60 protein-coding genes, 2 pseudogenes and 1 riboswitch (2 of these 63 cut by a window edge) are annotated in these 57671 nt (G+C 31.1%); of the genes and pseudogenes, 50 read left to right on the top strand and 12 right to left on the bottom strand.

The window, feature by feature from the left end; translation table 11 throughout:
• Positions 1-240, top strand: partial view of a helix-turn-helix domain-containing protein gene (locus tag HNR33_RS02330; RefSeq protein WP_429079535.1) — the 3' end only. 633 nt of this gene lie to the left of the window's left edge; the window shows 240 of its 873 coding nt (coding positions 634-873); the start codon falls outside the window, past its left edge; its stop codon occupies positions 238-240.
• 83 nt (positions 241-323) lie between these two features.
• On the opposite strand, the gene HNR33_RS02325 is transcribed toward HNR33_RS02330, so the two are convergent.
• From HNR33_RS02325 to HNR33_RS02310, 4 genes are all read right to left on the bottom strand, one after another.
• Positions 324-1103 carry an ABC transporter permease gene (locus tag HNR33_RS02325; RefSeq protein WP_429079534.1) on the bottom strand — a complete coding sequence of 260 codons (780 nt, stop codon included), beginning with the start codon at positions 1101-1103 and terminating at the stop codon, positions 324-326.
• On the bottom strand, positions 1103-1888 hold the full coding sequence (locus HNR33_RS02320; protein WP_429079532.1) for an ABC transporter permease: 786 nt from the start codon (positions 1886-1888) through the stop codon (positions 1103-1105). The genes HNR33_RS02325 and HNR33_RS02320 overlap by 1 nt, the downstream gene beginning before the upstream one ends.
• A complete protein-coding gene (locus HNR33_RS02315) occupies positions 1881-2855 on the bottom strand; it encodes an ABC transporter ATP-binding protein (protein ID WP_429079530.1) in 975 nt (324 codons plus the stop codon). The genes HNR33_RS02320 and HNR33_RS02315 overlap by 8 nt, the downstream gene beginning before the upstream one ends.
• Before the next feature lie 125 nt (positions 2856-2980).
• Positions 2981-3955, bottom strand: a complete 975-nt coding sequence (locus HNR33_RS02310) for an ArsR/SmtB family transcription factor (protein ID WP_429079528.1) — start codon at positions 3953-3955, stop codon at positions 2981-2983.
• Positions 3956-4124: 169 nt separating this feature from the next.
• Between HNR33_RS02310 and ybaK the strand changes: the two genes are divergently transcribed.
• The 7 genes and pseudogenes from ybaK to HNR33_RS02275 all read left to right on the top strand — a co-directional run bounded on the left by ybaK (position 4125) and on the right by HNR33_RS02275 (position 11545).
• Positions 4125-4607, top strand: coding sequence for a Cys-tRNA(Pro) deacylase (gene ybaK / locus HNR33_RS02305; RefSeq protein ID WP_429079525.1), 483 nt, complete (start codon positions 4125-4127; stop codon positions 4605-4607).
• 237 nt (positions 4608-4844) lie between these two features.
• The gene (locus HNR33_RS02300) at positions 4845-5372 is read left to right on the top strand and encodes an RNA polymerase sigma factor (protein WP_429079522.1); all 528 of its coding nucleotides are present in this window, start codon (positions 4845-4847) and stop codon (positions 5370-5372) included.
• Positions 5359-6663, top strand: a complete 1305-nt coding sequence (locus tag HNR33_RS02295; RefSeq protein ID WP_429079520.1) for a DUF4179 domain-containing protein — start codon at positions 5359-5361, stop codon at positions 6661-6663. Before HNR33_RS02300 ends, HNR33_RS02295 begins: the two co-directional genes overlap by 14 nt.
• Positions 6664-7038: 375 nt before the next feature.
• Positions 7039-8517, top strand: coding sequence for a protein adenylyltransferase SelO (locus HNR33_RS02290; protein WP_429079517.1), 1479 nt, complete (start codon positions 7039-7041; stop codon positions 8515-8517).
• A 216-nt stretch (positions 8518-8733) separates the two neighbouring features.
• Positions 8734-8978: pseudogene (locus HNR33_RS02285) on the top strand (hypothetical protein); the annotation flags it as partial.
• Positions 8979-9084: 106 nt separating this feature from the next.
• Positions 9085-10128 (top strand): BtrH N-terminal domain-containing protein, encoded by a 1044-nt coding sequence (locus tag HNR33_RS02280; RefSeq protein WP_429079514.1) that lies wholly within the window; start codon positions 9085-9087, stop codon positions 10126-10128.
• A gap of 484 nt (positions 10129-10612) precedes the next feature.
• The gene (locus HNR33_RS02275) at positions 10613-11545 is read left to right on the top strand and encodes a phosphotriesterase family protein (protein ID WP_429079512.1); all 933 of its coding nucleotides are present in this window, start codon (positions 10613-10615) and stop codon (positions 11543-11545) included.
• Positions 11546-11812: 267 nt separating this feature from the next.
• Here HNR33_RS02275 and HNR33_RS02270 read toward each other — a convergent pair whose 3' ends face one another.
• A complete protein-coding gene (locus HNR33_RS02270) occupies positions 11813-12076 on the bottom strand; it encodes a L,D-transpeptidase (RefSeq protein WP_429079562.1) in 264 nt (87 codons plus the stop codon).
• Between the two features lie 256 nt (positions 12077-12332).
• Here HNR33_RS02270 and HNR33_RS02265 point away from each other — a divergent pair, with 256 nt between their 5' ends.
• From HNR33_RS02265 to HNR33_RS02245, 5 genes are all read left to right on the top strand, one after another.
• Complete coding sequence (locus tag HNR33_RS02265) at positions 12333-13271, top strand: hypothetical protein (protein ID WP_429079510.1); 939 nt, start codon at positions 12333-12335, stop codon at positions 13269-13271.
• Between the two features lie 289 nt (positions 13272-13560).
• A complete protein-coding gene (locus tag HNR33_RS02260) occupies positions 13561-14253 on the top strand; it encodes a response regulator transcription factor (protein WP_429079507.1) in 693 nt (230 codons plus the stop codon).
• The gene (locus tag HNR33_RS02255; protein ID WP_429079505.1) at positions 14246-15313 is read left to right on the top strand and encodes a sensor histidine kinase; all 1068 of its coding nucleotides are present in this window, start codon (positions 14246-14248) and stop codon (positions 15311-15313) included. The genes HNR33_RS02260 and HNR33_RS02255 overlap by 8 nt, the downstream gene beginning before the upstream one ends.
• A 124-nt stretch (positions 15314-15437) precedes the next feature.
• Positions 15438-16112 carry an ABC transporter ATP-binding protein gene (locus HNR33_RS02250; RefSeq protein ID WP_429079503.1) on the top strand — a complete coding sequence of 225 codons (675 nt, stop codon included), beginning with the start codon at positions 15438-15440 and terminating at the stop codon, positions 16110-16112.
• A 5-nt stretch (positions 16113-16117) separates the two neighbouring features.
• Positions 16118-18622, top strand: a complete 2505-nt coding sequence (locus tag HNR33_RS02245) for an ABC transporter permease (protein WP_429079501.1) — start codon at positions 16118-16120, stop codon at positions 18620-18622.
• Positions 18623-18757: 135 nt separating this feature from the next.
• Here HNR33_RS02245 and HNR33_RS02240 read toward each other — a convergent pair whose 3' ends face one another.
• Entirely contained in the window at positions 18758-19228 is a 471-nt protein-coding gene (locus HNR33_RS02240; RefSeq protein ID WP_429079500.1) for a hypothetical protein, read from the bottom strand.
• A gap of 306 nt (positions 19229-19534) precedes the next feature.
• Between HNR33_RS02240 and HNR33_RS02235 the strand changes: the two genes are divergently transcribed.
• From HNR33_RS02235 to HNR33_RS02215, 5 genes are all read left to right on the top strand, one after another.
• Entirely contained in the window at positions 19535-19753 is a 219-nt protein-coding gene (locus HNR33_RS02235) for a hypothetical protein (RefSeq protein WP_429079499.1), read from the top strand.
• Between the two features lie 53 nt (positions 19754-19806).
• Positions 19807-20430: a zinc dependent phospholipase C family protein gene (locus tag HNR33_RS02230; RefSeq protein WP_429079497.1), complete on the top strand. Its 624-nt coding sequence runs from the start codon at positions 19807-19809 to the stop codon at positions 20428-20430.
• 262 nt (positions 20431-20692) lie between these two features.
• A complete protein-coding gene (locus tag HNR33_RS02225; protein ID WP_429079495.1) occupies positions 20693-21895 on the top strand; it encodes an oligosaccharide flippase family protein in 1203 nt (400 codons plus the stop codon).
• A gap of 181 nt (positions 21896-22076) precedes the next feature.
• Positions 22077-22928 carry a DMT family transporter gene (locus HNR33_RS02220; RefSeq protein ID WP_429079493.1) on the top strand — a complete coding sequence of 284 codons (852 nt, stop codon included), beginning with the start codon at positions 22077-22079 and terminating at the stop codon, positions 22926-22928.
• A gap of 181 nt (positions 22929-23109) precedes the next feature.
• A complete protein-coding gene (locus tag HNR33_RS02215; RefSeq protein ID WP_429079491.1) occupies positions 23110-23628 on the top strand; it encodes a dUTP diphosphatase in 519 nt (172 codons plus the stop codon).
• A gap of 86 nt (positions 23629-23714) precedes the next feature.
• Here HNR33_RS02215 and HNR33_RS02210 read toward each other — a convergent pair whose 3' ends face one another.
• The gene (locus tag HNR33_RS02210) at positions 23715-25238 is read right to left on the bottom strand and encodes a phosphoenolpyruvate carboxykinase (ATP) (protein WP_429079489.1); all 1524 of its coding nucleotides are present in this window, start codon (positions 25236-25238) and stop codon (positions 23715-23717) included.
• 286 nt (positions 25239-25524) lie between these two features.
• Here HNR33_RS02210 and sdaAB point away from each other — a divergent pair, with 286 nt between their 5' ends.
• Together sdaAB and sdaAA are read left to right on the top strand one after the other, a co-directional pair.
• Positions 25525-26205 (top strand): L-serine ammonia-lyase, iron-sulfur-dependent subunit beta, encoded by a 681-nt coding sequence (sdaAB, locus tag HNR33_RS02205; protein ID WP_429079487.1) that lies wholly within the window; start codon positions 25525-25527, stop codon positions 26203-26205.
• A gap of 1 nt (position 26206) precedes the next feature.
• Positions 26207-27079 (top strand): L-serine ammonia-lyase, iron-sulfur-dependent, subunit alpha, encoded by an 873-nt coding sequence (gene sdaAA, locus HNR33_RS02200; RefSeq protein ID WP_429079485.1) that lies wholly within the window; start codon positions 26207-26209, stop codon positions 27077-27079.
• Between the two features lie 40 nt (positions 27080-27119).
• Here the strand turns inward: sdaAA and dsdA are convergent, their stop codons facing one another.
• Positions 27120-28466 carry a D-serine ammonia-lyase gene (dsdA, locus tag HNR33_RS02195; RefSeq protein ID WP_429079483.1) on the bottom strand — a complete coding sequence of 449 codons (1347 nt, stop codon included), beginning with the start codon at positions 28464-28466 and terminating at the stop codon, positions 27120-27122.
• Between the two features lie 190 nt (positions 28467-28656).
• Between dsdA and HNR33_RS02190 the strand changes: the two genes are divergently transcribed.
• The 10 genes from HNR33_RS02190 to HNR33_RS02145 all read left to right on the top strand — a co-directional run bounded on the left by HNR33_RS02190 (position 28657) and on the right by HNR33_RS02145 (position 38623).
• Positions 28657-29844 carry an N-acetylmuramoyl-L-alanine amidase gene (locus tag HNR33_RS02190; RefSeq protein WP_429079481.1) on the top strand — a complete coding sequence of 396 codons (1188 nt, stop codon included), beginning with the start codon at positions 28657-28659 and terminating at the stop codon, positions 29842-29844.
• Between the two features lie 3 nt (positions 29845-29847).
• Entirely contained in the window at positions 29848-30210 is a 363-nt protein-coding gene (locus HNR33_RS02185) for a hypothetical protein (protein WP_429079480.1), read from the top strand.
• Between the two features lie 225 nt (positions 30211-30435).
• Positions 30436-30534: riboswitch (glycine riboswitch) on the top strand.
• Between the two features lie 82 nt (positions 30535-30616).
• Positions 30617-31648, top strand: coding sequence for a PTS sugar transporter subunit IIC (locus HNR33_RS02180; protein WP_429079478.1), 1032 nt, complete (start codon positions 30617-30619; stop codon positions 31646-31648).
• Between the two features lie 127 nt (positions 31649-31775).
• Positions 31776-32084, top strand: coding sequence for a PadR family transcriptional regulator (locus tag HNR33_RS02175; protein ID WP_429079477.1), 309 nt, complete (start codon positions 31776-31778; stop codon positions 32082-32084).
• 11 nt (positions 32085-32095) lie between these two features.
• A complete protein-coding gene (locus tag HNR33_RS02170) occupies positions 32096-33379 on the top strand; it encodes an MFS transporter (protein WP_429079476.1) in 1284 nt (427 codons plus the stop codon).
• A 66-nt stretch (positions 33380-33445) separates the two neighbouring features.
• Positions 33446-34564: a tRNA 2-thiouridine(34) synthase MnmA gene (gene mnmA / locus HNR33_RS02165; RefSeq protein WP_429079475.1), complete on the top strand. Its 1119-nt coding sequence runs from the start codon at positions 33446-33448 to the stop codon at positions 34562-34564.
• A 97-nt stretch (positions 34565-34661) separates the two neighbouring features.
• A complete protein-coding gene (locus HNR33_RS02160) occupies positions 34662-36119 on the top strand; it encodes an aminoacyl-histidine dipeptidase (RefSeq protein WP_429079473.1) in 1458 nt (485 codons plus the stop codon).
• A 106-nt stretch (positions 36120-36225) separates the two neighbouring features.
• Positions 36226-36597, top strand: a complete 372-nt coding sequence (locus HNR33_RS02155) for a DUF1292 domain-containing protein (RefSeq protein WP_429079472.1) — start codon at positions 36226-36228, stop codon at positions 36595-36597.
• 67 nt (positions 36598-36664) lie between these two features.
• Complete coding sequence (locus tag HNR33_RS02150) at positions 36665-37966, top strand: M18 family aminopeptidase (protein ID WP_429079471.1); 1302 nt, start codon at positions 36665-36667, stop codon at positions 37964-37966.
• Between the two features lie 24 nt (positions 37967-37990).
• Positions 37991-38623 (top strand): regulatory protein RecX, encoded by a 633-nt coding sequence (locus tag HNR33_RS02145; RefSeq protein ID WP_429079469.1) that lies wholly within the window; start codon positions 37991-37993, stop codon positions 38621-38623.
• 18 nt (positions 38624-38641) lie between these two features.
• On the opposite strand, the gene HNR33_RS22795 is transcribed toward HNR33_RS02145, so the two are convergent.
• The gene (locus HNR33_RS22795; protein WP_488167833.1) at positions 38642-38782 is read right to left on the bottom strand and encodes a hypothetical protein; all 141 of its coding nucleotides are present in this window, start codon (positions 38780-38782) and stop codon (positions 38642-38644) included.
• Positions 38783-38836: 54 nt separating this feature from the next.
• Positions 38837-39253: pseudogene (locus HNR33_RS02140) on the bottom strand (redoxin domain-containing protein); the annotation flags it as partial.
• 229 nt (positions 39254-39482) lie between these two features.
• Between HNR33_RS02140 and HNR33_RS02135 the strand changes: the two are divergent.
• The 3 genes from HNR33_RS02135 (at position 39483) to HNR33_RS02125 (ending at position 41469) form a co-directional block, all read left to right on the top strand.
• Complete coding sequence (locus tag HNR33_RS02135) at positions 39483-40319, top strand: Cof-type HAD-IIB family hydrolase (protein ID WP_429079468.1); 837 nt, start codon at positions 39483-39485, stop codon at positions 40317-40319.
• A 95-nt stretch (positions 40320-40414) separates the two neighbouring features.
• On the top strand, positions 40415-40603 hold the full coding sequence (locus HNR33_RS02130) for a DUF378 domain-containing protein (protein ID WP_429079466.1): 189 nt from the start codon (positions 40415-40417) through the stop codon (positions 40601-40603).
• A 116-nt stretch (positions 40604-40719) separates the two neighbouring features.
• Complete coding sequence (locus tag HNR33_RS02125; protein WP_429079465.1) at positions 40720-41469, top strand: peptidylprolyl isomerase; 750 nt, start codon at positions 40720-40722, stop codon at positions 41467-41469.
• Positions 41470-41509: 40 nt separating this feature from the next.
• Here the strand turns inward: HNR33_RS02125 and HNR33_RS02120 are convergent, their stop codons facing one another.
• Positions 41510-41701, bottom strand: coding sequence for an asparagine synthase (locus HNR33_RS02120; protein WP_429079464.1), 192 nt, complete (start codon positions 41699-41701; stop codon positions 41510-41512).
• A 136-nt stretch (positions 41702-41837) separates the two neighbouring features.
• Here HNR33_RS02120 and HNR33_RS02115 point away from each other — a divergent pair, with 136 nt between their 5' ends.
• The 16 genes from HNR33_RS02115 to trmB all read left to right on the top strand — a co-directional run bounded on the left by HNR33_RS02115 (position 41838) and on the right by trmB (position 56612).
• Positions 41838-43631, top strand: a complete 1794-nt coding sequence (locus tag HNR33_RS02115; protein ID WP_429079463.1) for a LytS/YhcK type 5TM receptor domain-containing protein — start codon at positions 41838-41840, stop codon at positions 43629-43631.
• Positions 43624-44391: a LytR/AlgR family response regulator transcription factor gene (locus HNR33_RS02110; RefSeq protein ID WP_429079461.1), complete on the top strand. Its 768-nt coding sequence runs from the start codon at positions 43624-43626 to the stop codon at positions 44389-44391. The genes HNR33_RS02115 and HNR33_RS02110 overlap by 8 nt, the downstream gene beginning before the upstream one ends.
• A gap of 123 nt (positions 44392-44514) precedes the next feature.
• Positions 44515-45936: a carbon starvation CstA family protein gene (locus HNR33_RS02105; RefSeq protein ID WP_429079460.1), complete on the top strand. Its 1422-nt coding sequence runs from the start codon at positions 44515-44517 to the stop codon at positions 45934-45936.
• 222 nt (positions 45937-46158) lie between these two features.
• Positions 46159-47451 carry an ATP phosphoribosyltransferase regulatory subunit gene (gene hisZ / locus HNR33_RS02100; RefSeq protein ID WP_429079458.1) on the top strand — a complete coding sequence of 431 codons (1293 nt, stop codon included), beginning with the start codon at positions 46159-46161 and terminating at the stop codon, positions 47449-47451.
• A gap of 12 nt (positions 47452-47463) precedes the next feature.
• Entirely contained in the window at positions 47464-48099 is a 636-nt protein-coding gene (gene hisG / locus HNR33_RS02095; RefSeq protein WP_429079456.1) for an ATP phosphoribosyltransferase, read from the top strand.
• Positions 48100-48103: 4 nt separating this feature from the next.
• Complete coding sequence (gene hisD, locus HNR33_RS02090) at positions 48104-49390, top strand: histidinol dehydrogenase (RefSeq protein ID WP_429079455.1); 1287 nt, start codon at positions 48104-48106, stop codon at positions 49388-49390.
• Positions 49390-50442, top strand: a complete 1053-nt coding sequence (gene hisC / locus HNR33_RS02085) for a histidinol-phosphate transaminase (protein WP_429079453.1) — start codon at positions 49390-49392, stop codon at positions 50440-50442. The genes hisD and hisC overlap by 1 nt, the downstream gene beginning before the upstream one ends.
• A complete protein-coding gene (gene hisB / locus HNR33_RS02080; RefSeq protein WP_429079557.1) occupies positions 50443-51027 on the top strand; it encodes an imidazoleglycerol-phosphate dehydratase HisB in 585 nt (194 codons plus the stop codon).
• 3 nt (positions 51028-51030) lie between these two features.
• Complete coding sequence (gene hisH / locus HNR33_RS02075; protein ID WP_429079451.1) at positions 51031-51633, top strand: imidazole glycerol phosphate synthase subunit HisH; 603 nt, start codon at positions 51031-51033, stop codon at positions 51631-51633.
• On the top strand, positions 51633-52340 hold the full coding sequence (hisA, locus tag HNR33_RS02070; RefSeq protein WP_429079449.1) for a 1-(5-phosphoribosyl)-5-[(5-phosphoribosylamino)methylideneamino]imidazole-4-carboxamide isomerase: 708 nt from the start codon (positions 51633-51635) through the stop codon (positions 52338-52340). The genes hisH and hisA overlap by 1 nt, the downstream gene beginning before the upstream one ends.
• Position 52341: 1 nt before the next feature.
• A complete protein-coding gene (gene hisF, locus HNR33_RS02065) occupies positions 52342-53106 on the top strand; it encodes an imidazole glycerol phosphate synthase subunit HisF (RefSeq protein ID WP_429079447.1) in 765 nt (254 codons plus the stop codon).
• 4 nt (positions 53107-53110) lie between these two features.
• Positions 53111-53740, top strand: a complete 630-nt coding sequence (hisIE, locus tag HNR33_RS02060) for a bifunctional phosphoribosyl-AMP cyclohydrolase/phosphoribosyl-ATP diphosphatase HisIE (RefSeq protein WP_429079446.1) — start codon at positions 53111-53113, stop codon at positions 53738-53740.
• 108 nt (positions 53741-53848) lie between these two features.
• Positions 53849-54319: a LiaI-LiaF-like domain-containing protein gene (locus HNR33_RS02055; RefSeq protein ID WP_429079445.1), complete on the top strand. Its 471-nt coding sequence runs from the start codon at positions 53849-53851 to the stop codon at positions 54317-54319.
• 48 nt (positions 54320-54367) lie between these two features.
• The gene (mnmL, locus tag HNR33_RS02050) at positions 54368-55321 is read left to right on the top strand and encodes a tRNA modification radical SAM protein MnmL/YtqA (RefSeq protein ID WP_429079443.1); all 954 of its coding nucleotides are present in this window, start codon (positions 54368-54370) and stop codon (positions 55319-55321) included.
• A gap of 82 nt (positions 55322-55403) precedes the next feature.
• Positions 55404-55817, top strand: coding sequence for a hypothetical protein (locus tag HNR33_RS02045; protein ID WP_429079441.1), 414 nt, complete (start codon positions 55404-55406; stop codon positions 55815-55817).
• A 153-nt stretch (positions 55818-55970) separates the two neighbouring features.
• On the top strand, positions 55971-56612 hold the full coding sequence (trmB, locus tag HNR33_RS02040; RefSeq protein ID WP_429079440.1) for a tRNA (guanosine(46)-N7)-methyltransferase TrmB: 642 nt from the start codon (positions 55971-55973) through the stop codon (positions 56610-56612).
• A gap of 28 nt (positions 56613-56640) precedes the next feature.
• Here the strand turns inward: trmB and HNR33_RS02035 are convergent, their stop codons facing one another.
• Entirely contained in the window at positions 56641-56814 is a 174-nt protein-coding gene (locus HNR33_RS02035) for a DUF1540 domain-containing protein (protein ID WP_429079438.1), read from the bottom strand.
• A 189-nt stretch (positions 56815-57003) separates the two neighbouring features.
• Here HNR33_RS02035 and HNR33_RS02030 point away from each other — a divergent pair, with 189 nt between their 5' ends.
• Positions 57004-57671: the 5' end (the start) of an RsmF rRNA methyltransferase first C-terminal domain-containing protein gene (locus tag HNR33_RS02030; protein ID WP_429079436.1), read on the top strand. The gene runs 691 nt beyond the window's last position; only the first 668 of its 1359 coding nucleotides appear in the window; it begins with the start codon at positions 57004-57006; its stop codon lies beyond the right edge, outside the window.

Genomic DNA, 57671 nt, shown 5'->3' with positions numbered 1-57671 from the left:
ATTCCGGCTAGCATGACTTTACATAGGCTGGAGCCGTCTCTTTACGCAGTATTTAAAACTATTGGTCCCATAACAGAAAGTGTACAGAAAGCATGGGACTATATTTATACTATATGGCTGCCTGAATCTAATTATAAACATGTTGGAACTCATGACATAGAGTATTATTATTGTTATCAAGGAGAGCTCATAGCTGACCTTTATGTTCCCATTATTTCAAAAAGTTTTTCCAAGTCATGATATTTCATTTTATTATATATCATTATATATAACTTAAGAAGTGGGACAATTAATAAAATACTATTAATTGTCCCACAAAAATATTAATAAGCATCCAGAGCAGCATCTACTCTTGATTTTTTCTCAAAATATTTAAAGAGAAAGTAGGCAACAAAGATATAAAACATGCTTAGAAGAAGCTCTTTGCTTAAAAGTGTATATATTAATGTACTTGAGCCCTTTGCAGCTATCATTCTAGAAGCTTCTATGCTTCGGGTTATTGGAATAAGTTTTGAGATAATGACTGCAAAATTTGGAAGTCTTTCTATAGGATAGCTAGCACCTGTTAAAATAAATAGGAGCATTGCAGCAACATTTAGGAACATATGTATTTCTCTAATTACTAAAGCAATGCTGCCTAATACTAGACCTATAGACATACCACCAACCATTGCTATAAGAATTGACAGGGAAAATTGAAAATAATTTATTCCTGATAAATCAATCTTAAATACAAAAACGCCTATTAACAGTCCTATTGTAACTGTTAAAGCTGCATCAAATATATTAAAAAATGATCTTGCAATAAAGGCTAAAAATTTATTTGCTGGGGACGCTACTATCAATTTTAAAGTGCCTTGATATCTTTCGTTTCTTAGTAGTGAGCCTACAACAAATACTGAATTTCTAGTGCATAGTAAAAAGGCATTTCCTATAATCCACGGAGTAATGTCTGATGATTTATAAACATATTTAACTAATAGGGAATAGAATATCATATTAAGAGATGGATCTATAATCTTCATTATGAGATAAATTTTGGGGTCTAGCCATCCGAAGAGGGCTTTAAAATATAAAAGAGATTGTCTAAAAAATTTTCTCATTAAAACACCTCCAAAGTAGCTTGTTTTCTACATTTAACATCAATTTCTTTGTAAAACCACTTGAAGAGAATAAAGTATATTAATGTCACTACTATTAATCCTAATAAGTATATATAAAACTCTCTAAAATTTGTTATTCCTGTAATAGACATTCTACAGAGCTTCAACACATAGGTTGGACTGAGTATGTAAGAAATTGGGCGAGTCCATAGTGGAAGAATCTCAATTGGAAAAACTGTCCCGCAAAATATAAACATTGGATAATCCAAACAATTCATTAATACTCTTGTGTTTCTTGAAATAGCCAGAAGACCAGATAGCATCATTGCTATAAATGTAAAGGATATAATCCCTAAAAATATACTTAATGAAAAATAGATTGGATTTACAATTGAAAACTTTACTTTGAAAAATAATATTACAAATGCAAAGCTTAAAAGCATTGAAAAGATACCTAAAATTGTATTACCTATTACTTTTCCAAACATTATAGTTGAAAATTTAGTTGGAGATGAGAAAATAACTTGAAGAGCTCCCATAAATCTTTCTCTGTCGATATCTCCTGCAGATGAAAAGCTTATTGAAGTCCACATACTTGTAACAGCTGTTCCAAGTATTACATAGGATACGAACATGCTATTATCCTGACCTTTATAAATAAGATATAGAGTCCATGAGAAAAGTATTGGATATGCTAATATACAAAACCTGAACATAGATCTTGAAAATGATTGTTTCATTTGCAATAAACAGGATGAAAATATAACCTTTAATGTATTATTCATTTTGCACACCTTCTATCATTTTTAAATATACATCTTCTAACGTTGTCTCTCTCATTCCCATTGAAAGTACTTTGTGGTTTGACAGTTTTTCATTTATTGATGTAATAGTCCTTCTTGCATCCTTGCAAGAGATATTTAAAATATAGGTTTGGTTATTTTCCTTTACAGAGATATTTGACACCTTGTCAATTTCTCTTAATGAAGATAACAACTCATTATTTAAAGTTAACATTTTAACTTCTATTACACTTCCATCTATATCTTTTTTTAGATTTTCTGGTTTATCCAATGCTATTATTTTACCTTTGTTAATTACAGCTATTCTATTGCATAGTTCATCAGCTTCATGCATGTAGTGAGTTGTTAAAATAATGGTTTTGCCATCATTTGATAAGCGTCTAATTATATCTCTTAAGATTTTTGCTCCTGAAGGGTCTAGTCCTATGGTTGGCTCATCTAGAAAGAGAATTTCAGGGTCGTTAACCAAGCCTCTTGCAATTTGAAGTCTTTGTTTCATACCTTTCGAAAAGGACTCAACCTTAAAATGAGCTTTTTCTGATAATCCTACAAGTTCTAAAAGTTTTGATATTCTTTCTTTTTTTATTTTTTCGTCAATGTTGTATAGGTCACAAAAGTAAGATAGATTATCCCATGCAGATAATCTCCAATAAAGACTTCTTTCTCCACCAAAGATAAAATTGATTCTTCTTCTAAGCTGCTTTTCTTCTCCAAAACAATTATATCCAAGAACCTTTGCTTCTCCAGAGGTTGGAGTTAAAAGTGTTGTTAATATTTTGATAGTACTTGTTTTTCCAGCACCATTAGGTCCTAAAAGACCAAATATTTCCCCCTTTTTAACATTAAAGGAAATCCCCTTTAGAGCATTAATTACTTTTTTATCTCTTTTTATTACCCCAAGATTTGTGTAATAGTCACGCTTTAAATCTCTTACTTCAATCACATTCATAATCTTAACCTCCTTTAATATAAAACTAATTAGATGAATATCTAATTTTAAACACATATTATCATATAACGAAAGGTAACTCAATACTAAAAATAAAAAAATCTTGCATTTACAGCAAGATTTTTTTAAAGATAATTATTTAATGTATCTATTATGTCTCTATAAGCATTCTTATTTAAGGTAAAATATTTTGTGTTCTTTTCTCTTTCCTCATATATGAGTCCAATAGATTTAAGCTGGTCTAAATGATGGGATATTGTAGGAGTGCTTACTCCTATTCTCTTTGCAAGTTCTTTACCAGAACATGATTCAGTAGATATGATTTTAATAATATCTAGTCTGCTTTTATCTCCAATTATTTTTAATATTTTAGCTAGTTCATTGGAATTCATATCTGTATTTAATGGGTTTACAGGATAAACTAATAATTGAGAGCTATGGTTAAAGGTTCTCATAGGTTTATGATTGAAATAGAAGCTTGGGGCAAATAGATAATAGTTGAAATCATATACTCTCTTAAACTTCTTTCCCATTATCTCCTGAGCTATATTCAAAGGCGCCTTTTCCTTTAGTTCTAAAGCAATTTCCTTGATTTTTTCATTATATATATCATAATCAATAATTTTTTCATTCTTTATATATTTATCTATTTTTCTTAATGTGGAGAAGAAATCATTTTTAAAATTCCTCGTATCCTTAAACAAAATGTCTATGTCATAAGGATTTAACCCCTTAGTTTCAATATTGTCGCCAAGATTTTCATTTAATCTATCAAAATTCTTAAAAATTGCTTCAACATCTCTTTTTGAAATTGAATCACCAAAAAATGTATAAATAAAATCAGTGTGTGGCATCGCATCTATTTCAGATATAATTTGGTCTAAATCATCCAATTCATTTATACATAAAGCAAACTCAAAAAACTCCATGCCCTTAATTCTAAAATTTCTTATTCTATTTATAAAAATTAAATCATTATCATCAAAAAAATCTTTTAGAGTAATACTATCTGTATTTTCAGCAAGGGAGTTCAAGCAACTAATTAACTCAACATAATATAAAGGTTTATTTACCACCTTTAATCCGTAGTAATTATCCATAAAATCACCTTTCAACCTAAATAGTTTTATTCTATAATATCATATTGAAACTATTAATCAAAAAGTTAATAGATTCTTTATTTTTATTATATGGTATTATATAGTATATATCTATATATATGATTATGATTTAGCTATAGGTATAATAAGAAAAGTTGGAGTGATAAAAGTGAAACATCCTAAAACAAACGCTATGCGTATATTAGATCAATATAACATTAAATATAACGTAATTACATATGACTGTATTGATGGCAATATAGATGGTATTTCGGTTTCAAAAAAGATAGGTAAGGACCCTAAACATGTATATAAGACGCTTGTAACTAAAAGTAACAGTAATAATATCTATGTATTTATAATACCTGTTGACCAAGAAATTGACTTTAAAAAGGCGGGGAAAATAACAGGGGAAAAGAAAATAGAAATGATTCCAGTAAAGGATATTACAAAGTATACTGGCTATGTTAGAGGAGGCTGCTCGCCTTTTGGAATGAAGAAGAGATATAAAACATATATTGATAGCAGTGCTTCAAAACTTGAAAAAATTATTGTAAGTGGTGGAAAAATAGGAATCCAAATAGAAATTGATGTATCTGATTTAGTTAAAGTTGTTGAAGGGGAAATGGATGAAATAATTAAGGACGCTTAGAACTATTTGTGGTAAAATGTAATGAAAATGACAGCGGTTTTGGAACCTAGCAGATTTAAATATGAGTGACATGTTGAAACACTAACCATAAATAGAATAAAAAGATAAAACAAAACCCTATATTAGGGTTTTTTGTATGTTGCATTTTAATAGTTTTTAACATGAAATAATAAATAATAATTTAAAATGAACTTTTTCCATAGTATGCTACTCTTATATATGAAAGAAGGTGTTAAGGTGGACATAGAGGTATTGGTGAGGCAAGCAAAGCAAGGTGACAAAGATGCATTAGTCCAGCTAATTATGGCAAAAAAAGAGGACTATTATAGATTAGCCTTTGTATACATGAAAAATAAAGAAGATTCATTAGATGCTATATCGGATATGACTGTAATTTTATATGAAAAAATATATCAGTTAAAAAAGAAAAGTGCATTCTATAGCTGGAGCAAAACTATTTTAGTAAATTGCTGTAAAAAGCTTTTAAAAGATAAGAATAAGGTGATTTCTCTAGACAGTATTGAAGAAGAGAGTTGTGAAGCAGAGTTAAAAGAAAAAGAAGAACAAATTTTAGTAGAAGAACATCTAGCTAAGCTGAATGATATACACCAAGAGGTTATTAAGCTTAGGTATTTTTTAGACTTGGACTATAAAACTATATCAGATATTTTAGAAATACCTCTTGGGACGGTAAAATCTCGTATTTCTATTGGCCTTGAAAAATTAAAAGAAAGTTTTGGAGGTGACAACTGTGAAAGAAGTTGAGAAAATTTTAGGTGATAAGAAAGAAGATATCGATAAGTTAGAGGTTCCGGAAGAACTAGAGACAAGACTGTATAATGCTTTAGAGGATAGTTCTTTAATCAAACCAAAGAAAAGAAAATGGAAAGTGAGAGTTGTAGCAGCCTGTATTGCAGCTCTATTGATCGGATACAACTTTAATGCTCTTGCGTATTACGGAAAAGAGCTCCTAGGGTATGAACAGGTTATGAACGGTACATTAAAGAAGCTTAATGAACTAGGCAAAGGGCAACATATTGGGAAAAGCTATACCTTTAAGAATGGTTTAACGGTCATATTAGATGGCATAATGGTAGATGAAAACCAGCTCCTAGCTTTTTATACAGTAAGAGATCCAAATGGAGAGATTGACAAAGCAAACGATCCCCATATGTCGATTAAAGGTCTTATTAAGGAATACAATCCACAGAGTGGACAAGGAAAAATGAACGATGAAAAAACAGAAATAAAATGGGTTCATAGCTTCCAAAAGCCATCTATGTTTGAAAAAACATTGCATCTAGAGCTACAATTAATAGAAAATAATACAAGTGAAATAGGAGATATAAGCTTTAGTATAGATCCAAATAAAGCAATGGGTGATACTTTGAAACAGAAGATTAACAAAACAATAAAATCTGGAGATACAAAACTTCATATAGAGTCAATAACAGCATCACCTACAAAAACTGTCATATATGGAACGATACAAAATATTGTGGAGTTAGCAAGGGATCAAATATTAGGAGAAAGGCTTCGTCCTAATGATATAAACATAAAACTAATAGCAAATGGTGAGGAAGTAGTACATCAAGGTGGCGGCATGAGTACAGATGCTAAGGGTATGAGATTTCATAGCGAATATGATGCTTTACCAGAAAAACTTGATTCAGTTCAATTATATATAGAAAGCTTTTCTGTAGACAGAGATGTTAATCAAAAAGTAAGTGTTAATAAGGATTTAGAAAACATAGAATTTGAAGTTTTAGGACAGAATATCAAAATAAACGAGGTATATGAATCAGATGGGAACACATATATTAGTATTACTACAACAGAAGATATTATCCTTACGAAAGTTGGACTTATAGTAGATGGAGAGAGAGTAAGTCTTAAAGAAACTATTAATAGTGATATTGAGAAGCTAAAGGATGGAAGAATGCTTCATAATAGAACATTATGCTTCCCTAAGATTGGAGATAATTATCAACTAAGCATTGAAAAGATGACTTACACAGAGATGTATGACAAAACCATTGAGATTCCAATAGATTAACACTATAATCTGATTAAGAAAATATTTTTCAGCTTGTTATAGTATAAGGATTAAAAGAATCATTGAAGCAATTAGAGTTATATGCAATCCATATAGCTTATGGAGCATTGATTGGGATTATTTTAGCAATTGGACTTTACTTTTATATGAAATGGAGAGGATAAAAATTTATTTGCTAAAGCACTGAAATTAATTTACCAGACATGCTTAAATTTATTAAGTAGCTCCATTTATGTGTGTAAAAGGTATAATAAATTGGCTGAAACAGATACTAAAAAGGGTTGTATTGATAGCTCAAGGTATCATGGATAACTATGATTTTCGTTTTATGCATAAGAATCTAGGGTACAAAAAGATAGAATAAGGAAAGGAGATATGATGACAGAGAGAAAATTAGCAATAGAAATTGGATGGAATTTAGATAACAGTTATGCTCGTTTGCCAGAAACATTTTTTACCATAATTAATCCAACTCCTGTAAGTTCGCCGAAGTTAATCATTCTCAATTATCCGCTGGCAGCATCTCTGGGGTTGGATGCCAAGGTGCTGCAAAGCAATAACGGAATAGCGATTCTTGCTGGCAACGAGATTCCTAGAGGTGCTTTACCTCTTGCTCAAGCTTATGCAGGGCATCAATTCGGATATTTTACCATGTTAGGAGATGGACGGGCTTTACTGCTTGGCGAACAGATCACTCCTCCAGGTGAGCGGGTTGATATTCAGCTCAAGGGTTCTGGAAGAACTCCGTATTCCCGTGGAGGCGATGGTCGAGCAGTACTTGGACCGATGCTACGTGAATACATCATTAGCGAAGCAATGCATGGACTTGGCATTGCTACTACCCGCAGCTTAGCAGTAGTAACAACAGGTGAATCAGTATTCCGTGAAACCGAGCAACCTGGTGCGATTCTAACTCGTGTAGCTTCTAGCCATCTGCGTGTCGGGACCTTTGAATATATTTCAAAATGGGGCACCGTTGAGGACCTTCAGGTTCTAGCAGATTACACATTGCAAAGACATTTCTCAGAGGTCGACGCTGATGAGAGTCGCTATCTTTTCTTACTTAAGGAAGTAATCAAACGCCAGGCTGAGTTGATTGCCAAATGGCAATTAGTTGGTTTTATTCACGGTGTGATGAATACCGACAACATGGCCATTAGTGGAGAAACTATTGATTATGGTCCTTGTGCTTTCATGGATACCTATGACCCTGCAACGGTATTCAGCTCCATTGACACTCGTGGCCGTTATGCATATGGCAATCAGCCCAAGATTGCTGCATGGAATCTCGCAAGATTTGCTGAAACTCTACTGCCGCTTCTGCATAACAACGAGGAACAGGCTGTTAAACTGGCTCAGGATGCGGTTTCGGATTTTACTAAGTTATATCACTGTAATTGGTTAGCGGGAATGAGAGGGAAACTGGGAATATTTAACGAAGAACCACAGGATGAATCCCTTATTGAAGTGCTACTTAGTATGATGCGGAAGTATCGTGCTGATTACACAAATACCTTTCTCGCATTAACTTTTGGTGAACCGAAAGATATAGGCTTATTTGGCACCACAGAATTTGCTCAGTGGAATGATTTATGGCAGACGAGATTAGGCAGACAAAAGGAATCAAAAGCTTCTTCACATCAGTTGATGAGGAACTCTAATCCAGCCATAATACCTCGTAATCACAGGGTAGAAGCCGCATTGGAAGCTGCAGTCAAACAAGAAGATTACAGCGTGATGGAGCGACTTCTTGATGTTCTTTCGAACCCTTATGAGCACTCCACTAAACAAGCTGATTACTCTACACTTCCTCCGCCGTCAACTAGTCCTTATAGAACCTTTTGTGGCACTTAATATAAAACATTAGGGAAATACTAGATTAGCTAACTGATGTTAAGTAAAAAATAGAATAACTATTATATGAAAAAGGGCATAATTTTTAGCCCTTTTTTAGTTCAGTATATTTTCAAATTAAATAATGCGATTGGTAAAATATAAATGGCAGATACCATGAAAAATCGATACTTATTTTACAAAAAAAGGTAGACAAATAAACATGGCCTATCGGATATTGGTGAAATGCTTATTATTGGCTCTTTAAAAAAATTTCTTAATAAGGATTTTAAAAAGACTTTCGATGATTTAACTAAATTTGTTCTATCTTTAACTAAATTGCCTTTGAAAAAATGGATTGAGCATGCTAACAATATCCTTGATTGTATGAAAACATTTATGGGAGTTGAAGATTAGATGATGTAGTTGAAATGCAAGAAATATTTGTTACTTTATCATACAAAGGAAATCACAAGAAAACTATATAAAAATAGAGTTACTACTTTTTTTAGTAAAATATTAATTTTAATAAGACATGCTGTTGTCATGTTTATGCTGTTAAAATAGTGTAGTAAAGGAGGATTTGAGATGAAGAAAATAGTTAGTGGTTTTAAGCCAAGTGGGGGTAAACATTGCATAACAACTGCGTTGAAACAAGTGTTTGAATATTACAACTATTCACTTACGGAAGAGATGATTTTTGGAATTGGTTCAGGATTATCATTTGTATACGTTAATCTTGAAAAATCACCAATGATATCAGGAAGAATCAAGCCTTTTGTATTCGAAAAAAAACTTGGTGAGAGGCTTGATATTGAAATAAAGTGTAGATCAAGCAGTAAATATAGAACTGTTTTTGAAAAAACACTAAAACTAATAGATGATAATAATCCAGTTTTAGTATATGTAGATATGCCTTATCTTGATTATTTGAATTTGAGTGAAGGCAATCATTTCGGTGGACATGCAGTAGTTATTTTTGGTTATGATAATGAGGCAGAAAAGTTTTATATAAGTGATAGAGATAACTCTGACAATGCTATTAGAACACCCAATGGTTATATATGTAAAGATTATCACCTAGTTGATTATAAGAAAGTAGAAAAGGCTCGAAACAGTAATTATAGACCATTTCCTGCAAATAACAAGTATCTTTTGATAAAATTTAATAAATATAATCAAATAACATCACCTATTATTACTTCAGCCATAAGAGAAACTTGTGATAATATGTTAAATGCTCCAGCAAAATTATTAGGCTTAAATGGTATTGAAAAATTCTCTAAGGAGATTTTAATGTGGAAGAAATTTGATGAAGAAAAGTTGAAAATAGCAGGAATTACAAATTATTTTCAAATTAATGCTGATGGTGGCACAGGTGGTGGTATTTTCAGAAAAATTTATGGTGATTTTCTAATACAAGCAAGTGAAATAGTTGGTAGTGAAAGAATGAAGCAATTAGGTTTTTCATATATTGAAATTTCAAAACAATGGGATCAGGTTGGAGATTTGATGTGGAAATTATCAGAAACAGGGTCCAATCAATTACTACAAGAAATGTCTAATATAATAAAAGAAATACATACTAAGGAAACTACTGTGTTAATTGAATTACAAAAAATAGTGAATTAAAAAAATATTAATTGGGCAGATAATAAATTATATTGGACACACAAATAGGTAGTTAAATTAAAATGACTACCTATTTGTGTGTGCAAATCAACAATTTAATCTAACATATCCATCTCATCATAAAAAAGAGTACTACAAACGGAAATCCTGTTATCAGATACTTTTTTATCTGTATTTAATAACAGGATTTCTGTTTATATATTACGTTTCAGACAATCCTTACAACAGAAAATGTAAACAAATATTCAGAAAAATTCATGAAAAGAACAGGAATTGATCATATTGCGAATTTTGCGTTGCAACCGATATATATTTTTATAAACTTTGCCTATAAAAAAGAGGAAAACCCTGACATAATGCTGTCAGAGTTTTGATGTTATTATAGTTTTATAAGGTAAAATAACAGTAATTTCTGCAAGTAAAACCCTTAAAAGACTGCAGCTATTTGAGTTATAAAAAAATTGAGTAGAGAAAGGGGTTCAAAATGATTTATACGGTAAGAGGACCAATTGACAAAACACAAATGGGTAAAACACTAGCTCATGAACATTTTAATTGGGTGTCTGATGAAGATTTTGCAAGCAAAATGTATTTTGGCAAACAATATGATGAATCTTATAATCAGAAACTATTTGATAAAGTTTTGCCCATACTAAGTGAATTAAGTGTATCAGGATGCCAAACCATTGTCGAAGCTTCACCTCCTCTTGGGGGACAAAATTTAAAATTGTTGTACGATTTATCCTGCAAAACCAATGTAAACATTATTCCATGTACAGGGATGAACATCACTAAGTATGCACATCGTATTTTTCAAGAAAATTTTGAAGTACAATTGGCAAAAAAGTGGATTCAGGACTTTAAGGAAGGTCTAGATGTGATTGATAATGTATGTATAAAACCAGGCTATATTAAATTGCTTTTCGACCGAGGAGGTGTCAATGCTGTAGACGAGGCTATGCTTAAAGCTGCTGCGATAGCCTGTAATGCCACGGGAATGCCAATTCACTGTCATGTATTGGAAGCAGAACATATGTCCAAAGTCATGACAATTCTAGAAAAAATGGAAGTACCACCTCATAAATTTGTCTGGGCACATGCAGATCATGAAAGTCATCTTGAAACGATTCTGAAAGTTGTCAAGAAGGGTTATTGGGTTGGTTTTGATGCCATAAGAGAGGGCACTTATGAAGCACGAAAACAACTTATTAAGCATGCCGTGGCACATAATTATAGTCATCAAGTGATTCTTTCGGAGGATTATGATTTTTGTGAAGAGAGTGAGAAGGAAAATGGAATAGAAAAATATTGCGCTTTTTTTAATGTATTTATACCGTACTGTATAGAAAATGGTATCCCTCAAGAGGTGATTAAAAGCATCATTATAGACAATTCTGCACGACTTTACGATATTTAGATTGGAAATAATGGAAGACTGTATGTCCTCGACTACCAATAAGAATTAAATCCACGCATGGCCTTCACCATTAAAAACCACGACACTGATGTCGTGGTTTTCACATACCATAGTATCTGTCTTAAAATAAGAATTTGGTTTAATAGTATCAATATATTCTTTATACGCTTGCTTTGAATACTAAGACAACTTATATAGTATTTTTACATTTCTATTTTTTATACTCTTCAATTTTAAATATTCTTTTATTTAGATATAGTTTTTAGCTTAAGGGTAATTTATTGCTATGATGTGCTTTAATGGGTATCTTAAATTCTCGCAGTAGTACCAATAGATACCATGAATACCATAGTGTGGCTTGCTTAACCCCATACATCTAGCACCAAAAGGACCACCAGGATTTACAGCTTTATTTACTATTGTGAATGTACCAGTTGGAGTAGGGGTAGAAGGTTTACCAACAGCTATAGGGTAAGATTTATACCATTGTCCATTCTTATATAAAGTTAAAGTACGAGCCGACCTATTAATAGAGATACTATATGTTTACACGACATAAGGTGATAAAATACATATCGATAAGCATACATTTTATTCATGTAATTAAAAGTTATAGTGAATAATTCAGGACTGTACTATTAGAAATAATACAAAGATAATATTTCAGTAAAAGCTCAGATTAATGACATCAATATTATATAAAAGAAATATATTAGTAATACAAGTTGATTATCCTAAATTCCATGGATATTTCTCTTGAATTTTTAGAATAAGAAGGAGGTTTTTTATGAAAATAAGAAAACTTGTAATTACTGTTATTTTATCGATCTTGCTTATGTCCAATGTTGTTTATGGACAAGATGACCAAAATCAAATGAGTATTGAACCTAAAACAGAGCAGTATTATAATTATCGAATAGAGGAATCTATTCCATCCGAATTTAATACTAAAGCTGAAATGGAGAAATACTTTAAAACCTCAATAGAAATGAAGAAAGACGAAAAAGGTGATATCTATTTATATCCACCTTATGATGCATCTTCACGTGATGGGTATGAACCTTTGCATCCAACACGTAGATCATCTCTGATGCGTGTAAGGAGTGCAAAACGAAATCCTAATATGAGTGGGCCTATTACTAATATAACTCATGTTATTACTATTCCTATAGGTAAAACTGTTACCCTTGATCAAACTATACATATCAGTAGAACGGACACTTTTTCAGCTACAGCTAGTACGGGAATGTCTATAAAGTTATCAGAAAAAATTCTTGCTACGATTAATAATGAGTGTGGGTATGAACAAAGTCGTACTTTTTCATATACAATAAATAAAGGAGAAACATATGTTTTTCCTCCAAAGTATGAATCATCATATGATTTTGTTAAGTATTATATTGGTTTTGATCATGACTGGTATGATGTCATTATAGATTATGTGCCACTTAAAGAAGTCATTAATTTAATTGAATACAAGAGTATATCATATTCCCAAGACCCTAATACTCCTCAATATTTTACTATACATTTTAAAGATGGTAGAAGACGAAATGTATATTCAAATAGTCTTGATGATTTATATAGAAACAATACGGAGGTTAAGGATGGAGTAAGGTATTATAAGCAGCCAGGATATAGCTTGGATTATGATAATATTATAACCGAATATGGTGTTTATAAGATTCCAGTACCTGTTGAATTTCCTATCCCAGGTAAAATTTAAAAATAAGTAAGCATATTTTTATTACATCGAATATTGAAGTATGAATATATAAAAAATGAAGACCAGAAAAAAGGTCTTCATTTTTATGACCATTTATTTTCTCCTAAATGTGTATATTACATAATATTATTTTAAGTGATTTATTGATTATGAAATATATAAAGCTTCATAAAAAGAGGAGATTCTGGTAACACGTAGAAATAATATTCATGATATTTACACTGATTTCAGAAGAATTATATTAAAATTCATTATTTGGTATTATCATATAAAAAAAGGAGTAGAGAATATGAAAAGCATTCTTGTTGTAGAAGATGATATGACGCTAAACAATGGAATAAGCTTTAATCTAAATGCAGATGGGTTTAAAACTTATTCTGCATTTACTTTAGAGGAAGGGTATTTTGAATTTGTTAATAATAAGATTGATATGATAATTCTTGATGTCAATTTACCAGATGGTAGTGGATTTGATTTATGCAAAAAAATAAGGGAAATTTCAAATGTGCCTATATTATTTCTTACAGCATGTGATATGGAGCTTGATGTTATTACAGGATTCAAATTAGGAGGAGACGATTATATTACTAAACCTTTTAATTTAAGTATTATGAGAGAAAGAATTTTAGCCATACTTAGACGATGTGATAGAGATAAAATAATAGCTAGTGATATTGTCATAGATGATATGGTGTTTAATCTTGATAAGATGACAGTATCAAAAGGTGGCAATAATGTTATTCTGACACCTACGGAATTTAAAGTCTTGAGGCTATTGATAAGTAATAGAGGACAAGTTTTAACAAGGCAAATTCTTATGGATGAATTATGGGATAAGGATTCAAATTTTGTTGATGAACATGCTCTTACTGTTAATATGAATAGGCTAAGAACTAAAATTGAAGATAATCCTTCATCACCTAAATATATTAAAACTGTATATGGAGTAGGCTATATGTGGGTAGGTGAAGAATGTGAATAGTCATAGCACCTTTTCAGCAAAAAAAATCTATAGTATCTTTATTTTAATTTTTACATCAATAAGTGGTTTATTTTTTCTATATTTAATCAAGCTTAATAATACAATATTAGAAATCCAGCCGAACTTATCAGAAGTTTTAAAAAAATATAACCTTGTTGCAGTAGCATGTGTATTTTCGTTTCTGTTTGCATCTATTTTTTTTATGTGGATTACAAGAGTAAAAGTTGTGATATTATTTAATAACCTTTGTGATGTTATCGATAACATAATAGCTAAAAAAGAAAATATAAATTTTGATATAGATAAAGAAACCTTATTATCCAAGCTTGAAAATAAACTTAAGCAGCTCATAGATATTGTGGAAAGTGAGAGAGAGCAGTTCAATAGTGAAAGAAATAAGCTTAAGAGTATAATATCAGATATATCTCATCAAGTTAAAACTCCTTTAGCTAATGTTACTATGATAAATGATACTTTATTACAAAGAAAGTTAACAAAGGAACAGGAGAGGGACTTCTTAAAAAACATGAAATCCCAGTTAGAAAAATTAAAATGGCTTATGGATGCACTTATAAAAATGTCTAGACTTGAAACAGGTATAATAGCTTTACAGAAAGAAAATCTACCTCTATATGATACTATAGCACAGGTTATTGGAAGTACATATATTAAGGCGCAGCAAAAAAATATAAATATTGAATTGAATTGTGATAAATCTATAGCCTTATCTCATGATAAAAAGTGGACAAACGAAGCCTTGTTTAATATTGTTGAAAATGCTGTCAAATACTGTAATCATGGAGGGAATATAGATATTGAAGTTGATACTTTAGAGATTTTCACTAGAATTAATATTAACGATAATGGAATGGGCATAGAGAAAGATGAAATTACTAATATTTTTAAACGTTTTTATAGAGGTAAAGATGTTAGTCAAATAGAAGGTGTTGGGATTGGACTATATCTAACAAGAGAAATCATAAGTAAGCAAGGAGGATATTTAAAAGTTAAATCTAAAAAAGGTATTGGAACTATGTTTTCAGTATTTCTCCCTAATTAAATGTAACAATACTGTGATATTTAGTATGTATTTTGAGAGAAGTTTGTTACATTGTTTTGTTAAGATATATTTAAAATCAAAGTTATGTTTAGTTGACAAAATATATATTAGCGGAGGGATAAAGATGTGTCTTTTAAAGGCTGAAAACTTAAAAAAGTATTATGGTGAAGATACTAATCTAGTAAGAGCATTAGATGGGATTAACATAGAAGTAAAAAAAGGTGAATTTGTTGCTATTGTAGGTACTTCTGGAAGTGGCAAGAGTACACTTTTGCACATGCTTGGAGGATTAGACAGACCTACAGATGGTAAGGTTATTATTGACGGCAAAAACATATTCAATATGAATGGAGAGCGATTAACTATATACAGACGTAGAAATATAGGCTTTGTTTTTCAGAACTATAATCTTGTACCTATACTCAATGTATATGAAAATATGGTTTTGCCATTAGAATTAGATGGAAATAAAATTGACAAAGATTATGTTGAGGATATTATCAATACTTTAGGATTAGCTAGCAAACTTAATAATCTACCTAACAATCTTTCAGGAGGTCAGCAGCAGCGTGTTGCTATTGGAAGAGCATTAGCTGCAAAGCCTTCAATAATACTTGCAGATGAGCCAACAGGAAATTTAGATAGTAAAACAAGTCAGGAGGTTTTAGGACTTCTTAAAGTGACAAGTAAAAAATTTAACCAGACTATTGTTATGATAACCCATAATGAAGAAATAGCACAGCTTGCAGATAGAATTATAAGAATTGAAGATGGCAAGATTGTGTCATTTAGGGGGTAAGCTATATGATTAAAAATAACAATAGCAAAGTAACATCGAAGCTTGCAAAAAGAAGTTTTAATGCCAATAAAACAAGAAATATCTTTGCACTTTTAGCTATAGTACTTACTACTATATTATTTACTTCAGTATTTACTATTGGTGCAAGTATAATTGATTCTACACAAGCAGCTACTATGAGAATGGTAGGCTCAAAGGCTCATGGTGGATTTAAATATCTTACTAAAGAAGAAACAGATAAATTAAAGCAGCATCCTCTCATTAAGGAGTGGGGTACTACAATTATAATTACTGATTTAGAAAATAAAGAGCTAAGAAGTAGGCCTGTAGAAATTCGATATGTAGACGAAAATTGGGCAAAATGGGGATTTTGCATGCCTACTACAGGGAAAATTCCAGAAAAAGAAAATGAAATAGCTACTGCTACATGGGTTCTTGATATGCTTAATGTACCTCATAAAGTTGGAGAAAAGGTCACATTAGAATACTCCATTATGGATGAAAAATACACTAAAAGCTTTGTTTTAAGTGGTTTCTGGGAGGGTGATAAAGAGGTCGCAGTAGCAGAAATGGCACTAGTTTCTATGGATTTTGTAGATAAGTATTTAAAGGATATAGATTTAGTTGAAAGTAAGGACTATGGCAAATATACAGGGTTAAGAGATCTTGTAGTTATGTTTGATAATGTTAAAGACACTAAGAATAATTTAGCACAGATAGTTGAAGATACAGGTATAGATTTTTCAGAGGAAAGATATGCTGTAAACTGGGCATACTTGGCTACTTATGAGGTAGATTTATCTAATGTAATTCCATTTGTAATTATAGCGTTACTCATAATGTGTAGTGGGTATCTTCTCATTTATAACATATTTTATATTTCAGTGGTAAGGGATACTAAGTACTACGGATTATTAAAAACTATAGGAACTACTAAAAAGCAATTGAAGGGCATAATAAGAAGACAAGCATTGATGTTATCCTTAATAGGTATTCCTATAGGATTGTTTAGTGGTTATTTTATAGGCTCTTATCTTGTACCTATGGTAATGAGTACATCAAATATAAAGCAGGATACTACTATATCAATAAGTCCTATTATATTCATAGGCTCAGCATTTTTTTCTTTAATAACTGTGTATTTAAGCTCAAGCAAGCCAGGTAAAATCGCATCCAAAGTATCTCCTATTGAGGCAGTAAGGTATACAGGGATAGAAATTAAGAATAAAAGGGGAGTGAAAAAATCCAAAAGTGGTGCCAAGCTTCATAAAATGGCCTTTTCAAATATATTCAGAAACAAGAAAAAAGCGTTTATACTTCTTGCTTCTCTTTCTCTAAGCGTTATATTGTTTTCTTTTATTACTAACTTGCTTGGAAGCTTTAATATAGACTTATACCTCCAAGATCGTATAAGGGGAGACATTGTTATTGCAGACTATTCCTATTTTGGCAAGGGCAGTTACACTGGGGCAGACACAGTAGATGAGAAAATGTATAATGAACTAAAAAGTATAGAGGGAGTAGAAAGAATTGATAGAATTTATTGTAAATTCGCAAATGATATGATAGATGCCCGTAAGCTTGATGTGATGAAGAAAGCTTCTATAAATGAAAAAAGTGTAGAGGATAATATGAAAAATATAGATAAAGTATCAGTTAAGCTTTATGGTTTAGATACAGGGTGTATGGACATGTATAATAAAAATACTACTATTAGAGGCGAATTTGACTTACAAAAATTTCTAACAGGAAATTATGTATTAATAAGTCAATCCTATGGATGTGACTATTATGATGTTGGTGATAAGATAACTCTTAATTTAGAAAATGGAGAAGAAAAAACTTTTGAGGTTATGGCGCTGGTAAAAGTAGTGTATACCTTTGATGTAGGATGGTATTACCCAACTGAATATAGAGCATATATACCATCGAGTGTATTCACATCTTTTGTAGAAAAACCAGAGATAATGACAGCGCAAATATTTATTGATAAAGAAAAGGCTAGTTATATAGAGAATAGTATAAAAGAAATTAAAAAGACAAATGGTAATTTAGAATATCGCTCTAAAGAGGATTTTATAAAGGAGTATGAGAATTTCACAACTACATTTTCTATAATAGGATACAGTCTTAGTGCTGTAATATTTATTATAGGGTTGATGAACTTTATTAATACCATGCTTACAAGTATTATTACAAGGAAGCAAGAATTTGCTATGCTTGAGGGTGTAGGCATGACTAGGGGACAGCTTTTAAAAATGCTTACTTTTGAAGGAGTGTATTATGCCTTAATTACTATAGCTATTGTGCTGACTCTAGGAATAATCATAATTAGTTTTGGAATAAATTCTCTTAGTAGTAGTATAGCATTTTTCCAATATAGCTTTAATATTATGCCTATTGCTCTAAGTGGTTTAGTGATAATGATTTCTGCTTGTTTAATACCAAGACTTTGTTATAACAGTATTTCTAGATATAGTATAATTGAAAGATTAAGAGAAAGTGAATAAAATAACAACAATATCTTAGATTTAAAACCTAATCGATATGTTTTTTAATAGTATCTGTTATGAGGGTTTTGATGAAACTCTCATAACAGATATAATTAGGCAAATATGCATTACCTTCAGATCACCTGGTATCTTTTAATCTAAATTAATCTTTAAAACATTGTTATCAGTATCACCTAAAGAACGCTCTTGAATTATGTATTCATAAGACTTTCCAGTTCTGCTTTTCCATTTAATCTTTTCAGATGGTATACCTTCAGGTTGATACGTTTTAATAACTAAAGTTTGATCCTTAAGCTTTTCAATCTTTTTTACCGTCTCTTTTTCTTCTAAATCATTTTTATTTTCATCCCAGACTACTGAAACATGTTCAAAATCCAATATCTCTCCATTAACAGTTACCTCAATATATTCATCTCCTTCCATTAATCCATTAAGAATGATAGTGTTTTCATCCTTTAATGATAATGGCTTTTCGTAAGAACTTTTTATTATTATTTCGTCTTGTAATGTATTGTCCTCATGAATATTTTTATCTAGTGCGCAACCGACTAATGATATCAAAACAATTAACAATACAATTAATTTTATGGCTAGATTTTTCATATATATACCTCCATTGTGATGAAATACTGACATAGATGACTAAATTTATGTCACATCATAAAAATACTTAATAAGTCAAAATCATAAGTACTCGTTTATTATATTATAAATAGAATGATATGGATAATAAAGATTTTTTTGCTTTTTCATTTAATAGAAAATCAAAGATTAATATTTTATTTTAAAAGAGGAATATTTTAACAATGTACAGAAATAGTAAAGAAGTAATTTTTAAGTGACATATGGTGTATATGTATTAATAGCAAGAAATTTGATATATAATCGGAGGAATACAATCTGAAAAGCATGAAAGGGTTAGGACTAGTTGATTTTGAATTCATGCCACATTGGGATCGTGGAATATATAAAATAGAAGAATTTCTCGCTTATTCAATCGAGTCTAGACGGTCGTTATATTTATGTAACGATGGAGATGGTATAATAGTTAATGATAATGATATTGACCTGGTAGGAGATATTATAAAAATTGAAAATGGAATGACTTACAGAATTAAAGGCCAGTAAACTTTTTAATGTTTTAGAGTTATAAAATCTTTATGATACAAGGGGGAGAAATCATGCCAGATAAAAGTTCACATCTAAACTTTGCAAGATTATACTTATCAATGGCAAAAGAGAAATATAACTCAAGTGCTTTTATTTTGGGTGCTTTAGCACCAGATTTAGTTTATGAATTAGAAATTGAGTTAGACTATAATGATGATGAAATTAAAAAATATCATTTTTTAGATGATGATAAAAATATAGATTTGATTAAGTTTATAAAGAAAACAGATATAAGTAAGACAACTGATAAATTAAAAAAATCATTTCTTATAGGATACTATTGTCATCTTTGGTACGATAACTATTTTAGTTATAATTCAGACAAGCTTATTGATTCCAGTATAGATTCCACTGAAAAGAAAAATGTTGCTGTGAAAAATATCAAGTTTTATAATGTTAAAGCTTCTAAAGAGTATTTTGATACACTAGTTATAAAAAATGATCATAAGGATTTAGATACATTCGAATTTATAACTTTTGAGAGAGTATATGACTCATATAAGAAGTTTAGAGAAGAAACAAAGCAAATGCTAGAAAATGACGCTATAATCCTAGATAAAGAAAAATATGAATACTTTTTAAATGAAGCAGTGTTAAAATTTGCTGAAGAAGTGGACCATTTTGAAAAGCAATAAATAAGGTGTAATGAAATAAATATATCCTATGAAGTAGATAAGTTTTAAATAAATGGAGATTATGCAAATGAATGTGCAAATGAGTATAGAGAAATGGACTTACAATATTTGAAAGGTTTTAGTGATATATTAAAAATTATCATTAGGACCTTCTTTATTTTAATATTTATTACAGTTTATTGTGATTCAAGAATAAAGCTGATAAACTATTTATGCTGACAGTATTAAAGATTACTAAAATAACACAAGGTGGTAATAACTTATGGGTACTGAAAACTTTACAAGAAAGCTCTTTGATTCATTTATAGGAAATATGGCTACATTTTTATTAAATATGTTATTTCCATTTGTGGCTACAAAGCTTTATGGAGCTGACATCTTGGGGCAGTATACATATGGATACTCAATAGTTACGATGACTATTTTTATTGCATCATTAGGGTTGGATATGGGATTGCTTTATTTTATACCAAGGGAAGGGAATAAATATGTAACATCATCATTTTTATTGAATTTTTTATCTAGCTCATTGATTATATCAGTCTTATTTGTTTTTAATAAGGATAATACTGTTAGAGCTATGCTGCCATTGATATGGATGTTATCTGTTGAGCAGATGTTTTTCTCGCTATATAGGACTAAGCAGAATATAAAAGAGTTCTTTTTAGTTAATATTCTATTTGGACTTGTACTTAAGATAGTTCTTACTTGGGTATTCTTTAGATTATATGGAGTTAGTACTTTTAATATAATTATTGCTACATATATATCAGTCGGAGCATCTTGTGTTTTTTATTTTATTAAACAAAGAAACATGTTCGGACAAATTACAATGACTAAGGAAGTAATCAAATATTCACTGCCCTTAGTAGTTGGGTCAATGATGACAGTTCTAATTAGTAATATAGATATGATAATGATAGGAAATATGTTAGATAAACAACAGGTTGCAGTATATAGTGTTGCAGCAAAAATTGCGACATTTCCTTCAATTTTATTAACCGTTTTAAATACAGTTTTTCCGCCAATAGTTGCTAAGCTATATCATGATGATGAAATGGAGAAACTTCGGAATATGTATAAGCTATCTGCTAGAACACTCTGTGCTATATCAAGTGTAATAATATTAATTATAATTATTTTTAGAAAAAGTATATTAGGAAATTTTGGAGCAGAATTTATTGAAGGACACTATGTTATTGTATATAGAGGAATAGGACAATTAATAAATGCATCTGTAGGAAGTGTATGGTATATAGTATGTATGACTGGCAGACCAAAAACAAATATGATAGGTAAGATATTAGCAGCATCGATTAACACAGTGCTTAACTTGTTGCTCATACCTATTCTTGGGATTACAGGAGCGGCACTGGCAAGCATGGTAGCAGTGGGTTTTGTTAACATTTTAGGTTACTCTATAGTAAAGAGAATTTTAAATGTAAAGGTCTTTGGCATTATATAGGTTATGCAAAGTCAAGTGGATGTCATAAATGAAGTAGAGGAAAAGAAAATGTTATAAATGTTTGCTCGTAGTTTTTTTGAATAAAGAAGTGCCTAATTAAAAAGATTTGAGAAAGATAAAATAAGTCAAGCACAACCGTCCCGAATGACTCTTTGACTTGATATCAAAAAAGGAGGATTATATGAGTACTAAAAATAGAAGTTTAATAGAAATACATATAGCAGTTTTTTTATTTGGTATATCAGGGTTATTTGGCAAACTAATAGCACTACCGTCAATAATCATTGTACTTGGAAGAGTTTTATTGTCAAGTCTTTTTTTATTACTTATACTACTTTACCTTAAGCAAGATATTAAGTTGAAAGAAGGAAAAGATTATTTATATTTGACAGTAATGGGAGTTATTTTAGCAATACATTGGAGCAGTTTCTTTAAGTCTATTCAGGTATCAACAGTAGCAATAGGATTACTTACATTTTCTACATTTCCTGTTTTCGTTACTTTTCTTGAACCATATTTTTTAAAAGAGAAAATTAAGTTTAAGGATATTATAATTGCAGGTATCACGTTTCTAGGGGTACTGCTTGTAATTCCAAGATTTAAACTAGATAATAATTTAACGCAAGGTGCTTTATGGGGTATATTATCTGGGTTTACCTATGGGGTCTTGTCTATACTCAATAGAAAATATGTAAGAGAGTATTCAAGTCTAGTGATTGCATTTTACGAGCAATGTATAGCTACAATTGCATTGATTCCATTTTTATTTGTATATAAACCAGAGGTTCAAACTAAAGAGGTTCTACTACTTATAATATTAGGTATTGTTTTTACAGGAATTTCACATTCTTTATTTATTAATGGGCTAAAGGAAGTTAAAGCGCAAACTGCAAGTATTATATCTTGTCTTGAACCTGTTTATGGCATTGTTTTCGCTACTTTTCTATTAAGAGAAATACCAGTATCAAGAGAGCTTATAGGTGGAATGATTATTTTAAGCACTGTATTTTATTCAACTATCAAATCAAAGTAATCTCATATAGACACATATTACATAAGTAGAATAATATTAGAGAATAATATAAAGGCAGATAATTTTCTGCCTTTCATTTATTTACAATAAAAATAAAAAAATATATTTACATTTAGAGTAAAAAAATATATACTAGATATTAAGACCAGGTATTAATTAATTGTGTGAAAGGGGCAAGGCGATGAATCTAGATCAACTTTTTAAAATTCAAGAGGTTATGGAGAATAACATAAAGAAGCTTTCCCAAATTGATGAAAATGTACTTGGAGAAGAGAATGTTTTTGACCTAAGATTTTTAGCTCTACAAGTAAAGGTTGGAGAAATTGCAAATTTAACTAAGTGCTATAAATACTCTAGAATAAAACCAAATGTACCAAGAGAAAAACTTATGATAAGATATATTGATGCAATGAAATTTTTGTTATCAATAGGCAACGCTCATCATTTTAATATAATTAATATTGATGTTATAAACTCCATGATTAAAGAAGAGAGCGTTATTAAAGTGTTTGGTATTATATATGATGATATTACAGACTTAAAGCATAAAGTACTTCAAAATAACTACATGGATTCTCTTTCGTTATACATAAAGCTTTTTAGTGAATTTATCAATTTAGGAAAGCTATTAGAGCTTACTTTTGAAGAGGTATATGATTATTATGTAGAGGTAGCTTCTTCATATTTGCTTACTGAATAATATTTTTGTGCAAATATCTGCTCATTGCATTTTGATAAGAAAAGAACCAACGAAAACTATATGTCCTTCGTTGGTTTTTTTCTATTTTATGCTGTGAAATCAACAATATCGATATCCAGATTTTCAAATCTTGCTAACCATTCTTTTCTTTCTTGCTTTAATTTATTAACCAAAGATCTATATTCTATATCAGTATAGAAGTTTTTAGAATTATATTGTTGGATATCAATACCTTCAATATTTTTAGGAACGAAGTATCCCCAATCTTTATCAAACTCCCACTCTATATTGTCTTTTGCTAATTCTTTCATTATTGTTGTAGATACTTTAATAGTTATTTTCTCGCCCTTGGAGCTTTCTTTTTGACCCACACTTCCTGTATTTAATATAAAGCATTCCATATCTGGATTGTTTTCCAGTATTTCTTTAAGTCTAAGGCCTTCTTCAGCTTCTGGTCCAATAATAAAAGGATTTGTTCCAACGCATCTTTTTGATTGTCCTGCTTTTGTTGGATCTCCTGCTGATGTTTCAATAGATTCGCCTAACATGAAGAAAGTTGCAGCTTGAGAGTTAGTAAGCTTTGCTACAGGAGGAACAATGTCATTTCTTCTAGTAATAAATATCAACTTATTAGCTTTTGTTAAATCTATACTATTGTCAGTATTCTCTATTTCTTCTCTTAAAACAACACCTCTTCCATTAGACGTAAGTTCAGTATTGTCAAAATCTACTTTTCCATCTTCATATACCTTAACGTTTTCAAATATAGAATTCTTGCTTGTAGCAGCCTTATATAAAACTTTTTGTCCTTCATCTAGCCCTTCTGTTTTAATGAAGAATCCATTTTCAGTTCCAGAACAGTATCCATTCTCGTCCATAAATATTACATCATCTTGTCTTACTATAGCTTTTTCTTCACCTTCTAATCCGTGGTCATGTATAGTAAGCGTAGTTTTTCCTGTTCCACTTAATCCAAACATTATGAATCCTACATCATGTATATGTCCGTCCTCTTTCTTTACTTTTAAGATCTTACTGCCTGCATGCAAACCTAATCCGCCCATTTGCTTTACTTTATACATTGCCATTCTTAAAAAAGATTTTTTTGACTCTCCAAAATAGTCAGTACCGAGTATATAGGTAATACCCTCTTCAGGGTATACTAATATTATTCTTTCAGGCCATTCAGGCACATACACACTTACTAAGTCAGGGTTTTCTGAGTCACCAGGATCGAAAAGAGTATTATTCCACATGTAAGCTATTCTACTATACTCTTTTGTTATATAAAGTCTACAATTAAATGAGTATTTATTGTGCATACCCATTTTTTTATCGATTTGTATTACCTCTTTATCTCTTAAATAACTGTTGACTTCACTAACAATGTTATCAGCCTCAAGCCTGCTTATACCTTGTTGGTCTACACCTAATGAGATATCATCGACTATAAAAGAGTTTTTAGCACTTCTATTTCTCACCTTAGTTACATAGCAAGGACTTTGAAATTCTGTGGTTATTTCATTTTTTTTACTCATGGCCCTAAGTTGTTGTACACTCGGGTTAGCAGTAATATTTTCAAAATTTAGACCTTTGAATAAGTATGACATATTCAATCCCCCTTTTGTAATATATGCAGTAAAACTTAAAAGTTTCATGAAAAAAGTATATCATATATAATCATGTTGTGTGTATTTTTTTAAGAAAATTTAACTTTTGTTTGTTAAAATATTACAAAAGGTTATCAATGTATATTTATAACTCTGTTTATGTTTTTGTTCTGAGGGTACAATAATTAGTAGGAATTATTGTTTTAGTTACATATTGAATCCAGCATTGTATTATGATAGAATTTCGTGATAGATAAATTAACATACAAAGGGAGATCGTATCGTTATGAATGAATATAGCGTATTTGATATACTAGGTCCTATTATGATTGGGCCATCAAGTTCACACACTGCCGGTGCAGCTAGACTTGGTAAAGTTGCTAGGGATATTGCAGGTAGTAACTTTAATTTTGTTACATTTGTTTTACACGGCTCTTTTGCAATGACATACAAGGGTCATGGTACAGACAAAGCTTTAGTTGCAGGTATTCTTGGCATGGAGCCTTATGATGAAAGACTTAGAGATTCGTTGAAGATAGCTGAGGAAATGGGTATAAAAGTAGCTTTTGTAGAGACTGACCTTGGGGACTATCATGAAAACACTGTTAAAATCATTTTCAATAAAAATGATGGAAGTCAGGTTGAAATAATAGGTTCGTCAATAGGTGGAGGAAGCATAATAATAACTAATATAGATGGGTATAATGTAAAGATAACTGGAGACTATCCGACATTAATAATTGGACATAATGATAAAAAAGGCGTAATAAGCAAAGTGACAACAGTACTAGCTCAAAATGAAATTAATATTGCTATTATGAAGGTTAAGAGAAAGAAAAAAGGAAAGGAAGCATCTATGATAATCGAAACAGACAGTGAAATACCATCAGAGCTAGTAGAGCAGTTAACAAATATTGAAGATATATTATCAGTAAAAGCAATAAATCCAGTTAAGAAGAGGTGCTGAGATGTATAACTATGGATATGAATTATTACAGTTGACTGAACAATATAGCTTGAAGATCTCACAAATTGTGATCAAAAAAGAAGGTGAGCTTTCAGAACTACCTGAAGAGGAACTGAGACAACGAATGAAAGGTAGATTGGAAGTAATGCTTAATTCAGCGAAGATTAGCCTTGAAAATGACATCAAATCTGTAGGTGGAATAATAGGAGGAGATGCTAAAAAGGTTGAAAGTTATAGAAGAATTGGAAAGACTATAGGCGGAGATACAATTAACAAAGCTATGGCTAGAGCTCTATCATGCTCTGAAGTAAACGCAGCTATGGGAAGAATATGTGCAGCTCCTACAGCTGGGTCCTGTGGTATTATTCCAGCAACTATAATTACAGCTGGGGAGGCTTTAGGTGCTAGTGAAGATGAAATGATCGATGCATTATTTACTTCCGCAGGCATTGGAGAAATAATAGCTAAGAATGCAACTCTATCTGGAGCTGAGGGAGGATGTCAGGCAGAGTGTGGTTCAGCAGCAGCAATGGCAGCAGCAGCAATGGTTGAAATGGCTGGAGGAACTCCTCAAATGTCTTTACATGCAGCGGCTATTGCATTAAAGAATATTATGGGGCTTATATGTGACCCTATTGCAGGACTTGTAGAAGCGCCGTGTGCAAAGAGGAATGCATCAGGTGCAGCTAATGCGATTTTATCTGCTGATCTAGCTTTAGCAGGCGTAGAAAGTATAATCCCTTTTGATGAAGTTGTTGAAGCAATGTATAAAGTAGGAAAAGCACTTCCTTCAGAACTTAGAGAAACCGCTTTAGGTGGTATTGCCACTACTAAAACAGGAATAGAAATCAAAAAAAGAATTTTTGGCGAATAAAGAAATGCATATGTGAGGATATCTCACATATGCATTTCTTTTATGACAGCAACATCTCACCTTTTTTTAAATATGAGTCCATTATGTTTTGAGGTACTAGATTCCCGCCTGTTGACCATACAATATGAGTCGAGTATTTCATTTTATCTAATAAATTATTGGTGCTGATATATAATTTGCCGGCTTCGCTGTTCAGCAGCCTAAAGGGACCTGGCATACCAGCTAGTGCAGATGGTTCTAAACTAATATTCTCAGTGTCTTTTATAAGCTTTAAAAGCTTATATAACTCATTATCATCAACTGTGAAAATCCCACTTAATAAGTTTTCTAATATTTTCCCAACAAAGCTTGAAGGTCTGCCAACTGCAAGGCCATCAGCTTCAGTAATATTATCTAGTCCAAAGTCTTGAACGCAAACCTTGTCATGCATCCCAGTCATTAATCCTAGCAACATACATGGAGAGTGAGTAGGCTCGCTAAAGAAAGTATGAACATTTTCTCCGAATATAGTTTTCAGCCCAAAAGCAACACCACCAGGCCCCCCGCCAACACCACATGGTAGATAAACAAAAAGTGGATGGTTATTATCTACTACTATATTATTTTCTTTTAATTGTTTCTCAAGTCTTCTTGCAGCTACTGAATATCCTAAAAATAAATCTACTGAATTTTCATCATCTATGAAATGACACCTTGGATTAGACATAGCAAGCTTTCTGCCTTCTTCCACAGCCTCACTATAATCTGAGGAATATTCTATGACTGTAACTCCTTTTTCGCGTAATAAGCTTTTTTTCCATTCCTTTGCATCCGAAGACATATGGACAGTAACTTTAAAGCCTAGCTTAGCACTGGTAATTCCTATACTAAGCCCTAGATTGCCTGTTGAGCCAACAGCAATTGAATAATTCGAGAAGAAATCTTTTAGTCTAGCGCTATACAATATAGAATAATCATCTGTTTCAGAAAGTAAATTATGCTTTAAAGCTAAAGTTTCTGCATGCTTTAGCACTTCATAAATACCGCCCCTGGCTTTAATAGAACCTGCTATTGGTAACAAGTTATCTCCCTTTAGCCACAAAGATCCGAATAGCTCAGTATTATATAGCTTTTCTGAAGCAGCTTTCATAGTTGGAATGTGAAATAAAGGAGATTCTATTATTCCATCAGTTGATTTAGCTTCTGGGAAAGCTTCCTTTATGTACGATGCGAATCTCAGAAGTCTTTTTTCAGCATCATCTATATCCTTATTACTCAAAGCTGAATGTGTGAAACTATTGCAATAGCTCTGATTTGTCCAAAAAACTTCAATATATTTTTTGATATCTTCAAATAAAAGATATTTTTTAACCCAGTTATCTAAATCTTTTTGCTTAGTAGTGTTCATATGACATTCCTCCTAGTAAAAAAAGCTCATTATTATGTATTATATAAAACAAAGTTTAGCAGATAAAGGAAAATGTGTCAATTTACAATATTGGTATCTTTGATGCTAAGCTAAAGCTCACATTTTATTCTATAGTGAATATATTAAATTAGAAAATAGTATTGAAATTAATAAATAAATGGGTGATTTTATGAGTATTATTTTGGATCCTGGCCATGGTGGGAAAGATTCAGGAGGAGGTAATAATGAAAATTGGCTTGAGAAGGATATGGTTCTTAAAATATCCTTATATCAGTATAAACGCTTTAAAGAACTTGGAGTTCATGTGAAAATAACTAGAGACTCAGACAAATATCTGAGTCAGCAAGAAAGAACAAAATTAGTTAGAGATTCGGGTGCAGAAATATGTATTTCTAATCATATTAATAACTTCAACGATACATCTGTTGAAGGAACAGAGATTATTCATTCTATTTATAGTGATGGTAAATTAGCAAAGCATATTATGGAAAAACTTGTAGAGGCTGGTGCAAAAAATAGGAGAATTTTTTCAAGAAAACATCCTAATAACTCTAAATTGGACTATTATTATATGAATAGAGAAACTGGTAAGGTACAAACTGTTATAGTTGAATATGGCTTTGCGAGTAACCAAAGAGATACTTTAAGAATACTAGAAAACTGGGAAGAATATGCAGAAGCAGTAGTTGCTGCTGTATGTGTGTATTTAAAAATCCCGTATTCAGAAGAAAAACAGAAAATTGAAATAATAGGAAAATCTATTGCAAGTATAGATCAAATGCAGTCTTGGGCTAAGACTAAAGGAGCATCAGCTAAGTTCATTGATGCAGCAAGGATATATTACAAGTATGGTATGATTACAGGGATAAGGACAGACGTGTTATATTGTCAAAGTGCAAAAGAAACAAATTTTGGAAGATACACAGGTGTTGTTTCTGAAGATATGAATAACTTCGCCGGTATAAAGATAAAAAAACCAATAGGTAATAGAAAACAAGATCATGAGCGTTTTCCTTCGATAGATGATGGTATAAGAGCTCATTTTAACCACATGAGTGCATATGTAGGCAAGGAACCTATTGGAAAACCACATGATAGGTATTATGTAGTCAAAAAACTTGATTGGGCTGGGTCAGCAAAATATGTTGAAGAATTAGGTGGTAAATGGGCACCAGATTCCAATTATGGGAGAGATATTATAAATAATTACTTGAGTGTTTTACTAGACACTGAGGAAAAAATAATAGATTATAAGGAGTTATATGAAAGATGTGTAACGGAATGTAATAGTTTAAGAGAAACAAATAAATCACTTAAAAATAAATTAGACCAAATTAAGAATATTTTGGAGGGATAATATATGCTGGACTTTATACAATCAAACCTAGTTTTCATTCTTTCAGCTATAATTGTTATTGCAGTATTACTAGTTGTTTATAAAGCAGGAAACAAAAAAACATTAAAAAAAATAATTTTATCATTAGTTGTTCAAGCTGAAAAAGAATTAGGTTCTAAGACAGGAGAAATAAAATATGCTATGGTGGTTGAGCGGGTATATCAATTGATTCCAAGTATTTTAAGAGTTTTGATAACAAAAAAAGAATTAGACAATATGATTGAAGATGCTGTATTGTATTTGAAAGTATATTTAACAGAAGACAGAAACCTACTTGGATATGAAGAAGAGTATAAAAAGGTTATTTACGATAACTCAATATTATAAGATATAAACATTATTTGTTTTTTCAATAAATATTCATGATAATATAGGGAAACTTTATTTGAAATTATATTGATTTTTTTATAATAAGTATTTAAAATGATAGTAGAAATGAATATAGGTGTATGATAACCATTGGAGATATTCACTTGTTGAATGACCGTAGGAGCAAGAAATAGTCTTCATTACTCAAGTTATTTCGAAACTTTCAGGTTTGATACAATGGTTGGACACGACCCTGGAGAGACCTATTAAGGGCATCGAAGGAGTAACTTATTTATGTGAATAGATAAGGAAACTTTCAGATAAAAGGACAGGGGGTAGAGTAGTATAGATTTTCTATGCTATTGTACCCTCTGTCCTTTGTTTTTGCATTAAATTCTAGAAAATGTCAGAAGGAGGTTGTTTAATGATATCAATTGTAAAAGGTATGGGATTATTGTTATTAGCACTTATTTTATTTTCTGGTTTTAGTTTAAAAGCGCCAAAAGGTGACAAGGCTATGTCAGGACTTGCCGGAGCAGCTGTTGCAACATTTTTAGTTGAGGCAATACACAAATATATAAGCGGAGATTTTTTTCATTTTAAATTTTTAGGAGAAGTTGGAACTGCTTCAGGAACAATGGGTGGACCCATAGCTGCTATTCTAGTAATAATTAATATGGGTGTGAACCCTGTATATGCAGTTGTAGCTGGGGCGGCTTTAGTGAATATGGGAATACTTCCTGGGTTTGTAGCAGGATATTTTATTGGACTTGTTGGACCTATCTTAGAAAAAAAACTACCTAAAGGCTTAGACATTGTAGCAGGAGCTTTGCTTATTGCTCCGTTATCTAGATTAGTAGCTATACTAGTAACACCGGTTATAGATACCACATTATTAAGCATAGGTAACATGATATCTGTAGCAGCAGATCAATCTCCTTATATTATGGGATTTTTACTAGGAGGAATAATGAAAATACTATGTACATCTCCACTAAGCTCAATGGCTGTGACAGCAATGCTTGGTTTGCAAGGACTTGCTATGGGGATATCATCTATTGCTAGCTTTGGAGGAGCTTTTACAAATGGTGTAGTTTTTAAAAGATTAAAGCTAGGTGACTCAGGTAATGTTATAGCAGTTATGCTTGAACCATTAACGCAAGCTGATATAGTAACTGCAAATCCGCTTATAATATATTTTTCAGATTTTATTGGTGGTGGATTAGCTGGTATGGTGGCAGCATATTTTGGGATAATAAACAATGCTCCAGGAACTGCATCGCCTATACCAGGTATGCTAGCACCATTTGGATTCAATGCACCTGGAAAAGTAATTATGGCTTTACTTTTTGCTGCTTTAGCAGGACTAATAGGCGGCTTAGTTGGTACTACTATTACTAAAATTGTGAAAGAAAGAAAAGCACTTAAGTTAGATAAAGAACTTATAGTAGAATAGTCAAAAAGCCACTATCAACAAAAAGATAGTGGCTTTATATCAATATAAATAATAATTGACGCAAAAAAGAGTTTGATGATATGATTTTATTAACGAAGTTCGATATCGGAGGGCGAGTCTAAATATTATGAAAGAAAAAGTAATTAGAAAATTGTTTTTAGGGTTTATAAATTTACACATACTTCATCATGCAAAAAATGGTCCTATTTTTGGTCAATGGATGATTGAAGAGCTTAAGGAGCATGGATATGATATAAGTCCCGGAACATTGTATCCCATATTTCATAAACTTGAAAATGAAGGATTAATATTTTCAAAAGAGTCTGTAGTTGAAGGAAAAATAAGAAAATATTATAGGATAACAGAAGATGGTGAGGAAGTTCTGAATATTGGGAAAAATAGGGCAAAAGAACTTATCATTGAGCTAGAAGAATAGGAGGTGAAATTTTGGAGAATGTATATAATGTATATAAGGTTATAAATAAAGATAAGCAAATATGGAAATTTTGTTTTTATGGATTACTAAAAAATCTAGAGTTTTTCGAGCCATATTTGCTAATATATTTGATGTCAATGAAACTAAGCTTATTTCAAATTGGTCTTTTGTTTTCCGTTAGAGAGATAGTAATTTATATTTTTGAAATTCCTTCTGGCATATTTGCAGATAATTATGGCAAAAAGACTGAGCTGCTAATTTGTTTCATATTTTATATAATGTCTTTTATATTTTTCTTTATAGGCACAAACTTTATCCTTCTTGTTATAGCCATAGCTTTTTATGGTTTAGGTGAAGCGTTTAGATCTGGGGCACATAAGGCTATGATATATTTATACTTAGAGCAAAAAGGCTGGTTTAAGCACAAAGCATATGTATATGGGAGAACCCGTTCTTTTTCGCTTATAGGATCATCAATATCTGCATTTTTATCGATTATATTTATTTTAAATCTTCCAGGCATGAGATGGATATTTCTGGTATGCACATTACCTTTTTTCTTAGATTTCCTATTGATATTGTCATATCCTGAAAGCCTGAATGAAAAAATAGAAACAGATTTAAGTATAAAGAAATTTTTTGTTAATAGTGTAAATGGACTTAAGAGTATATTTAAAAAGAAAACTTTAATTAAGCTTCTATTAAGTGCATCATTGTTTGATGGAATATTTAAGACTATAAAGGACTATATACAGCCTATATTAAAGGCAACATTACTGTTAACTGGAGTATCAGCACTAGCTTCTCTAGATGGAGATAGCAAGTTAAAGATAATACTGGGGATAACCTACGGCGTTTTTTATATATTTAGTTCAATTGCTTCTAAAAATGTGTATAGATTAAATAAGAAATGGAGTTCTGATAAGCTCATGGGTATCTCCTTCGACATAATGGGTATTTTATCAATAGGACTATTTTTAGCTGTAAGAAACAAGATAACATCAGCTGTAATCATTATCTTCTTCTTTCTTTATATTCTCAAGGATTCAAGAAAGCCTATTTTTGTAGACGTATGTGGAGATTATATGGATAAGAATGAAAGAGCCACAGTTTTATCTATTGAAAGTCAGCTTATATCTTTGTTTACAGTTATATTGGCACCTCTATTTGGATTTATTGCTGATAGATTTTCTATAAACGGCTTGTTTTTATGTGTAGGCATATTAATAATAGTTGTAAACAGATTTATTAGTGTAGATCAGAAGCAAGATGTATGTCAATTTTCTGGTTTATAAAAATGGGATAAAAACTTATAGCAAAGTATAAACTAAAGAAGTACAAATGATAGAGGATGATTATAAATGGACAAAAAAATTAGTGATACAAAGGTAGTAATTGGTATGTCTGGCGGAGTAGACTCATCGGTTGCAGCACTGTTATTGAAGAGACAAGGATATGATGTGGTAGGGATATTCATGAAAAATTGGGACGAAAAAGATGATAATGGTGTATGCTCATCTGCTGATGATTATGAAGATGTGAGAAAAGTATGCAATCAGATAGGCATTCCCTATTATACTGTTAATTTTGAAAAGGAGTATTGGAATAGAGTATTCACTTATTTTTTAAATGAATATAAACGAGGTAGAACACCAAATCCTGATGTGATGTGTAATAAAGAGATTAAATTTAAAGCTTTCTTAGAATATGCGTTGAAACTAGGAGCCGACTATATAGCTACTGGACACTATGCAAGAACAGACTTCTATGATGGAGAATACAGGCTTTTAAGAGGTCTGGATACAAATAAAGACCAGACTTATTTCCTATGTACATTAGGACAATATCAGCTTTCTAAAAGCATGTTTCCTATTGGTCACATGAATAAATTTGAAGTTAGGGAAATTGCTTTGTCTGAAGGGTTAAGTACAGCGTCAAAAAAAGACAGCACAGGTATTTGTTTTATTGGTGAAAGAAATTTCAATGAGTTTCTTAATACTTACCTTCCTGCGAAATCCGGAGATATTAAGACCCTAGATGGAGAGGTAGTTGGGAAGCATGAAGGACTAATGTATTATACACTAGGACAGCGTAAAGGATTAGGTATAGGAGGTATAGGAACAGGAGAGCCATGGTTTGTTGTAGAAAAGGATATTGAAAATAATATTCTTTATGTAGCTCAAGGAGCAAACAATCCAGCTTTACTATCATATGGATTGAGCGCAAGCGAACTGTATTGGGTTAGTGACAGGAATAAAGAAATAGTATTCAAATGTACTGCTAAGTTTAGATATAGACAGGCTGATAATGGTGTTACGGTATATTTGATGAACAATGACAAATGTACAGTTGTTTTCGATAATCCACAAAAAGCTATCACACCTGGTCAGGCTGTAGTTTTCTATGATAAAGAAGTATGTCTAGGTGGAGGAATTATTGACAATGCTTTTAAATCAGAAGACGAGTTAAATATTGTATAAAAAATGTTTGGTTATTAAATAATATAGCAGGAAACATATACCCTAAAATAGAAACATACATTAATAAAGGTTAATTATAATTATAGGAGGTTGACAAATGAGTGGAGTACTAAGTAAATTAGAACCAAAATCAGTTTTTAGTATTTTCGAAGATATGACTCAAATACCACGATGTTCTGGTAATGAAAAAAAAATTAGTGACTATTTAGTTAATTTTGCTAAAGAACGTAACTTAGAAGTCATACAAGATAAAGCTCTAAATGTAATTATTAAGAAACCTGGTACAGCTGGATTTGAAAATGCGCCAACAGTAATTCTTCAGGGTCATATGGATATGGTATGCGAAAAAAACAAAGCAACAGAGCATGACTTTTCAAAAGATCCACTAAAATTAAGAATAGAAGATGATATGATAATGGCAACAGGCACTACTTTAGGGGCAGACAATGGAATAGCAGTAGCCTTTGCTCTAGCTATATTGGATTCAACTGATATTCCACATCCTCCATTAGAAGTACTTGTTACTACCGAAGAAGAAACTGGTATGGGTGGAGCTAATAACCTTGATCCTAGCAGCTTAAGTGGTAAAATTCTTATAAACATAGATTCAGAGGAAGAAGGTACATTTTTAGTAAGCTGCGCAGGCGGAATAAGAAATATTGTTAAAATACCTATAGAGTGGGAAACTGCCAATGAAAATTTATTACCATATGTTATAAAAATTAGAGGGTTAAAGGGTGGACACTCTGGTATGGAGATAAATAAAGGCAGAGGAAATGCAAATAAATTAATGGGACGTATATTAAATGGATTAGCTTCAAGCGTTACATATCATATATCTGAGATAAACGGTGGAGCAAAAATGAATGCAATACCTAGAGAAGCTGATGCCGTAGTATTAGTTAATAGTAATGATAAAGAAAATCTCGAAATAGAAATTAGAGAATGGAATAGAATCATAAAAAACGAATTGAAAACTGCTGATCCTGATGTAAATATTGAGCTAGAATATATTGATCAAAAACCTGAAAAAGTATTCTCCTCAGAAACAATGAATAAAGTTATTTCTGCATTAATGCTGATACCAAATGGTATACAAACTATGAGCATGGAGATACAAGGATTAGTTCAAAGCTCTTTAAATGTTGGAGTAGTTACTACAGATGATAAAGAAGTTTCTCTGGAAAGCGCAGTAAGAAGCTCGATAAAGACATTAAAACAAGATATAGTAAATATTATTGAAATAGTTGCTAAACAATTAGATGTCAAAGTAACTAATGAATCAGACTATCCAGCATGGGAATATAAATCAGATTCCTATATAAGAGATGTATTTGTTGAAAGCTATAAAAGAAAGTATGGCAAAGAACCAATCATTACAGCAATACATGCTGGATTAGAGTGTGGTCTATTTGATGAAAAATTAAACAATGTAGACATGATTTCATTGGGACCAAATATGTATGATGTTCATACGCCTGATGAAAAATTGAGTATATCTTCTACTCAAAGAACTTGGGAGTTTTTATTAGAAGTGCTAAAATCAATTAAATAAAATTTAAATATTTACATTACGCTATATACTAAACATAATAAATGAGATATTATTAACTTAAGCATACTTAGGAGTATGTACTTTATTGTAAAGGAGAATGAAAAGTATGACAGATAATAAACACAATGGCGGTTGTGGCTGCGGACACGATCATGAGCATGATCATGAAGGATGCGGATGTGGATGCGAGCATGATGAGATGGAGATAATGAACCTAGTTCTTGAAGATGGGTCAGAGTTAGAATGTCTAGTACTAGGAGTTTTTAGCGTAGAAGACAATGAATACATTGCATTATTACCTAAAGATGAAGAAGATGTTCTTTTATATGGATATAGCGAAAATGAAGAAGGTGTTGAGCTTATAAGTATAGAAGAAGATGCAGAATATGAATTAGTTGCAGAAGCATTCTATGAGTTGTTTAGTGACGTGGAAGATGAAGACTACGAATACGATTATGAAGATGAGGATGAAGAATAATATATAACAAAAAAACAAGTACTTCGAGCATTTTGCCGAAGTATTTGTTTTTAAAGGAGGTTTTTGTATGACAAAAGAGTTAGAGTTTGCGAAAGATCTTATAGATTTTATATATGATAGTCCTAGTCCATTTCATGCGGTTTCAAATGTAAAAAGTATCCTTGAAAAAAATGGATATGCTCAGCTATGTAATAGGGAAAGATGGAACATACAAAAAGGTGGGAAATACTTTGTAACAAAAAATGATTCTGCATTAATAGCATTTATTGTTGGAAATGGAGAAATAGAAAAAGATGGATTTAAATTAATTGGTGCACATACAGATGCGCCTACATTTCGTATTAAACCTAATCCAGAGATGATTTCAGAAAATAGCTATTTTAAGCTAAACCTAGAAGTATATGGGGGTCCTATTCTAAATACTTGGCTTGATAGGCCATTATCTATAGCTGGTAGAGTTAGTTTGAAATCTGATAATGTTTTTTATCCAGAATCAAGGCTAGTCAATATAAACAAACCAATGATGATAATACCAAACTTGGCTATACATATGAACAGAAAAATTAATGAAGGCATAGAGTTAAATAAACAAAAAGATATGCTGCCTTTATTATCTTTAATTACTGAGGATTTTGAAAAAGACAATTATTTAGTTAAGCTTATAGCACAGGAATTAAATGTTGAAGTTGATAATATAGTTGATTTTGATTTGTTTTTATATGAGTTTGAAAAAGGCAGTATAGTTGGATTAAATAATGAGTTTATTTCTTGTGGTAAACTTGACGATTTAGCTATGGTACATGCAGGAATAAACGCTTTGATAAACTCGCCAGTATCTAAAGCTACTAATGTGATGATCTGTTTTGATAATGAAGAGATAGGAAGTAGTACAAAGCAAGGTGCTGATTCACCAATGCTAAGAACAGTACTTGAAAGAATAGTATATGCCCTTGGTAAGGACAAAGAAGACTTCTTCAGAGCAATATATAGTTCATTTATTATTTCAGCAGATATGGCTCATGCACTGCATCCTAATTCTGCAGAGAAGCATGATCCTACGAATAAGCCAATTATTAATAAAGGACCTGCTGTAAAAGTAAATGCAAACCAGTCTTATACAACTGACAGCGATTCAAATACAGTTTACGAGATGATTTGTAGAAAAGCTGGTGTACCAGTACAAAAATTTGTTAATCGTTCTGACGAAAGAGGAGGATCTACTATTGGACCTATTTCCTCAACTCATTTAGATATGCGTTCTGTAGATATAGGAAATCCAATGCTTGCTATGCATTCTATTAGAGAGCTAGGAGGAGTACTAGACCATTATTATATAGTAAAAACTTTTGAAGAATTTTATAAGTTATAAAACAAAGAAATTTGGGTGATAATTGTGCCAAAAATTACAAAGATTGAACAGCAAAAAAAGAATTCCAATAGATACTCAATATATATAGGTGATGAGTTTTCTTTCGGTATTCATGAAAATATATTAGTCAAGTTTAGATTGGCTAAGGGTATGGATCTAGAAGAGAGCTTTATAGAAGAAGTGCTTAAAGAAGAAGAACAAAACAAAGCAAATAGCTATGCTCTAAAGCTTTTAAGCTCTAAAGCAAGAAGTGAGAATGAAATAATAGATAAAATGCGTAATAAGGGCTATGAAAAGGATAACATAGATAAAGCAATTAATTATTTAAAGCAATATGGATATATTGACGACAAAGAATATGCACTTAACTACACTAGAGATAGAATGAGACTAAAAAAGCTAGGTCATCAGAGAATAAAGTCAGAGCTATACCAAAAAGGGGTAAAAAAAGAAATATTAGAAGAGGCATTAGATGAGTTAATAGATAAAGATGATGAGTATGAACGTGCGTTAGAATTAGCTCAAAAGAAGGTTAGTTCAACTTATAGGAATGATGATAAAAATACTCAATATAGGAAACTGGGAGCATTTTTACAAAGAAAAGGGTATTCGTTTGATACAATAAAGAAAGTATTAAATAAGGTTTTAAAATATTAAGCGGCATTTATATGCCGCTTAATATTTACCTACATATTGCCAGCCTAGCTTAATCCCCGGGTCACCTGGTTCCCACCCAGCGGGTGCACCAAGCCCAGTTTTTCTATTAAACTGAAGTCCTTCTATTATTCTTAGTATTTCATCAATATTTCTTCCCACAGGCTGAGGATTTACTGACCAAGCTTGAATTGTTCCTTCGGGGTCAACAATAAAAGTTGCCCTGTAAGCGAAGCCTTCTTTTTCATTCAGAATACCATATGTCTTGGAAACAGCCTGAGTCCTATCTGATAATAATGGATAGTTTATTTTTCTGCCAGATGGTGAAGTTTGGGTGAATATTTTATGTGAATATATACTGTCAGTACTTATTGCTAGAACTACTGTATCAAGAGCTTTGAACTTATCATATTTTTCAGCAACTGCTGCAAGTTCTGTTGGTCAAACAAATGTGAAGTCTGATCCATAGAAGAATATTACTCTCCACTTACCTTTAAAATCGTTTAAAGAAGTCTTAATTTTTTCTCCATTTAGCACTCCTTCAAGAGTGAAGTTTGGTGCCGGATCACCTAAGTCAAAATAATCACAGTATGCTTCTTCAATAATACAAGGTCTTAATAATTTGTTTCTCATTTTATTTTCATTGTTTTCATCTATATATTCTGAATATGGTTCCATTGCTTTATACTTAGATTGATAATACCAATAAGGATTCATGTTTATTACCCTCCCTTGCTTTCTTAATTTATAATATTCTTGGTACAACTTTTTGTTCGTTTTTTAAATTCAGATTATATGTTTAAACAATCTAGTATAATATTGATAATATAATGAATTGGAAAATATATATTGAGGTGATGTTATGAAATATAGAATGGTAGCTATAGATTTAGATGGTACACTACTTAATGATGAAAAAGTAATTCCAAATGAAAACAAGAAAATAATAAATCAGTTAATTGATAATGAGGTAGAAATTGCTATAGCAACAGGAAGAGGATATTGGTCTGCAAAAAACTTTACAAAAAATCTTGGAAGAGATCTTACAATTATAGGGAACAATGGTACCATAGTAAGAACAATGAATGATGATAATGTATTAATAAAAAAGTACTTAGACAAAAATGACTTTTTTACACTCTTAGCAGAAGGAAGAAAAAGAGGTTTTTATCCAGTATTACATGTTGATCATTATGAAGAAGGATATGATTTAATTTTTGAGCTTGATAAAGATGATATAAAATATTCTTCGTATCTTTCCAGAATATCAGATAGATACGTTCAGATAGATGATTTATTTAACTACACAGAGCCTAAAGTATTATCAATAGTATATATTGGAGAAATAGAAATGCTTAAGGAGTTCCAAGCTACTTTATCAACTTTGTATTCAGAAAAATATAACACGCATATATTAGATAAATTGATTAAAGTAGGTCCAATACTTGAGATAATGAACCCGTTAGGCTCAAAGTGGCTTACACTATCTGAATATGCAAAAGAAAAAGGTATTAAAAATGATGAGATTGTAACAATAGGTGATGATAACAATGATATAGAAATGCTGCATAATGCAGGTTTAGGAGTAGGTATGAAGAATTGTTCAGAAAAGGTTAAGCAGGTAGCTGATGTCATCACTAAAAAGACAAATAACGAAGCAGGAGTAGCCCATGCGCTTAAAGAAATATTTAAAATATAGAGAAATCTAACAGTATTAAGATGTATTTTAGAATAATTATACTATTCTTTTAATATATTTTAGTATATAAAAATATAGTTAGAGGGGGCTATTAAATGAAAGTATTAACTAGCATTGCATCTATACTTATGATAATAGGTGCATTAAACTGGGGGCTAGTAGGCTTATTTAATTTTGACTTCGTTCAGAAACTATTTGGAAGCAAAGACTCACTTGGTGCTAGAATAGTATATACATTAATAGGACTTGCAGGACTATATACAATACTTTACTTGATATTTTAACCTAGGATGATAGCTTAGGTTTTTTCTTTCCTTTAATTGGACATATGTTTTTTTTTCTGATATTATAACAATGAATAAGGAACAATAATCAATAAATACAAAGGAGAGTTCAATTAATGGGAGAAAACAAAGTTCTAGCAACAGTTAACGGAAAAGAAATATCTCAAAACGATTTAGATATTCTTATGAAAAGTTTATCACCTCAAGTGGCTACACAGTTTAATGGAGAAGAAGGAAAGAAAAGACTTATTGATGAACTAATTAGCCAAGAATTATTTTACTTAGATGCTGTAAAAAATGGATTAGATAAAGAAGAAGAGTTTACATCTGAGCTTATTAAAGTAAAAGAAAACTTACTTAAACAATATGCAGTAAAGAAAACATTAAGCGATATAACAGTTTCTGACGAAGAAGTAGCTGATTATTATAATCAAAACAAGAATTACTTTCAAAATCCAGAAAGTCTTAAAGCAAGTCATATATTAGTAGATGACGAAGAAACAGCAAATAAGATACTAGATGAGATTAAAGGCGGATTAGCATTTGAAGATGCTGCTAAAAACAACTCAAAATGTCCATCAAATGCTAATGGTGGAGATTTAGGATACTTTACTAGAGGGAAAATGATTCCTGAGTTTGAGAAAGTAGCTTTTGAATTAAAAGAAGGAGAAATTAGTCAGCCAGTTAAAACTCAATTTGGTTATCATATAATCAAGCTAGTAGATAGAAAAGAACCTTCAGTTAGCCCACTAGAAGAAGTACAAGCTGAACTTAGAAGACAAATGGTAGGAATGAAGCAAAATGAAGCATACATGAATAAGACAAATGAATTGAAAAAACAATATGAGGTAGTTATAAACCAATAAAAATAAAGCTCTAGTGTTATAGCTAGAGCTTTACACATACCTATTTTAGTATTCCTCCATGATGTTCATCTCTATGATCAACTAAGTCAATAGTACCTAGAACTACATGGGCTAATCCAAAACCTACTATTCCCCATGCAACTGCAGATGGAAGATTCTTTTTAAGTGCTAATCCAGTAGTTGTAACTGCTGTACCTAATACTGTAGGAATCAACCCTTCTCTGACATCCATATATATTCCTCCTAACATATTTGGATTAATATTAGTATTTGCAAAATACAATAAATCATTAATGGTTAATAAATAATAGAATAGTACAAATATCAATTAAAAGCTGATTATTCAACGAGTTCAAAAAAATGGAATTATGCTAGTTAGAATTTTTTATAAATATGTTTCAGAAAATAATATAATTGATATAAAATATAACCATGATAAAAGTGAAGAGGTGTTTAAACTGTTATTGACAATATTCAGCAATCTAGTTGATTCAGTAGGTTTAACAATTTTACTAGCTTATATTATTTCTAAGCTTAAGCTTTTTAGAAATCTATTTTCAAAAAGAAATATTAGCATTAAAGATAAAATAGTTCTTTCAATCATTTTTGGTGTATTTGGAATAATAGGAACTTACAGAGGTATACCAATAAAAGGTGCATTAGCAAACTCAAGAGTTATAGGAGTTTTCGTAGGTGGATTACTTGGCGGACCATTTGTAGGTATTGCATCAGGATTGATTGCAGGACTACACAGATGGTCAATAGACATAGGCGGATTTACGGCATTAGCATGTGCTATTTCTACAACAGTTGAAGGTATGATGTCTGGATTTTTAAGTAAAAAGTTCTATAGAGATAGCAATAAGTGGCTTTTTGCACTAACAATGGGAATGATAGCTGAAGGTATTCAAATGGTCATAATTCTTTTGGTTGCTAAACCATTTTCAGCTTCTTTAGAACTAGTAGAACTTATAGGAATACCGATGATAGTAGCAAATTCTATAGGAATTTCTATATTTATAGCAATTACAGAGAGTATGTTTAAAGACCAAGAAAGAGCAGCTGCTTATCAGGCACAGATAGCACTAAGAATTGCTAATAAGACTTTACAATACTTTAGAAAAGGTTTTAATAGTGAAACAGCACTTGAAACAGCTAAAATAATAAGAAATATGACAGAGGTTAAAGCAGTTGCTTTTACAGATTCAGAAAAAATTATTGCTCATGTTGGACTTGGAGAGGATCATCATAAAGTTGGAGATGAAATTATGACAAATCTAACAAGAGAAGTTATCAAAACTGGTGTATATAGAGTAGCTGAATCCAAAGAACAGATTGGTTGTAGCTTTAAAAAATGTGAACTAAGATCTGCAATTATAGTTCCTCTTAAAGAAAAAAATCAAACAATTGGAACTCTTAAGCTATATAAGAGTGAAGCTAACTCTATTTCTCAAGTAGATTTAGAACTTGCCTTAGGTCTAGGACTTTTGTTCTCTACTCAGATAGAGCTAAGCAAGATTGACTATCAATCAGAATTATTGGCTAAAGCTGAACTTAAAGCTTTACAGGCTCAGATAAATCCTCATTTTCTTTTTAATGCAATAAATACCATTGTGTCTTTTGTAAGGATAAAGCCTGAAAAAGCAAGGGAGTTATTAATACATTTAGGAGCTTACTTTCGTAAAAATCTGCAGCAAAATGAAGATGAGGTTGAATTAGCCAAGGAAATAGAGCATATTAACTCATATGTTGAAATTGAAAAAGCAAGATTTGGTGAAAAACTAACTGTTGTTTATAGTATTCCTGAAGATATAGATTGTTTCTTACCTCCACTTATACTTCAGCCTATAGTTGAAAATGCTATAAAACATGGTATATTGGAAAAAATCGAAGGTGGCACCATTGAAATTAAAGCAATCAATGATGAAAATGACACTAAGTTAATTGTAAAAGATAATGGAGTAGGAATGAGTAAGGAATATATTAATTCAATTTTTAATAAAAAAAATGAAAATGATTCAATAGGAATTATAAACGTAAATAACAGATTAAAGAACAAGTATGGAGAAGAATATGCTCTAATAATCCAAAGTGAACTAAATGTTGGAACTACTGTAATGATGAGAATTCCGAAGAACCAAAGGAGGAATTTTGATGATTAAATGTATTATAGTTGATGATGAGATGCCGGCAAGAGAAGAACTAAAATATCTATTGCAGGAGTTTGAGGATATAGAAGTTATAGGTGAAGCAGCGCATGGATTAGAGGCAATAGAGCTGAACAAAAAGCTTAAGCCTGATTTAATGTTTTTAGATATACAAATGCCTAAAATAAGTGGAATAGAGGTTGCCTATAGGCTGATTAAAGATGGACATCTTCCGCTAATAGTGTTCGTTACTGCATTTGAGGAGTATGCCATAAAAGCTTTTGAAGTAAATGCGATAGATTACATTTTAAAGCCCATTTCAAAGGAAAGACTTAAGAAGGATATAGAAAAAGTTATTCATACTCATAAGCTACGAAGTGGAGAACTTGAAGATAAAATAGAAAAGCTTATAAAGGATTTTAAGAGTCAACGTGCTAATAAGATAACGAAAATCTCGTTATATAGCAATGGAAGACTCATACCATTAGATCCTAAAGAAATAATATATGCAACAGTTGAAGAAAGAAGCACTGTTATTGTTTCAATCAAAGGAAGATTTGAATCAAACAATACATTAAGTCAGCTAGAAGAGAAGTTAATTTCATCAAACTTTTTTAGGTGTCACAAAAGTTTTTTAGTTAATCTAGACTATATTGAAGAAATAGATCCTTGGTTTAATAGCACATTCTTAATAAAAATGAAAAATATTAAGGATGAAATTCCTGTAAGTAGAAGCCAAGCAAAAGAGTTTAAAAGAATAATGGATATATGCTAAATGTAATTAAGACAGTAATAATGCAATTTAACCCCACTTTTATACATCTTATTATATAAAGCCCTCTTTATCGATATATTAAGTTATAATAAAATCAAATTCTTGGTTAAGGAGGGTTCAACTATGTTATCATTCTTATTATCAATTGTACTTTTAATACTTGGATACTTTATTTATGGTAAATTTGTTGAAAAAGTTTTTGGAGTAGATGAAAACAAGGTAACTCCAGCAATAGAGTTCAATGACGGTGTAGACTTTGTTCCGCTTAGTTGGCCAAAAATATTCTTGATTCAGTTTCTTAATATTGCTGGACTTGGTCCTATATTCGGTGCAATAATGGGAGCACTATTTGGACCAGCTGCTTTCCTTTGGATAGTATTGGGTAGTATTTTTGCAGGTGGAGTTCATGACTATTTCTCAGGTATGCTTTCAATTAGACACGAAGGAAAAAGTATATCAGAAATAGTTGGTATATACTTAGGTGAAAATGCAAGAAAAATAATGAGGGTTTTTTCAGTAATATTACTGATACTGGTTGGTACAGTATTTATGACAGGACCAGCTGAACTGCTTGGAAGCTTAAAGCTTGGTGGATTATCAAATGTAAGCGTTTGGTTAGGCATAATAATAGTATATTACTTTTTAGCAACAATACTTCCCGTTGACAAGATTATTGGTAAGATCTATCCATTATTTGGTGCGGTACTATTGATAATGGCTTTAGGAATAGGAAGTATGCTGATTATTAAAGGATATAATATTCCTGAAATAGCATTAACTAATTTACACCCTAAAGGCTTACCTATTTGGCCAATGCTATTTGTAACTATAGCCTGTGGCGCCATAAGCGGCTTTCATGCTACGCAGTCACCAATGATGGCAAGATGCTTACCTAATGAGAAACATGGTAGAAAAGTATTTTATGGTTCAATGATAGCTGAAGGTATAATAGCTCTTGTCTGGGCAGCTGCAGCTATGACTTTCTTTGATGGAGGAGTGTTAGGACTTAATGAAGCTCTTGGAAATGGTGGACCTGGTGCTGTAGTTAATACAATTTCTACTACTCTATTAGGACCAATAGGTGGAGTACTTGCTATGCTTGGCGTAATTGTATGCCCGATAACTTCTGGAGACACAGCTTTTAGAAGTGCTAGACTTACGATTGCAGATGCTATAGGATACAAACAAGAAAAGATAAATAACAGATTAATGTTGGCATTACCTTTATTCGCTATAGGCTTTGCATTAACTAGAATTAATTTCAATATTATCTGGAGATATTTTGCATGGTCAAATCAAACATTAGCGATGATTGTATTATGGGCAACAGCAGCTTATCTAATAATTAACAACAAACTTCACTGGATAGCTACAATACCTGCTACGTTTATGACAGCTGTAAGTATAACTTATATACTTCAAGCACCTGAAGGATTTAAACTATCAACAAGTATTTCTTATCCAGCAGGCGTAATTGTGGCAGTTGCTGCATTAGCAGTATTTCTAGTTAAATTTAAAAATCAAAGCATTAAAACCAAAGCATAAAAAAGATATAAGGAGCTAATTATCATAGAAAAACTGCTTTTGAGATTGAAGTGCACCTTAAATGTTAGACAAAAAATCTAATATTTGGAGGTGCTTTTTTTATTAAGATTATAGAGACTTAGGTATTGACATTTTTAAATAGCAAGAGTATTATTGTAAGAAAATACTTTAATGCTTTAATTAAGTAAATTAATAAAGTGAAATTGCAAAGGGGGGAAATTAATGCAATTCAAAGAATCACAAAACTATAAATATCCTAAAGAAAATTTATTTCATGAATTTGAAATCAAGAAAGATATTATTAATAAAATCAAAGAAAGTTTTGTATCTTTTGGTTATAGAGAAATATGTACTTCTGTGGTTCAATCCTATGGTACATTTTCTTTAACAAAATGTACATTAATTGAAAATGAAATGATTAAATTTATTGATAAATCAGGAGAAATATTAGTATTAAGGCCTGATACTACTATACCTATTACTAAAATTATTGAAAACAATCATATGAGTCCTATAGATAAGCTCAAGTTATATTATTGTGAGCAGGTTTTTAGAAGTAACAATAGAACAAACAAAGAGGAATTTACACAGGCTGGAGTTGAATATTTCGGAGATGTGTCTATAGCAGCTGATGCAGAGGTAATAGTGATGGCGATTGAAAGTTTACGTAAATGTGATGTAGATTTTCATATAGAGATTGGACATGCAGGCTTCTATAAAGCACTAATGGATAAAATAAATATTAGTTTGAATTTAGAGAATGAATTAAAGACATTAATAGAAAGTAAGAATTTTAGTGAAACAGAAAGATTTGTTGAATGCCTAGACATTGATGATAACATAAAAGATATTTTATCTGAAATTCCAAACATGTATGGTGATTTTGTTCAAGTGTTAGAAAAAGCTAATAGATTGAGTTTAACTTCTAATATGAAGAAGTCATTAGATGAAGTACAGTCTTTATATGAGATATTATGTGATTATGGATATGATAGATACATTTCAGTTGACTTAGGCTTATTAAATCATCTTGACTATTATACAGGGATTACATTTAAGGGATATCTTTCTAACTATGGACAGATTATTTTGAACGGAGGAAGATATGATAAATTAGCCAAAATAGATGGAAATTTCATTCCAGCTACAGGGTTTGGTGTGAATATAGATGAGATGCTAAATGGAATAGGAGCTGATAAAAAAATGTTAAATAGAAATTATTATACTGATTACCTTGTGCTATATATAGATGAAAATAGAAAGAGTGCTTTTAAAATTTCTCAATATCTTCGAGAAAACGGCTTCATAGTACAAAATGATATATATAATGGAGCTTTAAAAGAATATATTGAAAAAGCAGAAATCTATGGTTTCAAAAATATTATTTTGGTTGCCGAAGATAAAATCAAATTAATAGATATATTGAAAAATAGTACCCTCACTTTTGATGATAATATATGCTGTAATTGTTTTGAAAGTATGTTTGCAAATAGGCATATAGCTTCAATACATTAAGGAGAGCAGCAAGTGGACTACTTGAACATTGCACTACCTAAAGGAAGACTAGGTGACAAAGGGTATGAGCTATTTAAAAGCATAGGGTTAGGGTATGATGAACTAGAGCAAAAAACTAGAAAATTAATTTTAACCAATGAATTAAAAAAGATAAGATATATTCTAGTTAGAGCAAGCGATGTTCCCATTTATGTTGAAAGAGGGGCTGCAGATATAGGGATAGTAGGGAAGGATATTATTATGGAGGATGAAAGAAGTCTATATGAAATAATGGACTTGAAGTTTGGTAAATGTAACTTTGCTGTTGCATCTCTTCCCGGATATAAAGTGCGAAGCTCAATAAAGCCAACTAAGATTGCAACTAAATACCCTAATATTGCAAAAAATTATTTTTTATCAAAAGGTATACAAATAGATATTATTAAGCTCAATGGTTCTGTTGAATTAGCTCCATTAGTCGGTTTATCTGATGCTATTGTGGATATTGTAGAAACTGGAAGAACTTTGAAAGAAAATGGATTAACAGTGATAGAGGAAATATGTCCAGTGAGTGCAAGACTTATAGCAAATAAAGTTAGCTTTAAAATCAAAAACGATCGGATAAGCAGAATAACAGATGATATCAACTCTATGGACAGAAAGGAATGATGAAATGATAAGAATAATGGATACGTCTGCGATTACTTCAGATAATATAATAAAAAAAATACTTGATAGAAGTCAGTTAGAAATTGATGGAGTAAACAAATCAGTAGAAGCTATTGTACGAGACGTTAGAGAAAATGGCGATAATGCATTACTTGAATATACTAGAAAATTTGATTGTGTTGAGTTAACTAGCATGTTAGTAACAGAAAAAGAGATAGAAGAGGCGTATAATTCCTGTGATAAAGAGCTAATAGAAGCTTTAGAGGAAGCTAAGGAAAATTTATGGAATTACCATGTAAAACAACTTAACAACTCATGGATTGATAGCAGTAAAAAGGGAATTATGTTAGGACAAATATATAATCCAGTAGAAAAAGTAGGTATATATGTTCCAGGAGGAACAGCACCATATCCTTCAACAGTACTTATGAATGCAGTACCAGCGAAAGTTGCAGGAGTAGAAGAAATAGTTATGGTAACCCCTCCAGGAAAAAACGGCAAAATAAGCAACAATATATTAGCTGCGGCTAAAATTGCGGGAGTAGATAAAATATTTAAAGTTGGTGGGGTACAAGCAGTAGCAGCACTTGCATTTGGAACGGAGTCTATTCCTAAAGTTTATAAAATAGTAGGGCCAGGAAATATATATGTAGCTATAGCTAAAAGAATAGTATATGGATATGTTGATATAGATATGATAGCAGGGCCAAGTGAAATATTAGTAATAGCTGATGATATGGCAAATCCAGAGTATGTTGCAGCTGACATGTTATCACAAGCTGAGCACGATACACTTGCTTCATCTATACTTGTGACAACATCCAGTGAATTGGCCAATAAAGTAAAACAAGAGCTTCAAACACAAATGGATAAGCTATCAAGAAAAGATATTATTGAGAAATCTCTAAAAGGCTTTGGAGCTATAATAGTTGCAAAAGACTTAAAAGAAGCTGTTAAATATGCAAATCGAATAGCACCAGAACATTTAGAACTCATGGTAGAAAAACCATTTGAAATGATAAGTGAAATTAAAAATGCAGGAGCTATATTCTTAGGTCAATATTCTCCAGAGCCATTAGGAGATTATTTTGCAGGACCAAATCATACATTACCTACAAGTGGTACAGCTAAATTCTATTCTCCGCTTGGAGTAGATGATTTTGTTAAAAAATCAAGCTTAATTTTTTATGATAGAAAAGCATTAGAAAAAAGCAAAGATAAAATTATAAAGATAGCTGAATCAGAAGGATTGACAGCACATGCTAACTCAATAAAAGTGAGGTTTGAATAATGATAGATACTTTAATAAAAGCGAGTGTAAAGGATTTAAAACCATATATTCCTCATGATTATGATTATAAATATAAATTGGATGCAAATGAAAGCCCATATAATTTACCGGGAAATATTCTTGAAAATATTATAGAAAAAATAAAAAACATAGATTTTAACAGATATCCAGATACAAATAGTGTACTTTTAAGAAAAGAAATATCAAATTATATAGGTGTGGGCTATAAAAACATAATAGTTGGAAATGGTTCTGATGAGACGATAGGGGTTATTATAGATACTTTTGTAGAAGAAGGGGATACAGTTTTATCTCATGAACCGACATTTGTTATGTATGGATTAACAAGTAAAATATCAGGAGCTAACTATATTGATATAAAAACAGATGAAAACTTTGGTGTTAATATAGATGAGCTTATAAAGAGTGCTAATGATAAAAAAGCTAAAATAATATTCTTGTGTACTCCAAATAACCCAACAGGAAACATAATTAAAAAAGAAAAAATTCTACAAGTAATAAATGAAACTAATGCAATAGTAGTTGCAGATGAGGCATATGTTGAGTTTAGTGGAGAAAGTGTAATTAACGAAGTTTTAAACCATGATAGACTGATAGTTCTAAGAACACTCTCAAAGGCTTTTGGAGCTGCAGGCATCAGAATAGGTTATCTTGTAGCAGGAGATAAAATAGTTGGTGGATTAAATTCTGTTAAACCACCATATAATATAAATTCAATATCACAGCTTATAGCTACAGAGCTTTTGAAAAATAGAGAAGAAATTTTAAAAAGAATAGATATTATAAAGTCTGATAGAGATAATCTATTAAGTAAAATGAAGCAAATAGAAAATATAAAAGTATATGACTCGCATGCAAACTTTATAATATTTAAAGTTAATGACAATAAAAAAGTTTTTGATGGGCTTTTAGAAAGGGGAGTAATGGTGAGAAATTTTAGTGGTGGTAAGCTTGAAAACCACTTAAGAGTATCAGTTGGAAATACTGAAGAAAATGAAGCTTTTATAAATGCTCTAAAGGAAGTGATTTAACTGAGAACCTCAGAAAAGCAGAGAAAAACTTTAGAAACTAATATAAAACTAAAATTAAATATAGATGGAACAGGAAAAAGTAACATAAAGACAGGAATCGGGTTTTTAGATCATATGATAATACTTTTTTCTAAACATGGACTTATTGACTTAGATTTGGAATGTGAAGGTGACCTTTATATAGATGGACACCATACAGTAGAGGATATAGGTATAACTTTAGGTCAAGCTTTTAAAGAAGCTGTAGGTGATAAAAAAGGTATAGCTAGATATGCAAATACTTTTACACCTATGGACGAATGCTTATCATTAGTAGTTGTAGATATTGGAGGAAGGCCATATCTATCAATGGATGTAGAGTTTAAAAAAGAAAAAGTAGGTGACCTTGATACAGAACTTGTAGAAGAGTTCTTTAGAGGATTTGTAATTAATAGTGGTATAAACCTACACATTAAAGTGCTGGATAGTGGCAATACACATCATATGATAGAAGCTATATTTAAAGGGTTTGGAAGAGCACTAGATGTAGCGACTAGGATAGATGAAAGAATTCAAGGTGTTATGTCTACAAAGGGAGTGATCTAAAAGATGATATCGATTATAGATTACGGGGTAGGAAACTTAAATAGTGTTTATAAGGCATTGCAAAAATTAGGATTTGAGGTTCAAATAACTAATAATGCTACAGATATCGACAATTCTAGTGCTTTGATATTACCTGGAGTTGGCGCATTTAAAAACGCTATGGAGAACTTAATAAATACAGGGTTAATTAAATCTATAAAAGAAAATGTAAGCAATGGGAAACCTATTTTAGGTATATGTTTAGGAATGCAACTATTCTACGAAAGAAGCTTTGAAGATGGAAGTTTTGAAGGACTAGGGCTTTTAGAGGGAGAAATAGTTAAGTTTACTGAGAGTGTTAAAATACCTCATATGGGTTGGAATAATCTAACAATAAAAAGAGAGGATGAAATTACAAAATATATAAAAGAAGATGAATATGCTTATTTTGTCCATTCATATTTTGCAAAATCAACTGGAAAAGAAGTTATTGCTTATGCAGAGTATGGAGATACGTTGGTGCCAGGCATAGTAAATAAGGGAAATATATATGGAATGCAATTTCATCCAGAAAAAAGTGGACAAACAGGGCTTAACTTATTAAGAGCATTTGGGGAGATGATATAGTGATAATATTTCCTGCAATAGATTTGAAAGATGGAAAATGTGTAAGACTTAAACAGGGTAAATTTGATGAAGTAACTGTATTCGGAGAAAGTCCAGTAGAAATGGCTAAAAAATGGGAAGATGATGGGGCGAAATTTTTGCATTTAGTAGATATTGATGGAGCTAAGGATGGAATTCCTAAAAACTTAGAATTGATAAAAAATATAGCAAGTAATTTAAATATACCGATACAAATAGGTGGAGGAATAAGAACTAAAGAAACAGTGAGAATACTTTTAGAAGCTGGTGTAAATAGAATTATATTAGGTACAGTTGCAGTTAATAACAAAGATCTATTAAAAGAGTTAGTTGATGAATATAAAGGAAAAATAGTAGTTTCTATAGATGCAAAAGATGGATTAGTTGCAGTTGATGGATGGATAAATGTTAGCGAAGTTAGTTCTATAGATTTAGTTTGCGAATTAGAAAATATCGGAGTAAAAACTGTAGTTTATACTGACATATCTAAAGATGGTATGATGCAAGGGCCTAACTTCGAAGTATATAAAACACTAAAGAAAAATACAAAAATAGATATTATAGCTTCAGGTGGAGTAAGCAGTATAGAAGACCTTAAGAAACTAAAAGATATTGGAGTTTATGGAAGTATAACAGGAAAAGCAATATACACAGGTGCTATAGATTTTAAAAAAGCATTGGAGGTATAAAATGTTAACCAAAAGAATAATACCATGCTTAGATGTTTGCGATGGAAAAGTTGTAAAGGGAACTAAGTTTAAAGATATAAAAAAAGTAGATGATCCTGTTGCTTTAGCTAAATATTATAATGAACAAGGCGCAGATGAATTAGTATTTTATGATATTACAGCTTCTCATGAAAAGAGAAAGCTAATACTAGATATAGTAAAAAAAACAGCTCAAGAAATATACATTCCATTTACAGTAGGTGGAGGAGTAAATACTGTAGAAGATTTTAGAGAAATATTGAGAGCTGGCGCAGATAAAATATCTGTAAACTCTTCAGCAGTAAAAAAACCTAATCTTATAAAAGAGGCTGCACTAAAATTTGGTGCGCAATGCGTAGTTCTTTCAATAGATGCAAAAAGAATAGATGAAGAACAAAGATGGGGAGTATTTATTAACGGTGGAAGACTTGATACAGGGCTTGATGCTATAGAGTGGGCGAAAAAAGCAGTAAAGCTTGGTGCAGGAGAGTTAGTTATAAATAGCATTAATACAGATGGCGTTAAAGGTGGATATGATATAGAGCTTATGAAGTCTATAGGAGAGGTAGTCAATGTTCCTATTATAGCATCAGGTGGTGCAGGTACAAAAGAGCATTTTTACGATGTTTTAAAAGAAGATATTACTGATGCTGCATTAGCTGCTTCGGTATTTCACTTTAAAGAAATACTGATACCAGAATTAAAGGACTATTTAATATATAAAGGGCTTCCAATGAGAAAGGGGTAATTATTTGGACATTTTTAAAGAATTAAAATATGATGAAAAAGGTTTAATACCTGCTATAGTTCAAGATTTTGAAAGTAAAAAGGTACTCATGCTAGCATATATGAATGAGGAATCATTAAAGAAGACTGTTGATACTAAAACAACATGGTTTTATAGTAGAAGTAGAAAACAACTATGGAATAAAGGAGAAACATCTGGTAATATTCAAGAAGTAATATCTATTAACTATGACTGCGATAAGGATGCATTACTTGTGCTTGTTAATCAGAAAGGTCAAGGGGCTTGCCATACAGGTAAATATAGCTGTTTTTATAATAATTTATTTGGTAGAGAAGATATAGAAAATAACAATATTAATAATTTTATTGAAAAATTATATAGTATTGTTGAAGACAGAAAAAACAATCCTGTAAAGGATTCGTATACGAGTTATTTATTTGAAAAAGGATTGGATAAAATACTTAAAAAAATAGGAGAAGAAAGCAGCGAAGTCATCATAGGAGCTAAAAACCTAAATAATGAAGAAATCATATATGAAATATCAGACCTAGTATATCATACTGTTGTGTTAATGGTCGAGATGGGAATTACATTAGAGGATATTAAGTATGAACTGTATAAAAGACATTCATAAGCGTAAACTTACCATAGAAGAAAAATATTAAACTTTGTTCATTTAAAAGGAATTTTATTAGTCGAATAGAATAATATGTATAGAAATAATTTATTGGTGGAGGTTATTATGAGGAGAGACAACCTATTCGTTGGTGTTATACTGATTCTATTTGGCATAATCTTTTTACTTTCAAACTTTGGTATATTTGATATTAGTTTTCAGAAATTATGGCCATTATTCATTTTAGTACCTGGTGTTGTATTTGAACTAGCTTTTTTTACAAATAGGAAGGAGCCAGGACTATTAGTACCTGCAGGAATTCTAATAACGACAGGAATAGTTTTTATTATTACTGTTACTTTTGGGTGGAATCTTATGGCTTATCTATGGCCTTTCTTTCCTTTTGGGGTTGCATTGGGATTATTTCAACTGTACTTATTTGGGGATAGAGAAGCTGCATTATTGATTCCTGTTGGGATAATTGGCGGCTTTTCTCTAATTGCTTTTACATTTACTTTAGATTTCTGGAGTATGGATTTAATAATATCTGGGATATTAATACTAGCAGGATTATTGATTATTTTTAAGAGAAAATAGGCTACTATTATACTAAAGAAAATATATTTATGAAGGATGTGACGAACTATGGAAGAAAGAGATTTTTATAGAGTTTATTCTGATTATTTAAAAGAAAAATATGGAGCTAAAGTGTATAAGCTTCCTGTTAATCTGCCGACTACCTGCCCTAACAGAGATGGATGCGTAGGTGTAGGTGGATGTATTTTTTGTGGAGAAGAAGGAGCTGGATTTGAAAATCTTGAAAATACAATATCAGTAAAAGAGCAGCTTATACAAAATATGGAATATATCAGGAAAAAGTATAAGGCTGAAAAGTTCATTGCTTATTTTCAAAATTTCACAAATACTTATATGAGCCTATCTAAATTTAAAGAATATGTTTCACAGGCAGTGATGGAAGATATTGTAGAAATATCTATTTCGACTAGACCAGACTGTATTTCTGATGAATATCTAGAAATTCTATCTTCAATTGAAAAAGAGCATGGTATCAAAATAAGTATGGAGATAGGTCTTCAAACTGTAAATTATCACACTTTAAAAATTATTAACAGGGGACATACTTTAGCAGAATTCATAGACAGTGTATTAAGAATTAAACGATATGGATTTGATATTTGTGCACATCTAATACTCAATTTACCGTGGGATGATATGCATGATACAGTTGAGAATGCAAAGATTTTATCTGCTTTATCAGTAGATCAAGTTAAGCTTCATTCGCTATATGTAGTTGAGGACACGGAGCTAGGTAGATTATATAAAGAAAACAAAATAGATATTATCTCAAAAGAAGAGTATATTGATAGGGTAATAATATTCTTAGAGTATTTGGATCCTAATATTGTAATACAACGTGTCACTGGGAGAGCACCTGAAGAGGGTACTTTGTTTGTAAATTGGAATACAAGCTGGTGGAAGATTAGGGATGAAATACTATATAGAATGAAAGAACTACAAACCTGTCAAGGCAAAAAATATGATTATCTCAATGGAAAAGCTGTCAAAAATTTAAAATAGTTTGAAAATTATGAAGGATTTTTTGATTATTTGTAGAAATATATATTAAAGTAATTACAATAAAGCTTGGAGGGTGATAATCATGATAGCTTTGCTTTGTGGTGATAAGGGTTCAGGAAAAACAAAACGATTAATTGAAATGGCTAACAATGATACTAAATCTTGTAAAGGTGATATTGTGTTCATTGATGCCGATAATAGTCAAGTTTTAAATCTAAAACATAAAGTTAGATTAGTTAATGCCATGGAGTTCAATATTAATAATATTGAAAAATTTCATGGCTTTTTATGTGGAATAATTGGTAACAATTATGATGTTGAAAAAATATATGTTGATGGTTTATATAAGATAATTAAGCCTATAGAAATGGCAGAAGAAGGATTTGTAAAATTAATTGAATCTCTAAGTAATAAGTATAATACTAGCTTTGTAATAAGTGTTAGTTGTAATGATGATAATGTGCCTGAGCATCTACAAAAATATGTAATTAAGTAAGTGGCTGTACATATCTAGTATAAATTTTGATTTATATAGAAAGCAAAAAGGCTGAGCAAAATGTTCAGCTTTTTTTGTTTTGTTATTATATGTTTTGAGGTATAATAATAAAGTCCAATGGTTCTAAAATATCAAGACTAAGTGGAGGAATATATGAGAAGAAGGAAAAAACCTGGAGCAAAGGAAGAACTATTATCACATGATAGTCTTCTAGTGGAAAATCCACAGCAATATAAAGGAAATTGGAAACAGATGCTAAAATCAGATAGAATACATATTGAATTAGGTATAGGAAGAGGTCAATTCATTAACACTTTGGCAGAGCAAAATAATGATATTGGGTATATAGGCATTGAGATAAAAGAAGAAATACTTTTAGATGCAGTGAAAAAAACTGTAGATGAAGGACTCGATAATATAAAATACCTGTGGGTTGATATTAATGATATAGATACTATTTTTGACGAAAATGAAATTGAGAGAATATATATTAATTTTTGTGACCCTTGGCCTAAAAAGAGACATAGTAGAAGAAGACTTACTTATAGAGAGTTTTTAAATAAATATAGTAAGATACTTAAAAACGAGGGAGAGATACATTTTAAAACAGATGGAGAAGAATTATTTGAGTTCTCATTGAACGAAATATGCCAATCGCAAAATTTGTTTTTAAGAGATGTGTCTTTGAATTTATATAGAAATGAAGATATTGATACAATAAAAACAGAATATGAACAAAAATTTATAAGTCAAAGCAAGAATATCTATTTTTTAAGAGGGATAAATAACAAATAAAGGCAGAGTTCCTCTGCCTTTAAATTGGTTATTTCATTGAAGGGGTGAAAGTTGCACAGTCAGTTTCTTCAGTGTTACTTGCATTTCTAGGCTGGATTTCAATTTTTGCCGCATTACAGTAATCTCCATCAGAATGGTAATGACAAGTATTAACTACACATTTAACTCCATTTAAATGATTGTTAGTTTTTTCAATACGCATTATGTTACTCCTCCCTCAGAAATATTTAATATCTAATAAATATTGTTTGAAGAAAAGATAAAAATATTCATAGTATTTTTTGTATCTTTTAAGTTAGTTTTGATGTACTCCTTTGTGAGTACTTTTTATTTTGATAATTGACATATTATTTATGTATAATAATACTGATAAAAAAAGGTTGGTGAAAATATGAAATTGCCTGTAGTATTTAGTGATAGAATGAAAAAATTATTAGTAGAAGAATACGAGAACTTTATAGCTACATATGACAGAGAACATTACAAAGGTATAAGAATAAATGCATTAAAAGTATCAGTCAATGAGTTTTTAGATATGACTTCCTTTGATCTTAAGCCAATACCATGGATTCAAGAAGGATTTTACTTAAATGATGCTAATGAACAGAGGCCAGGGAAACATCCATATTATCATTGCGGATTATACTATATTCAGGAGCCGAGTGCGATGATACCAGTACAAGTTTTAGATCCTCGACCAGGAGATAAGGTTCTTGATATAAGTGCTGCACCTGGAGGTAAAGCCACTCAAATAGGAGCGAAACTAAAAAATGAAGGGATACTAGTAGCAAATGATATTAGTCCAAAAAGAGTGAGGCCATTAGCTAAAAATATTGAGCTATTTGGTATTAAAAATTGTATAGTGACGAATGAAACTCCAGAAAAACTTTCATATAAGTTTGTTTCTTTTTTTGATAAGATATTAGTAGATGCACCATGCTCTGGAGAAGGCATGTTTAAACGTGATCCAAAAGCTCCAAAGAGTTGGAGTCAGTTTTCTGTAGATGAGTGCTGCAAAATGCAGAGAGATATATTAAAATCAATATCTATAATGCTAAA

It is taken from the genome of Brassicibacter mesophilus (assembly GCF_050433385.1).
Taxonomy (GTDB): Bacteria; Bacillota; Clostridia; order Tissierellales; family Proteiniboraceae; genus Brassicibacter; species Brassicibacter mesophilus.
This window is presented reverse-complemented; position numbering and strand designations above follow the sequence as displayed.

What these genes read in the sequence shown, in the direction of transcription:
- HNR33_RS02325 (WP_429079534.1), bottom strand. Translation starts at nt 1,103, where the DNA reads ATGAGAAAATTTTTTAGACAATCTCTTTTATATTTTAAAGCCCTCTTC.
- HNR33_RS02320 (WP_429079532.1), bottom strand. Translation starts at nt 1,888, where the DNA reads ATGAATAATACATTAAAGGTTATATTTTCATCCTGTTTATTGCAAATG.
- HNR33_RS02315 (WP_429079530.1), bottom strand. Translation starts at nt 2,855, where the DNA reads ATGAATGTGATTGAAGTAAGAGATTTAAAGCGTGACTATTACACAAAT.
- HNR33_RS02310 (WP_429079528.1), bottom strand. Translation starts at nt 3,955, where the DNA reads ATGGATAATTACTACGGATTAAAGGTGGTAAATAAACCTTTATATTAT.
- HNR33_RS02290 (WP_429079517.1), top strand. Translation starts at nt 7,039, where the DNA reads ATGATGACAGAGAGAAAATTAGCAATAGAAATTGGATGGAATTTAGAT.
- HNR33_RS02280 (WP_429079514.1), top strand. Translation starts at nt 9,085, where the DNA reads ATGAAGAAAATAGTTAGTGGTTTTAAGCCAAGTGGGGGTAAACATTGC.
- HNR33_RS02275 (WP_429079512.1), top strand. Translation starts at nt 10,613, where the DNA reads ATGATTTATACGGTAAGAGGACCAATTGACAAAACACAAATGGGTAAA.
- HNR33_RS02265 (WP_429079510.1), top strand. Translation starts at nt 12,333, where the DNA reads ATGAAAATAAGAAAACTTGTAATTACTGTTATTTTATCGATCTTGCTT.
- HNR33_RS02260 (WP_429079507.1), top strand. Translation starts at nt 13,561, where the DNA reads ATGAAAAGCATTCTTGTTGTAGAAGATGATATGACGCTAAACAATGGA.
- HNR33_RS02250 (WP_429079503.1), top strand. Translation starts at nt 15,438, where the DNA reads ATGTGTCTTTTAAAGGCTGAAAACTTAAAAAAGTATTATGGTGAAGAT.
- HNR33_RS02245 (WP_429079501.1), top strand. Translation starts at nt 16,118, where the DNA reads ATGATTAAAAATAACAATAGCAAAGTAACATCGAAGCTTGCAAAAAGA.
- HNR33_RS02240 (WP_429079500.1), bottom strand. Translation starts at nt 19,228, where the DNA reads ATGAAAAATCTAGCCATAAAATTAATTGTATTGTTAATTGTTTTGATA.
- HNR33_RS02235 (WP_429079499.1), top strand. Translation starts at nt 19,535, where the DNA reads ATGAAAGGGTTAGGACTAGTTGATTTTGAATTCATGCCACATTGGGAT.
- HNR33_RS02230 (WP_429079497.1), top strand. Translation starts at nt 19,807, where the DNA reads ATGCCAGATAAAAGTTCACATCTAAACTTTGCAAGATTATACTTATCA.
- HNR33_RS02225 (WP_429079495.1), top strand. Translation starts at nt 20,693, where the DNA reads ATGGGTACTGAAAACTTTACAAGAAAGCTCTTTGATTCATTTATAGGA.
- HNR33_RS02220 (WP_429079493.1), top strand. Translation starts at nt 22,077, where the DNA reads ATGAGTACTAAAAATAGAAGTTTAATAGAAATACATATAGCAGTTTTT.
- HNR33_RS02215 (WP_429079491.1), top strand. Translation starts at nt 23,110, where the DNA reads ATGAATCTAGATCAACTTTTTAAAATTCAAGAGGTTATGGAGAATAAC.
- HNR33_RS02210 (WP_429079489.1), bottom strand. Translation starts at nt 25,238, where the DNA reads ATGTCATACTTATTCAAAGGTCTAAATTTTGAAAATATTACTGCTAAC.
- sdaAB (WP_429079487.1), top strand. Translation starts at nt 25,525, where the DNA reads ATGAATGAATATAGCGTATTTGATATACTAGGTCCTATTATGATTGGG.
- sdaAA (WP_429079485.1), top strand. Translation starts at nt 26,207, where the DNA reads ATGTATAACTATGGATATGAATTATTACAGTTGACTGAACAATATAGC.
- dsdA (WP_429079483.1), bottom strand. Translation starts at nt 28,466, where the DNA reads ATGAACACTACTAAGCAAAAAGATTTAGATAACTGGGTTAAAAAATAT.
- HNR33_RS02190 (WP_429079481.1), top strand. Translation starts at nt 28,657, where the DNA reads ATGAGTATTATTTTGGATCCTGGCCATGGTGGGAAAGATTCAGGAGGA.
- HNR33_RS02185 (WP_429079480.1), top strand. Translation starts at nt 29,848, where the DNA reads ATGCTGGACTTTATACAATCAAACCTAGTTTTCATTCTTTCAGCTATA.
- HNR33_RS02180 (WP_429079478.1), top strand. Translation starts at nt 30,617, where the DNA reads ATGATATCAATTGTAAAAGGTATGGGATTATTGTTATTAGCACTTATT.
- HNR33_RS02175 (WP_429079477.1), top strand. Translation starts at nt 31,776, where the DNA reads ATGAAAGAAAAAGTAATTAGAAAATTGTTTTTAGGGTTTATAAATTTA.
- mnmA (WP_429079475.1), top strand. Translation starts at nt 33,446, where the DNA reads ATGGACAAAAAAATTAGTGATACAAAGGTAGTAATTGGTATGTCTGGC.
- HNR33_RS02160 (WP_429079473.1), top strand. Translation starts at nt 34,662, where the DNA reads ATGAGTGGAGTACTAAGTAAATTAGAACCAAAATCAGTTTTTAGTATT.
- HNR33_RS02155 (WP_429079472.1), top strand. Translation starts at nt 36,226, where the DNA reads ATGACAGATAATAAACACAATGGCGGTTGTGGCTGCGGACACGATCAT.
- HNR33_RS02150 (WP_429079471.1), top strand. Translation starts at nt 36,665, where the DNA reads ATGACAAAAGAGTTAGAGTTTGCGAAAGATCTTATAGATTTTATATAT.
- HNR33_RS02135 (WP_429079468.1), top strand. Translation starts at nt 39,483, where the DNA reads ATGAAATATAGAATGGTAGCTATAGATTTAGATGGTACACTACTTAAT.
- HNR33_RS02130 (WP_429079466.1), top strand. Translation starts at nt 40,415, where the DNA reads ATGAAAGTATTAACTAGCATTGCATCTATACTTATGATAATAGGTGCA.
- HNR33_RS02125 (WP_429079465.1), top strand. Translation starts at nt 40,720, where the DNA reads ATGGGAGAAAACAAAGTTCTAGCAACAGTTAACGGAAAAGAAATATCT.
- HNR33_RS02120 (WP_429079464.1), bottom strand. Translation starts at nt 41,701, where the DNA reads ATGGATGTCAGAGAAGGGTTGATTCCTACAGTATTAGGTACAGCAGTT.
- HNR33_RS02115 (WP_429079463.1), top strand. Translation starts at nt 41,838, where the DNA reads ATGCTAGTTAGAATTTTTTATAAATATGTTTCAGAAAATAATATAATT.
- HNR33_RS02110 (WP_429079461.1), top strand. Translation starts at nt 43,624, where the DNA reads ATGATTAAATGTATTATAGTTGATGATGAGATGCCGGCAAGAGAAGAA.
- HNR33_RS02105 (WP_429079460.1), top strand. Translation starts at nt 44,515, where the DNA reads ATGTTATCATTCTTATTATCAATTGTACTTTTAATACTTGGATACTTT.
- hisZ (WP_429079458.1), top strand. Translation starts at nt 46,159, where the DNA reads ATGCAATTCAAAGAATCACAAAACTATAAATATCCTAAAGAAAATTTA.
- hisD (WP_429079455.1), top strand. Translation starts at nt 48,104, where the DNA reads ATGATAAGAATAATGGATACGTCTGCGATTACTTCAGATAATATAATA.
- hisC (WP_429079453.1), top strand. Translation starts at nt 49,390, where the DNA reads ATGATAGATACTTTAATAAAAGCGAGTGTAAAGGATTTAAAACCATAT.
- hisH (WP_429079451.1), top strand. Translation starts at nt 51,031, where the DNA reads ATGATATCGATTATAGATTACGGGGTAGGAAACTTAAATAGTGTTTAT.
- hisF (WP_429079447.1), top strand. Translation starts at nt 52,342, where the DNA reads ATGTTAACCAAAAGAATAATACCATGCTTAGATGTTTGCGATGGAAAA.
- HNR33_RS02055 (WP_429079445.1), top strand. Translation starts at nt 53,849, where the DNA reads ATGAGGAGAGACAACCTATTCGTTGGTGTTATACTGATTCTATTTGGC.
- mnmL (WP_429079443.1), top strand. Translation starts at nt 54,368, where the DNA reads ATGGAAGAAAGAGATTTTTATAGAGTTTATTCTGATTATTTAAAAGAA.
- HNR33_RS02045 (WP_429079441.1), top strand. Translation starts at nt 55,404, where the DNA reads ATGATAGCTTTGCTTTGTGGTGATAAGGGTTCAGGAAAAACAAAACGA.
- trmB (WP_429079440.1), top strand. Translation starts at nt 55,971, where the DNA reads ATGAGAAGAAGGAAAAAACCTGGAGCAAAGGAAGAACTATTATCACAT.
- HNR33_RS02035 (WP_429079438.1), bottom strand. Translation starts at nt 56,814, where the DNA reads ATGCGTATTGAAAAAACTAACAATCATTTAAATGGAGTTAAATGTGTA.